Origin of the sequence: Anabaenopsis sp. FSS-46, from assembly GCF_029891665.1 — a bacterium.
GTDB classification, from domain to species: domain Bacteria; phylum Cyanobacteriota; class Cyanobacteriia; order Cyanobacteriales; family Nostocaceae; genus Anabaenopsis; species Anabaenopsis arnoldii.
Genome location: NZ_JANQDG010000072.1, coordinates 1 through 51,527 on the forward strand (window position 1 = coordinate 1; position 51,527 = coordinate 51,527).

The window sequence follows — 51,527 nt, forward strand, 5'->3', positions numbered from 1 at the left end:
CGACCTAGGTAGCAAGCGCAACCAATCAGGAAGTGGAAAATTACCAACTGGTAAGGACCACCGTTGTACAACCACTCATCTAAGGAAGCTGCTTCCCAGATTGGGTAGAAGTGCAAGCCGATGGCGTTGGAGGAAGGAACAACAGCACCAGAGATGATGTTGTTTCCGTAGATTAAGGAGCCAGCTACTGGTTCGCGGATCCCATCGATGTCTACAGGAGGAGCAGCGATGAACGCGATAATAAAGCAGGTGGTAGCAGCTAGGAGGGTGGGGATCATGAGTACGCCGAACCAACCGATATAAATCCGGTTATCGGTGCTGGTGATCCACTCGCAGAAGCGATCCCATACGTTGGCGCTTTGGCGCTGTTGTAAGGTTGTGGTCATTTGTTTATGATTGCAATGTATTTTTGTAACCAATTAGACGGTTTTTTTATCCGTCCGTTCTAATAAACTTAACATGTATTTACTTTTAGTGAAATATAAATTTTCTGATTTAATTAGCTGCAAGTATTAGATTTACTTATCAATACCTTGATCAATCAACCCCCTCCCTAACATTTTTGTTACTTTGTGGGCTGCCCAAATCCGATTCATGCTTAATGAAGTACACAAAAATTTGTTCCTTAATACCTGTTTGCAAAAAACTAAAAAACTTTGTATTTCACGAGCATGGGAAATGCTATATCACCACAAATGCTCAGATACCACTAAGAGAAGCAGTAGAATAGATTAGGATTAGACCTAAAGACCTTCAGAAACTACGCCGAGAATGGAAAAATCGAAAGCATCAAAACCGAGGGAGGACAGGGACTATTTAATTAATCTTGAATTCTACTCACGTGGTGCAACTAGACCTACCATTAGAGGTAGGGGAGTGTCAATCAGCCAACAACTAAGAATTAGCAATGACTTCTACTAACCAAAAATCTTCAGAGAATATCGGATTTAATCTGCCTTTGTTGAGCATTCCCCCATCTTTTCTTTTACAAATAGGTACAGCGTCTTTACTACTGCTGCTCACCGCAGAAAAAGCCACAGTCAAAGCCCTAGAATCTATAGGCGAAGCTAGTGAGGAATTGTTTCGCGGCGATCGCCTGCCAATTCTCCCTTTTCCAGTTAACAACAGTTGGGATACAAGCACCAGAGGTAGACAAACAGATTAAAAAATATATTTAGAAGCTAAAATCCTCAAGGTTTTTCCCTGAGAATTAATTTCGTCTATGGGATGTAAGTCTATAGGATGTAAACAGTAATCAGCTTGACAAGAGCAGCCATTATGAGTTCTATTTTATACAGTTTGTCTCAAGGGGTAAATTTTTACCCTACCTCAGAGTTATTTTTGCGCCATCGGTTGCAAGTGGTAGAAGAATTGTGGGAATCAGTACTCCGACAGGAATGTGGTCAAACAATGGTGGAACTATTGCGACAATTGCGGGGCTTATGTTCGCCGGAAGGACAAGCCACAAATGACCAGGCCGCATCTGCTGTGAAGTTGATTGAACAACTGAATATCAATGAGGCGATTCGAGCCGCTCGGGCTTTTGCATTGTATTTCCAGTTGATTAACATCATAGAGCAGGAATATGAACAGCGGCAGCAATTAACTCGCTATTCACCAGGGGAAGGAGAAACAGTTCAGGAAGGGACTTTATCCCACACTGCCTATTCTTCTAACCATCAAGAAGATGATGCCTTGATTGTTAACCAAGAAAAAGAAATTTGTACACAGACAATTAGTCTATTCTCTACAACAACTTGGGTAAATAAATCAACTAATAAAGAAAAAGGTACATTTGCTACTTTGTTTCCCCATTTATTTAGGCTAAATGTGCCACCCCAGCAAATTCAACGCCTGATTTCACAGTTGGATGTGCGTTTAGTGTTCACAGCCCACCCAACTGAAATAGTTCGTCACACCATCCGCGATAAGCAAAGGCGGGTAGTCAACCTGCTGCAAAAACTAGATGCGGTAGAAAATCGCAATGAAGGGACAGTAGGCGGATATCCATGGGAAGGGGCGGATTTGCGAGAACAATTACTCGAAGAAATTCGCCTGTGGTGGCGCACAGATGAACTGCACCAGTTTAAACCGACGGTACTCGATGAAGTAGATTATGCCTTACACTACTTCCAAGAGGTGTTATTTGATGGCATTCCTCAACTCTATAAGCGGTTAAAATATGCCTTGGGTAAGACTTTTAATTGGCTAGAACCGCCCCATAAAAACTTCTGCTCTTTTGGTTCTTGGGTGGGTTCAGATCGAGATGGTAACCCATCGGTAACACCAGAAATCACCTGGCAAACAGCTTGTTATCAGCGCCAAATGGTTTTGGAAAGATATATTAAATCAGTCAAACAGCTCATTGAATTATTGAGTGTGTCAATGCACTGGAGCGATGTCTTACCAGACTTGCTCGAATCTTTGGAGATAGACCAGTCCCAGTTAAGTGATGTGTACGATGCACTGGCTTTGCGATATCGCCAAGAACCTTATCGGTTAAAGCTGGCTTATGTGCTCAGACGGTTGGAAAATACTCGCGATCGCAATTTATCTTTGTATAACCGAGAAATATCACCCAGTATAGGCGTGAAACTTGACCATAACCTGAGCGGGGAAGTCCTAGGAGAAGAAGCCCCCATGTATCGTTCCGGGTCAGAGTTTTTAGCAGAATTGCGGTTAATTGCACGTAATTTAACCGAAACTGGTTTAAGCTGTGGGGAATTAGAAACTCTCATCTGTCAAGTAGAAATTTTTGACTTTAACTTAACTCAGTTGGATATCCGCCAAGAATCCACCAGACATTCTGATGCTTTAAATGAGATTCTGGAATATCTGCAAATACTACCCCAACCCTATAATGAACTATCCGAAGAACAGCGAGTTGCTTGGCTCACAGGGGAACTACAAACCCGCAGGCCGCTAATTCCGTCAGAATTGCCATTTTCGGCAAAAACTAACGATGTCATTGAAACTTTCCGGATATTGCGATCGCTACAGCAAGAGTTTGGTGTCAACATCTGCCAAACATACATTATCAGTATGTGTCGGCAAGTGAGCGATGTCTTGGAAGTGTTACTATTAGCCAAAGAATCCCGACTGTTTGACCCCGCCATCGCCGTGGGAACCATTCAAGTTGTCCCCTTATTCGAGACAGTCGAAGACTTACAACGCTCCAGAAGCGTCATGCGACAGTTATTTGAATTGCCATTATATCGAGCTTTATTAGCCGGTGGCTATGAAGCAGTTAAAGCTAGTCAAGAAAACGGCTCATCATTACCCATCCCCACCACAGCTTCCCCCCTCACTCCCAATTTACAGGAAGTCATGCTAGGGTATTCTGACAGCAATAAAGATTCTGGTTTTTTAAGTAGTAACTGGGAAATCCATAAAGCCCAAAAATCACTCCAGAAAATTGCTGAAGCATACGGTGTAAATTTGCGAATATTCCACGGGCGGGGTGGTTCCGTGGGAAGGGGTGGGGGACCAGCTTACGAGGCGATTTTGGCTCAACCAGGACTCAGTATCAATGGGCGCATTAAGATTACTGAACAGGGGGAAGTATTAGCTTCTAAATACTCCTTGCTAGACTTAGCTATGTACAACTTGGAAACTATTACCACTGCGGTAATTGAAGCTAGTTTACTACGAACAGGGTTTGATGATATCGAACCTTGGAATGAGATTATGGAAGAATTAGCCGGGCGATCGCGTCAACATTACCGCCAGTTGATTTACGAGCAACCGGATTTTATCGACTTTTTCCACCAAGTTACCCCCATTGAAGAAATTAGCCAGTTACAAATTAGCTCCCGTCCAGCGCGGCGACCATCAGGAAAAAAAGACCTCAGCAGTTTACGCGCCATTCCCTGGGTATTTAGCTGGACACAAACCCGTTTCTTATTGCCTTCTTGGTATGGTATTGGTACAGCTTTACAGGGATTCCTCAATGAAGAACCCGAAGAACATCTGAAATTACTACGCTACTTTTATCTCAAGTGGCCTTTCTTCAAAATGGTGATTTCCAAAGCAGAAATGACCCTGGCCAAAGTAGATATGCAAATGGCCCATCACTACGTGGAAGAATTAGCTAATCCTGAAGATAAAGCCAGACTAGAAAAAGTATTCGAGCAAATTGCCAACGAATTCTATCTCACTAGAGATTTAGTGCTGAAAATCACTGGACATACTCGGCTCTTGGATGGCGATCCTGTCTTGCAACGTTCAGTACAGTTACGTAATGGTACGATTTTACCTTTAGGTTTCATCCAAGTTTCCCTACTCAAACGCTTGCGTGAATCACGTAATTTAACTAGCACATCTGGTGTGATTAATTCTAGGTACAGCAAAGGCGAGTTACTCAGAGGCGCACTGTTAACTATTAATGGTATTGCCGCCGGGATGAGAAATACAGGTTGATCAAAGAACACCAAAAACTGTAGGGTGGGTTAGGGTAGCGTAACCCACCATTGCTAGAACTAGCATTAATCATGATGAAAAATAGATTTTTAACTTGCACATTCTTAGCTGTGACACTAGGTCTTTTGGGTGCTTACATCGGTGGACACATGACATCAATGCTACATAACCAGAACTGTCAAAACCAGTCTTGGGGCTTAAAAGTCATGTGTAATGTTTGGGTAACACCAGGAGCAACATGGCAAGGTAGTACAACTGGATTATGGATGGGTACCGTTTTGGGAGCCTTCATCGCCGGTTCGATCACACACACAGAAAGTTAGACTTTCTACCCTAAATAGGATGACAAAAATCAACTTAGTATTGATTTTATCTAAACATTATTGTAGAATAAAATAGTAATGTGGGGCATAGGGAATATCAAGCTTGTGGACTCTGCGAATGGGAAGAAACTCCTCTAAGTAAGTTGGCTAGATGAAGCAAGAATCCCATGTGCTTTTAGCCGTGGGAGTGTGAATATGAGCAATTACCAATCTGTAAACAAATCCCACCAGAACAACCGCTCAAATAACAACGACTGGCGGTTATTTTTACGTCTATTGCCCTATGCTCGTCGCCATGGAAAACTGCTGACACTGGCAATAGTCCTACTTGTACCCATTGCATTAGCCAACGCAGTGCAACCACTGTTGATTGGACAGGTGATTTCTCTGATTCGCAATGAACCAAGTACCTATGAGTTACTCAGGAATCTCCCCTTGAGGGAAGGGTTAAATATTCTACTAATATTAATACTTATAGCCATCGCCATCCGACTGGTATTAATTGGCATTCAGGGTTATATACTCCAAAAGCTGGGACAAAACATCACAGCCGCAATACGCCAGGATTTATTTCACCATGTCACATCTTTAGCAGTACGTTTTTTTGACCGTACACCCGTAGGTAAATTAATTACTCGACTCACCAGCGATGTGGAAGTATTAGGGGATGTCTTTTCCACCGGTGCCATCGGTATTGTCTCCAATATATTCAGTATGCTGGTGATCATCGCTATTATGTTTTCCATTGAGTGGAAACTTGCTTGCTTGCTGCTGCTGATACTCCTACCCATTACTTGGTTAATTATTTACTTTCAGCAACAGTACCGCCAAGCCAATTATAAGGTACGGGAAGAACTTTCTAGTTTAAATTCTCAGTTACAAGAAAATATAGTTGGTATTAATGTAGTCCAGTTGTTCCGACGAGAAAAATTTAATGCCGAATTATTTCGCCACACAAATCAACGTTACATCCAGGAAATAGATAAAACCATTTTTTATGATTCCGCTGTTTCAGCAACTTTAGAATGGATAGCACTAATGGCGATCGCCGGGGTTCTGTTGTTAGGTGGTTGGTTGCTCTTAGGTGACTTCCTCACCTTCGGAATTTTAGCAGCATTTATCTTATATGCCCAGCGACTATTTGACCCTTTAAGAGATTTTGCCGAAAAATTTACCGTCATCCAAGCTGGTTTTACCGCCATTGAACGCATTATCAACATTTTAGATGAACCCATAGAAATCCGCGATACTAGTCATCCTCGCTTTTCTATATTTGATTCAACTTTTGGTTATATAGATGAAATAGTTGGTAAGATAGAACACCAAGATTTTGACACTCCTGTACAATTGGGAGAAATTCGTTTTGAAAATGTCTGGTTTGCTTACAAAGACGATGATTATGTAATTAAAAACTTAAGTTTCGTAATTCATCCCGGCGAAAAAGTCGCATTAGTCGGTCCCACAGGTGCGGGAAAAACTTCAGTTATTCGGCTATTGTGCCGTCTTTATGAACCAACCCAAGGGCGCATTTTACTAGATGGCGTAGATATTCGGGAGCTAGCACAGGCAGACTTACGACGCTATATGGCAGTAATTTTGCAAGAAGGCTTTTTGTTTGCTGGTGACGTTAAAAGTAACATCACTTTGGGCGACTATTATCCCCTTGAAGAAATTCAACAAGCCGCCAGTAAAACCAATATTGCTGAGTTTATTGAACAATTACCCCAAGGGTATGATACTAAACTGCGGCAACGAGGCACAAATATTTCTAGTGGTCAAAAGCAACTTTTAGCCTTCGCACGTGCCGCAATTCGTAACCCACAAATTCTAGTTTTGGATGAAGCCACCGCTAGTTTAGACGTGAATACAGAAACCTTAGTCCAAGAGGCATTAAACCAAGTTTTAGTGAGGCGTACCGCCATTATTATCGCTCACCGACTGTCCACAATTCGCAATGTAAATCGAATTTTTGTGTTACAGCGAGGTGAATTAGTCGAAGCAGGAAGCCATGAGGAATTGTTACAAGCTGGTGGACTATATTCTACGTTACATAATTTGCAAATGCTCGGTTCTTAACTGGTGTTTCCTATAAAAGTGTGGTTTGTTAAACCATGAGTTTTGTTGTTTAAAATTTGCAATGATTGAGAGCTTATTTTTACTAGCTGTTTGGTAGATAACAACCTCATCATCTTTGTAAATCAGCAAGCCTTAATTACTTAAACTTGCAACTTTATTACATACAATTCTCATACTATCTACAGCATATTTGACAAATACAGAATTTTCTTTGGCATTACAAGAACCCTTGATTTCCAGTGTCCTTGTTTTGTCTTTGACAAGTTTCGCCTCGTAAATAAATAGAGAACCATGTGAGTCCTCAAAACTTAACTCGGCTAAGATTGTATTGTTATCTAAACTCTGCTGAATAATTTTCCCCCCTACTTGATAATTAAACCAATCCCACCCGTGATATAACATCAGTTCTCTTTCTAAGATTTGTAGCGCACTAGGTAGAACTCCCCAGCCTCTATATACTTTCCTGAGAGATTCTATATCACCTGTACGAGTTAAAATTGACCTCAGGGATTCCTGATTGAGAACACCATAATATCTACCATCTGGTAAATCTATTGCTGTTGGTGCAAATCGATGTCCACCAAAATGGCTAGATTTCCAAATCCTCACATGATCCAACTCCAAATCCGTCACAGTCGTCCTAGCTTGGAAATAAAAAGGACTACCATATCTAGCGCAACATTGATCATGGCTACCGTGGGTACAGACTAAAATATCTCTAGTTATACCTGTATCTATTTCATAGTCGGATATTTTTCCCCATAAATATTGTTTTACCACCCCCGCTGCTTGTTCAATATGTGGTAGTTTAAACTCGTATTTTTGGTATCCATGACTCATACCCTCTTGTTTTTGGTAAATCAAAAGGGTGGTGTAGTCCACTTTATGGGAATAATTATTCGCAATTAAAAGAAACCTCACGGGTAATCTAGCACAGCGGACTTCCTCTACTAGAACCTGTAAATTATTTGGTACCCATTTAGATTGAAAAGCCTCATAAGTCCAGGGTTGAGGACATTCAACTAAAATATATGTTTGATAATTTGTAGCACTACCAATAATATCTTCTCCGAGTTCTCGTGCATGATCAGAACAAAAAAAAGTATTCATCGAAATTTACTCATTAGTGAATTGTATGAACAGAAGATTATGAGAAAAAACTCATGTAATTTTGGCTACGATGCTTCAACCCTGAGCAATAAACGAGAATATTCTGCATTTACTAGTAACAAGCAGGTAGGCACTTTATAGCATCATTTTTAATAAATTCCTTTCTGGTTAACAAAGTCTCTAGATTAAAGTTCACTCACCCCCGGAGAGATATTACAGCAACCTTCAAATTCATTTTGTATTGTTTTTTATTAGCCGGTTCAAAAGATTCTACTTGCTGAGTTTACCTGGTAGCTTGCGTAGCCTAGCCATACTGACTCCCAGCGCAATACTTGATATATATCAAGGCTGGAAAAGGCTTGAAACCCATAGCTGGCGTGGCGTAGCCATAAAAATCCTGTTGTTTGCCTGTTGTTTGCCTGTTCTTATCCAGAAACAATACCCACCTATTCCCGGATTCCATGAGACTACTTGCTTTTAATATATCAAAATCTTAACCTATATTGCTAAATATTCTCAATAATTTTCTAAAAAAAGATAAAATATCAGCGTTGGTTGCATTCAAAACCAATATCAGGATGATTTGTGATACATGGGTTTGATTTTCTTTATCCTTGAGATATTTTCACATTTTTTTTCAACTAAAGACCTGATTTTAAGTGGGATAATAGCAAAGTGCCCGTATTTTTTGCTGTTGGCAATCTTGTTTGATTCTTGATTTTTTATTCATTAATCCAATTATAGCATTTTCCATGCTCGTGAGGTACAATTTTTTTTATTTTGAGGGAACACACCGAACAGGGAATAGGGAATTGGTGTGTACTTCATAAGCCTGAAAAAGGCTAGATACATTCATTCGTCCGCTCTCATAGGACCTTAGTAATATTTTTCCTGTTTTAACGGCCCAACCAAGTTTTAACTAAGTCCAGAAGACTAGAACCACCCCAAATTAGAGCGCTCAAAATTGAAATAGTCAAAATTGCGCCGAAAAGACACATGATTAAACCACCTAAGGTAATTGCTCCGTCATCTTCGAGCAAACCAAAGCTAGTGACAAAAACCCCCATTGCCGGGAGAGTATTGGTTCCCGGAACCGGAATCATCATGGAAATTGCCATCAAGGCGATCGCACTACCAATAGTGATTCTACCTGGTAGAGTGGTACAAATATAAGTCAAACGCGGACGGGAGATGGATTCAATCCTTTGGAGCCAAGGATTTCCTACTTGTAAAAATTTCTGGACTGTTGTTAGTTTTACGGGATAATTCATCATTTTGGGGGGTAACCAGGGGATTTTCGCACCTATAATTAGCTGTACAGCCAGCAAAAAAATCAGGATACCGAAAGGAATGGAGTAACCAGGCGCAGGAACAGGTAAAGCCGAAGGAAGGGACAGAATCACCAGTAAAAACCCAAAAACTCGCTCTTTGGCTAGGAGCAGAATTTCTGCCAAGGTCACGTCAGGGGATTGGTGATCATCAAAAAAGTAGCGTTGTAACTCTTGGGATAGTCTAGCCATAGATGAGCAAATCTGAGTGAATTTGAATCAAATAAATCAAATAGATGGAGGTACTTTCGGCAAAAACAGTGAGAATCTCTCAATGTTGTTTGTGATTGTTGTAACTAGTAACAGCCAGCCTGAGATTACCTTGGTGTTGTGCGAGTAAGCGATCGCCAGCCTCCTTTTCCAAACCAGTCCAGTGCATGAGTAACGCTAGCTTAACCCACTTCCCACTACGTTCGAGTAAAAAACCGGCAGCTTCGCGACTTAAACCTGTTAAGTCTTGTAACATTCGTAGAGCCCGATCGCGTAACTTGTGGTTAGTTACTGCCACATCCACCATCCGATTACCATAAACTTTACCCAGCTTCACCATCACCCCAGTAGATAGGATATTTAAGGCTAACTTTGTCGCGGTACCAGCCTTTAAACGAGTTGAACCAGCCAGGATTTCCGGACCAGTTAATAAGCGAATATCAACATCAGCATCAATGCGCACCTGTTCTGTAGGTACACAAGCCATGAAAATAGTGCGAGAACCACGCTGACGGGCTGCATTGAGCGCTCCATGAACAAAAGGAGTAGTTCCCCCCGCAGTAATACCCACTACTACATCTAGTTGAGTCACCTGTCGTTGAGCAATAGCCGCCTCACCATCTTCGCTACGGTCTTCTAAATCTTCAGAACTGCGCACCAATGCACCAGCACCACCGGCAATAATACCCTGTACCAACTCTGGGGGGGTACAAAAAGTAGGTGGACATTCAGCAGCATCTAACACTCCTAACCTGCCACTAGTTCCTGCCCCCACATAAAATAAACGTCCTCCCTGACTCAAACGTTCTGCGGTTAAATCAATGGCTTGAGCCAATTGAACTTGAGCAGCCGCCACTGCCGCCAGGGCCTTTTCATCTTCCCGATTAAACAAATCCACCAACTCAATAGAATTAAGCTGGTCTAAGTTAAGACTATGAGGATTTACCTGCTCAGTTAATAGATAGCTGCGTTCCTGTAAATTTGACATGGCCGACATCTTGTATAAATCGTATTATTGAAACCTTTCTTCCCCCATTCCCCAATTAACTCACAATAATCCTTCTAATTGATGACGGATTTTTTCTAGTTCAGAATCAGACATTTCTGGTGCTGCTGGTGGGACTTGCTGAGAACGGTAGTCCTCACTAGCATCCGACAGTTGCCAGTCAGTATGATCCAAGTTAATTTCTGGGGGTATGATTAAATCACTGTTAGCCGGAATAATTTCCCATTCATAACCAGCACTTTCACAAAAATCCTTAATTTCCTCAGCATCGACCATTTCTACCGTCGGGGTAGGGAAATCCTGAGCTTCCAGTAATAAAGCAAAGCGCAGAGCATCATCTTCTGACTCAAACATCAAAATTTTATTGCGTACACCTCGGGAATGGGACGCGGAAGCATCAGCCACCCGAATTGAGTGAATGCCTTCATTTTCGGTGTTAACATTGAAAATTAATACAAAAACACGCATGGGCGTAATCATCTATCTTGTGTTTAGGAATCTACCTAATATTATTAAAGGTTTCAGCGGTGCATCTGAAAAACAGACAGCTATAAGATTAAATTTATTCAGATTGTTCATATGGGGGGGTGTCAATCCCATTCCCCAAATCAAAAATAGGTTTTGTATCCTGGAAGAGGCGATGGCTAACACCACGCCCCCAATGATAGTAATTTATTTCATTAGTCACAGGATACATCCAGCCAATGGCTAAGGCCATGCTCCCCTATCAGCAAAACCATAATGAGTAAATCTCCCCATCAAAATGATCATTCCCATTCATCCCCTCACAAGAAACGCCACAAGACTCACCCCAGGCGTTTGTGGTTGGGCGCTTGGAGTCGCGGTAGCATTGTCCTGAGCGGACTGTTGCTAGTGCCAATGACCTTGTTAACAGGGGGTGGTATATGGCGGTTGCAGCATTTCCTCCACAAAGAATTAACACCCCTAGCCGCAACCAGCATCACCAACACACTCAACCGTCCAGTCAAATTGGGAGAAGTTACAGGTTTTTCCTTGACAGGGTTACAATTTGGTGCATCTAGCATCCCTCCTACACCCACAGACCCAGACCAAGCTGTAGTGGATGCTGTGGAAGTGGGTTTTAACCCGTGGCAATTAATTTTTCAGCGTCAACTTCAGCTAGATGTCACCCTAGTTAACCCCAATATTTACATTGAACAAGATGATCAAGGGCGCTGGATTACTACTGAAATTTCGCCGCCTCGTCAAGCAGGTTTGATTAAAACTGATTTAGACAAACTCCGGTTTCGCAATGGCAAGTTGGTATTGAAACCCCAACCAGCAGATGATCAAGTCCAAGATCAGACTGAGAAATTTTCTATTACTCCTGTAGGATTTTCACAAATTAATGGCACTGCCCAACTCTTAGAAAAAAACCAACTGATTAAGTTTCAACTTAGGGGTGAAGCGGATAGTGGGGGGAGTGTTGCTATTCAAGGAGAGGTGATTCCCCAAACATTAGCATCTAAATTACAACTGCGATCGCAAGATTTATCCGCAGATCAAATTACCGACCTGATCAAATTACCTTTTGACTTACAAACAGGTAAAGTTAATGGCAACTTGCAGATTCAACTCACCCCAGACCAGCCCCAGCGTGGCATCCCAGGGAAGCTAGTTTTAGACGGCTCCGCCCACTTGCAAGGGGTAACAATGCAAATTGCCAAGACACCGCAACCTTTTCTAAATACCCAAGGGCTCATCCGCTTCCAAGGGAGGCAGATAAAACTAGATAATGTTGCTGGTAACTACAGCAAAATTCCTCTAGTAGCTACAGGAATCATTGACCTGGATACAGGCTTTAAATTAACAGGGCGTGTCAATACTGTCAGTGTGTCCCATGCTCAAGAAAGTCTCAACATCAAACTGCCAGTAGATGTAAGGGGACAGTTACAAGCTGACTTGCAACTAGTTGGCCCCATAACTAAACCAGTCCTCTCAGGGTCAGTATCCACTGCCAAAACCGCCCTTGATAAAATAGATTTTAATTATATTACTACTAAATTTGAATTTATTCCACATACTAATTTAGTTAGCTTGAGAAATATTCAGGCAGAACCCGCAGTTGGTGGAAAAATAAAGGGATTTGGCGAAATTACATTAGGAGCAACACCCCAATTAGATTTTAATTTTGCAGCTGAGAAGATTTCCGGGGATGCGATTGCGCTTCGCGCTGCACCGGAGGTAATGGCACAACTTTATGAAACAATACTACCCTCCAAGAAAACATTATTTCTTGGTACTGTTTCCGCCACAGCCCAATTGAATGGTGCAGCTGATAATGTGCAAACTCTAGTGAAATGGCGAGCCAATGAAGCCACCTATCCTGTGAGTGGTGAAACCATTATCGCCCCAGATGGTACTGTCGCCTTTCGCAATGTACTCTTAAATGTGGCAGGTGGTATGGTGCGAGGTTCTGGTAATTTTGCCAATGGGCTTTGGCGAGGGGATATGCAAGCGGCCAGTGTCGGCTTGAAACCTTTTGTAGATCAAAATCAACTGCAAAATATCTCTTTGACCGGCGCAGCGTTTAATGGTCGTGTGATCCTCGAAGGCAGGGTAGAACCATTTCAAATTGCCACCATTCGCACCGAGGATGCCAGAATTAACATTGCTGGAGGCACAATTGCAGTTTCCGATGTCCAGTTGCAAAACCAAGAGTTTTCCGCTCAACTAGTTGCTAATGGTGTGAGACTAGCGGACATCTTCAAAGAATCTCCCCCGTCCTTGGATGGCTCCTTGGCGGGTAAGTTTCAAATAGTAGGTAACACAGAGAACTTTGCACTCAATAGTTTAAGTGGCACTGGTGAGGGACGGCTGAGTCTCCCCGGTGCCACTATAACAGCTTCTAAGATTCAATTAGCTAACGGTTTATATCAAGCAAAACTGCAAACTACTAATCTGCCTTTGCAACAGTTGCTAGCAGTACCATCTAAATTCCAGGGAGGGTTAACTGGTCAATTAAATGTAGCCGGGTCTGTTTATTCCTTTGGACTAGCAACCATTCAGGCACAGGGTGAAGCACAGTTAAATGTTGCAGGGGGTAAGATTAGGGCTGCTCATATCCAAGTAGCTAACGGTAGCTATCAGGTGCAATTTGATGCGGCTGGGGTGGAATTAAATCGGTTCAATGACAAGTTACGCGGTGATTTGGCTGGTAAGTTCAAGGTGTCCGGTATCTTGGGGTCTACAACTTTAGCTGATGTGCGCGGGTCGGGACAAGTGGAATTGTCTCGCGGTATCCCTGCTATTGAAAGACCTTTGAGTGCCGCAGTAACTTGGAATGGTGAAAAGCTGGCTATTCAAGAAGCTACTGCTACTGGATTAAATATCAGTGGTGATATATTTACTAATGCTCAAATCCCTGGTATACCGAAAATTACTGACTTAAATCTCCAAGTCCAGGCGCAAAATTATAACCTAGAACATTTACCCATGAGTCTGCCTAATCAATTGGCTGTGGCGGGAAATCTGGATTTTAAAGGACAAATCACTGGGAATTTACCTTTACCTAATGTGACAGGAAAGGTGGGTTTACGAGATTTGGTTGTACAAAATGTCGCTTTTGAACCTTTGTTAACTGGAAATATTCAGTCAGCCAGGGGTGGAGGTTTGAGTTTAGATTTGACGGGAAATAGAGATAGGATTGCCTTAAGCTTAGATGATCAAAATCGCCCCCAACGGTTTTTAGTCAAGCGGGAACAGTCTTTAGCTACAGGTGAAGCACAAGGGGATGATTTGGCTGTTAAGGTGGCTAACTTTCCTTTAGACATTTTAAATTTGAGACCATCGCCAAATCTGCGCCTAGGTCCTGGTACGGTGAGGGGGGTGTTGACTGGGGATTTACTTCTGAATCAACAGACTTTGACCGCTAGAGGGAATTTAGCAGTGGTATCTCCACAACTTGGCTGGATTAAGGGCGATCGACTAGGGTTGGAATTCCGTTATAGTGATGGTGAAGCTACAGTGATCAGCAGCGAACTGGTCAAAGGCCAGAGTCGTTATGCTATGCAGGGCAATTTTGCTCAAACTCCCAAAGGTCCCCAACTCCAAGGTAAGTTGAATGTCACCCAGGGTGATATTCAAGATGTGCTCACGGTAGCGAAAATATTGCAATTACCAGATTTACAAGGGGTTGATATTACGGCATCTACCTATGGTATGGCTACAGATTTGACAACTCAACACAGGGGATTAAGTCAAACGACTCCTTTATTAAATCAATTGGAACACTTTAATAAAATAGATTCGGAGTTGACAGCACAAGCTGAAGAACGCCTCAAATCTGCTCCTATACCAGATTTGGCTGATTTAAAAGGAATTTTTGAGGGGGAGATGGCTTTAGATACTACCAGCCCCGGGGGTTTATCAGTAGAATTTAATTTGAAGGGTGAAAATTTTACCTGGGGTAAAAAAGCAACCAGTCGTTTTTATAGTTTTGACAACATCATTGCCCAAGGTAATTTCCAAAATGGTATTTTGCAATTAAGACCATTACGAATTTCTGTAGACAATAGCCTTTTGTCTTTTACAGGTAATATTGGCGGTGATGATCAATCAGGTCAATTACGGGTAAGGAATTTTCCGGTACAGTTAGTAAATAATTTCCTCAAGCTCCCAATAATTGGTGTTTCAGGTAATCTCAATGGTAGTGCTGCGTTAGCCGGGAGCATTGCTAATCCGCAAACCAAAGGGGATTTGGAAGTTACAGAAGGAACATTAAATGGGGTTTCGGTGGAGTCAGCTAGAGCCAGTTTCAGTTATGCTGATGGACGCTTCAACTTTGGCAGCACTGTTTCTATTGTGGAAAGCCAGCCAATTAATATTACTGCCAGTATCCCCTATCAGTTACCTTTTGCCTCAGTCTTACCAGATAACAATCAAATTAGTCTGGATGTTCAGGTGAGAAATGAGGGATTAGCAATATTAAACCTGTTGACTAATCAGGCGGTGTTTGAAGGAGGCGAGGGAGACGTAGATATTGCAGTGCGCGGTACTCTTGAAAAGCCAATAGTAAATGGTATTGCTTCGGTAAATAATGCTACTTTTGCATCTGATTTACTACCGGAAAAAGTCAAAGGTGTTACCGGAAAAGTACTGTTTGATTTTGACCGCATTTTAGTAGAAAACCTCGAAGGTCAGTTCAGCCGAGGTAAAGTCGTAGCATCCGGAGAAATTCCCATTTTCAACAATGCACAACCGAATTTGGAGAATCCCCTGACTGTTAATATTGGTGAGTTAGTTTTGAATCTGGATGGCTTGTACCAAGGAGGTGCTAGTGGCAATTTACAGATTACTGGTTCGGCTCTCAACCCGGAAATTGGCGGTCAAGTAAATCTATTCAACGGTGAGGTTTTATTAGCTGCTGCTAACCCACCAGATGCTAAAAATAGTAAAGCTGCAAAAGCTTCTACCCGGAAATGGTCATCCTCTCTCCAAGAACCTACTCTCAGTCCAGGGGTTATATTTAATAATTTAGCTCTGGAACTCGGTAAAAATGTCGCAATTATTAATCCACCTCTTCTGAGCTTTACGGCTTCAGGTGACTTAACGGTGAACGGTTCCTTTACTAAACCAATACCCGATGGGACTATTAGGTTAGAAGAAGGTCAGGTGAATTTGTTTACTACACAGTTTAACCTGGCTCGTGGTTACCAACATACAGCCACCTTTAGAGGTAGTCAACCCCTTGACCCAGAATTAGATGTGAGGTTAGTCACTAAGGTACTAGACCTAGTTCAGAGTAGTGATTTCACACGCCCTAATGGTTTGGGGTTAGCAGCTTTAGAGAGTGTTCAAGTTGAGGCCAATGTCCAAGGTTTTGCCAGTCAATTAAATGAAGTCCTGGAACTGACAAGCAGCCCATCGCGATCGCAAACTGAAATTGTCGCTTTGTTGGGGGGTGGGTCGATCAGTGGTCAGGGAGGTAGAGATACTACTTTAGGCCTGATTAATATTGCCGGATCTGCGGTATTTAGCAATTTGCAGTCAGCTTTTAACGAGCTTGGTAGTGCTTTTGGCTTAACTGAACTGCGTATATTTCCGACTATTCTTTCTCAGAATCCCGAAGCCGGAAGAAACAATTCTACCTTGGAATTGGCAGCAGAGGCTGGTATTGACATTTCTCCTAAGGTTTCTGTTTCCAATATTAAAATTTTGACCGCCAAAGATCCTTCACAGTGGGGTATAAACTATCGAATTAGTAACCAATTTCGTCTACGTGCTTCCACTAATTTAGAGGATGACAGTCGTGCTGTAGTGGAGTTTCAAACGCGATTTTGAACTGACTCCAAGGGGAAAAAAAGAAAAAATTGTGAAAAATTTAGTGTTAATTTATACGATTTGTCCTGGGGATAGTTGTTATACTCATATTTAGGTTCTACCTGGGAATTATTGAAGTGGCTCTGCCACTTCATTTTTATAGAAATTTGCCTATACTAATCATTAGATTTGCTATCGCGCCACGTTGCAGGGGGTTCTCTGATTTCACTGTGCGATCGCGCTAATTGCCAAGTCTTTAACATCAGGGGTTTTTGTTGTTCCAGATGGTTAACAAATTGTATAATTGAATGGTCTGCTTTGATGGGAGTTTTCAAATCAAAATTAATGGTTTGAAAAATTTTTAGATAATCTTTAATCCAATATCTAGCTGCAATTTTAGTCAGCCACAGCAAGACCCGATTATATAACCAACCGGAAATATCCCCACGTTTCTGACTAATCAGTATAACTTTACCTTCAGATTTGCTCCCTTCCAAGAGGCGTAGAGCCACCATAATGTGAACTTGGAATAAATTCGTCCGCACAGTCACAATGTTAGTGCTACCATACCAATAGCAGATATTCTGGACAATATTTTTACACAAAGGACGAATCAGCCGGAATAAAATTGAACTTTTAGCGATAGATATTGTATTGCTGAAGATAATAGCATTTTGATTAATTTCTTGGTTGTCAAAATTAATTTTTGATGCTAGTTTGTGAACTGTATTAAAATGTTGGGCATCAATAGGATTAATCATCACCGCGTTAGGGTGAGAGTTAACCAAGAAATCATTACCAAAAGCCACATCACATTCCTTGTTTTCTAACTCTGGAACAAAGGGTAAAGGTTGTTTGGGTATGTCTCCAGTCCAAACCCAAATCATGCCATATTTCTCAGCGGTTGGCCAAGTTTTTAACCTGACGGCAATAGGCTGATCTAAACATGGAATATTAACACAGAATCCTTGTTCATCAAACTGCCAATGATGGAAAAAACAGCGCAGTTCATTACCCTCAACCTTCCCTTGAGCCAGGTGAGCGCCCATGTGGGGACAGTAAGCATCAACGATTACTGCTCTTTTATCTTTACCACGGTAAATCGCCAATTCTCTACCCAAAACTTTGACAGGCTTTACCTCTTTGACCCGCAGTTTTTTTGATGGTATCACCCAGTACCATCCCTCAACAAAACGTTCAGGATGATTAAAAATTCTCGGTTTATGGGTTGAAATCAGGTTCTGCTTAACATTCATTTTCTAGTTTCGCTTGAAGTGAAGCGGTTAATCTAGAAATAACATGAGCATCTGGGAAAAACGGTTAATTTCAGTACCGAGAAACATAGTTGCACAAGTAAATTAATCAAGATAAGTCCTCTGTTGATATCACATTGAAGCGAGGGAATAAAATTGTTATTTTTTTGTTAATTAAATATAAAATAATTACTAGATAGATACCCGAATCTTGTACCTAGTCCTGAAGGATGTTATAGTTAGCAGGAGAATGGGTAAACTCTACCGTGTTACATCAGGATAAAAAACTGTTTTTAATTGGTCAGGTAACAAGTCTGAGTGGAATTGCCATCAGAACAATTCGCTATTACGAAAGTTTAGGCTTAATCAAATCATCAGGACGCACAGAGGGAGGTTTTCGCCAATTTTCCCTAGATGTGCTCAACCGGTTAGCTTTCATTAAAAGAGCCCAAAGTTTAGGTCTAAGTCTGGAAGAAATTGGCGATATTCTAGCTGTTTATGACCAAGGAGAACCCCCCTGTGGCGAAATTCAAGAAAAGTTAGTAGAAAAACTGTCCCGGATTGATAGCCAAATTGCTCAGTTATTGACTTTACGTGGACAAATTGGGGACTTATTGGCTGGATGGCACGATAAACCAGATCAGCAAGAGGATAAAATTTGCCCAATTATCCAATAACAGTATGGGAAGTAGATGTACAGGTTAATCTTCACCCAAAAATTCTTGATCTTCTAGGTAACGAATAGCCAAGCCATCAACCACCTTCACTACTCCTTTAGTATAGGTGGCTGCGTTGTGTGCTGCTCTCCACGCTCCCCAATTGGGAACAAAGCCGGTGAGGGTAACTCTACCATTTTCCACTACGACATTGACATCTTCAGCTTCAACAAAGGTGTTGCGTTCTAAAGCATTCTCAATAGTTCTGGCAATTTCTTCATCTTCTGGTCTCTTAGTGGGGACAACAGCTAGTTCATTGATAATATCAATTACTCCGGTAATGGCGTATGCTATGTCTTGCGCCTGAAATTTTTTCCAATAAGCGTCTACTGTCCCCCGCAAAGTTAGTAACCCACCGATAACGCTCACATCAATTTTGTTAGCATCAATATCTGGATCCCAACTAAGAGCGTTGGCTACATTGGATGCGATTTCTTCATCTATGGGAACAGGAATTGTACTAGGATACTGCACTTGTAAATGATTAATTACCTCCGATATTCCCGGTATTTCTTTTGTATCTTGTTCTGCTATGCTTTTGGCTCGATAACTAGGTACTGTTCCCCGTAGGGTGACTTTGGTATGATCAACAGTTACACCTACATCTGCCGCATTTACACGGTCGTCCCAATGCAGTTTTTCTACAACTTTAGCTTGGAGTTCTTCATCTATGGCTATAGTCATAATTACACCCGTTTAATTGCTGTGTTCTCAGTGCAGCCGCCTTAACTGACTCTAATATTAATTAGATTTGCTTTTCCTCTCTCCTGGGAGATGTATTGAAAATTTTGATTTATATACTTAGGTAAGATACCGAATTTATGGGGAAGTGAAACAATATTCAGCCCGCGTGGGCGAGCTGAATGTGTACTTAGTAAGATACAACTAGTGTTTCATCGGTGACTTTGGTATATTGGGTGACGATTTCTCGGAAGAATTGACCCTCAATAGTTTCCTGGTCTAACAATAAATCAACTAAATATTCCAAAACTTCGCGGTGATCTTGTAATAGTTGTTTTGCTTGTAGGTAGGAACTGTTGACAATTTCCCGGACTTGAGAATCAATTTTGGCGGCAATTTTTTCAGAATACTCTGATTTACTCATCCAGTCGCGCCCCAAGAAGACTTCACTGCTTTGATTTTCTAAGGACAATAATCCTAAATCAGACATCCCAAACCGTGTTACCATTTGTCTGGCCATTGTTGTAACTTGTTGCAAATCATTACTTGCACCTGTTGTTACTTCTGGCTGACCGAAAACAATTTCTTCGGCGGCGCGACCCCCCAATGTGGCGATAATTTTGGCTTTGATTTGAGAGCGGGAAATTAACCCCTGTTCTTCGTTGGGTGTAAACCAAGTTAGTCCTAGTGCTTGACCCCGGGGAATGAGTGTCACTTTCTGAACTGGGTCATGGTCTTTGAGTAGTGTGCCGATTAGGGCGTGTCCCACTTCATGGTAGGCTATGAGGCGCTTGTTTTTGCTATCGACTAAGGCCGTACCTTCCATACCTGCTACGACTCTATCTATGGCATTATCTATTTCTAGAATGGTAATTGCTTCTTTGCGTCTTCTAGCAGTGAGAATGGCTGCTTCATTGAGTAAGTTGGCTAAATCTGCACCCGTAAAACCAGGAGTTCGCCGCGCGATCGCATCTAAGGATACACTAGAGTCAATCTTTTTATTGCGTGAGTGGACTTGCAAAATTTCCGCACGTCCTTTGAGGTCTGGAGCGTCAACCATCACTTGTCGGTCAAAGCGTCCGGGTCTGAGCAATGCTGCATCTAAGACATCAGGGCGGTTAGTCGCAGCAATAATAATAATACCTGTGTTACCTTCAAAACCATCCATTTCGGTGAGCAGTTGGTTGAGAGTTTGTTCCCTCTCGTCGTTACCGCCACCGATACCAGTCCCCCGCTGTCGTCCCACTGCATCGATTTCATCGATAAATATTAAGCAGGGGGCGTTTTCCTTAGCTTTTTTAAATAAGTCCCGGACGCGGGACGCACCTACCCCCACAAACATCTCTACAAATTCTGACCCGGAAATACTAAAGAAAGGTACACTAGCTTCCCCGGCGATCGCTTTTGCTAGCAAAGTTTTACCAGTACCCGGAGGGCCGACTAATAAAACTCCTTTGGGAATGCGCGCACCTACAGCAGTAAATCTTTCTGGTTGCTTGAGGAAGGTCACCACTTCTGCTAGTTCTTCCTTGGCTTCTTCCACCCCAGCCACATCATCAAACTTGACACCAGTTTTTGCTTCCATTTGAAAGCGAGCGCGAGACTTGCCAAAATTCATGGCTTGATTAGAAGCATTGGCGGAGCGTCGGAGGAATAATAACATTAAAGCCACCAGTGGTAAAATCCACATGAGGTTAATTAACAGTCCCACAGCTAACCTGCTGTTAGCAGAGGAAACCTGACCAAAATCTACGTCTTGTTCTATGAGTGTGTTAATTAACTCAGTGTTTTTTGCTAACAGCCTGACTCTTATTGGTGGTGCATCAGGAGCTTGTCCCTTGAGATAAACCTTGGCTATCTGTTCGGTTTCGTCCAGCTCTACTTTTTTTACTTCCCCTTGTTTAGACTTATTAATTAACTGACCATAAGTCAGGGAGTCGCCCTCGGCTTTTTGCCCCCAGGCGGGAGTACCCATAAAAATACCTGGTAACATCAGTAAACTGGCGACTAAGGCAGCTGTACGCTGTTTTCTCAATGACTTTTTCCCGACATTTTCCATAATAATTACCCTTTGTCTAGTGGCATTAGCTGCGCCCTGAATTTATGCCTATGTTTTCGGCAAAAATTACTCTAACCAGAAATTATTATTTTATTATCTAGTCTAACTTCTAGACTAAGCTTAACCTACTAACTCTAGTTTCTTTGCCCGGGTATGGAATATTTGCCCATAATTCCCCGCCTAGCAGCCCAGCCAGATGGGTATTAATTCCTCAGATATAGTCCTATGGTAGTTCAGGCCGATTCTGTGGCATTTGACGAGAGAAATATAAATATGTAATATTTAAAATAAACATAATCGTAATGACTCCGCCTTTACTATATGGTGGTGTTGTATTAATATCTTGACTTTATGGGTGAATTATGGTAAATATTGTTGGCATTGGTGGTAGTTTAAGACCTGATTCCTACACCCAGAAGGCTTTACAAGTAGCAGCACAACGGGTAGAAGCCTTGGGCGCTGAGGTGGAAGTTTTAGATTTGCGCCAGTTAAATTTACCATTTTGTCATGGGGGAAAAGATTATTCCCAACATCCCGACGTGCAAAGGTTACGTGATACTGTAACTGGGGCTGATGGCTTGATTTTAGCCACACCGGAATATCATGGCGGTCTGAGTGGTGTTTTAAAAAATACTCTGGATTTGATGAGTTTTGATGAACTATCTGGTAAAGTGACCGGGATGATTAGCGTCTTGGGTGGTCAGGCGAATAGTAATGCACTTAATGACCTACGCTTGATTATCAGGGGTGTACATGGCTGGGTGATACCAGAACAAATTGCTATTGGCAAAGCCTGGGGTGCTTTTAGTCCCGAAGGTAAGCTATTAGATGAAAAGCTCTCGGAAAGATTTGACCAATTTGCTCAGAGTTTAGTTGATAATACTCGCAAGTTACGAGGAGTTGATTAGATATCGTCAACACCGAGAGGCTCAGATCCCCGATTTCTTTGATAAGTCGGGGGTTTTTATATTATTTGGGTTCGTGATTTTCACTGAATTTAAGCAAATATCTAGAAAATTAGCTATTTAATAGCATTTAAATTTAAATAAACTTTTTACTAAATAAATTAAATGAACTTGGTTTAATTCGTACTTTTGGTAAAAATTATCAGTTTAAAATTGGTAATAAAACAAATTTACCAGCAGAAATTATAGTTGCTGCTTGTTTGGAGTATGCGAGTCGGGTAAATTACGGCGGCAATACCATTAATATTTCTAGTTTACTTTATAATGAAGGTAGTCCAGGGATGGCTTTTAAACTGACAGAAAACGTTTTGTGTGAAGCAATAGAAACAGTTGCGAAAAGATTTGATGCACTTGTTTTTTCTGATACCGCAGGGATAATTCAATTAACTTTTAAGGATGAAATTATTGCTAATCATGAGAAGTCAATGGCGAAAGAAAAAGCCAAAGCATTAGAAGAAATTTTAGATCAAGAAGATAATAATTTACCTTGTTTAGTTTGTCACTTGTAATTTTATATAATTTCACAGTTTAACACCAAAATTTTTCTTTAATCTATTAAATCTCAATTGAATATGTATAACTTACCAATTGCTGATAATTTAAATATTTCAGCATTAGCAGGATTATTTGATTCTAGAGCTACTTCTTATAAATATCTTTATTTTTTATCTTTATTGGATATTTTAAAAAGAATAAATTTTGCTCGTTTATCAGCAATTAGCTTTCGAGAAATTATTGTTGAGATGTTGGCTAATGCTTGGTATACTCACAAATTTTTTAAACTTTCCTTTGGAACAATAGACCAAATCGCTAATAAATTAGATGATCTAGAATTGGAAATTACAGAACCAATTTTAAAATTTAGAGATCCAGATAAGAAGATTTTACGTAATACTATTAATAATCAAAATATTGAAGATATTATTAACTCTATTAATCGTTATGTTTCTTATCGCTTAATTCGTCCTTTCTTCACTCAAGAAACTAGAGGATTAAAAGATTATGATGTTAACCCAGCTATTATTAATTTAGCTAAGAATCAATTTGATATAAAAAAGCCTTTGTATTGCTTTAACGCTGAAGACCAGCAAGATTGTAACGCCATTATTTTACATCCAGATTGGGTAGAATATTTAGAAGAAAATTACACAATAGTTAGGGGTTGGGTATCTTGGGAATGGTTAAATTATATGCAGCAACAAAACCCTAGTATTCCCAATGTGGTTAATAAATTATTTATGCCACAACAAAGAGATTCTTTAGCAAATCAAACTAAATATTGGAAAACTATTTTAGAGCATCAGGATATTAAATGTATTTATTCTCAAGTTCAATTAAATAAGGATGAAATCTCATTAGATCATTATTTGCCTTGGTCATTTGTTGCTCATGATCAACTATGGAATTTAATTCCAACTACAAAATCTGTTAATTCTTCTAAATCTAATAATATACCATCTGAAAAATATTTTTCTAATTTTGTTAAGTTGCAATATTTAGGCTTAGATATTTATCATCAAAAAGTTTCTCAGAGTAAATGGTTAAATGATGTTGAATCTTTTGTTGCAGAATTGAAAGTTAATCAAGCCAATGATTTATTAAATTTAGAAATTCTAACTAATGCTTACGAAAAAACTATCCAACCATTAAGTTCTTTAGCAACTATTCAGGGTTTTAGTGCTAATTGGGTTTACGCTGAGAAATAATGAACCAACATTAGTAATTTGGTTGGCATATAGTGAAGAACTTTGTGAACAAGCGGTTACAGAATTTCAAAAAGCATGGGACTGTATAGGCGATCGCACCATCTCAACTTACCGCTTCTTGGGTAGCCATGATTTAGATTTAGAACAGGCTGAAGATGATTTAATAGTAGCAGGATTAGCCAAAGTATACAACAACGCCGCTCAAAAGAGTATTGGCTTTATTTCAAAAAAAACTCTGCGTACCTCCGCGTTACCTTTGCGTACCTTTGCGTTTAAAATACTCAAAAAATGACTACACCAGAAAAGATAATTTACCTTGATTACCATTCAACTACTCCCGTTGATTTGAGAGTAGCCGAAAAAGTCATGTATTATATGACTAATGCCTTTGGTAATGCCAATAGTGTAAATCATATATATGGAGATGAAGCAGCACAAGTTGTTAAACAAACCCGTCAACAAATAGCCGAATTAATCAATGCTTCCCAAGCAGTGGGTAAAATTCCCATCAACTTTCAAGACTGGGGTATTACCTATCTAGCGATTTCTGGACACAAACTTTATGCACCCAAAGGAGTTGGTGCATTAGTCGTCAAAAAAGGTGAACACCTGCAACCTATTATATATGGTGGTGGACATCAACAGGGAATCAGATCAGGTACGCTCAACGTCCCCGGAATCGTTGGTTTAGGTGAAGCTTGTCACTGGAGACGCTTGGAGATGGAAAAAGATTTATTGCGATCGCACTTTTGCGAAACCAACTCCAAAACTTGCTACAATCACAAATACCTGATTTAGTAATTAACGGAGACTTCAACAACCGTTTATCAGGTAACTTACATATTTCTATCCCGAATATTCCTAATAGTGCGATTATTGCGAGAGTTAGCCATCAATTAGCGATTTCTACAGGTGCGGCTTGTTCATCGGGTGTTGTTGCACCATCTCACGTTTTACAAGCGATGAATTTTGCTCAAAATCTGATTGAAGGAGCGTTAAGAATTGGTATTGGTAAATTTACCACCAAAGCCGAAATAGAAAAAACATCCTCTCTGATTATCAACGCAGTCAATAAAATTCAGCAACTTCTTTAAACTCTCTCTCAAAAATCAGTTCAGTATCTTCAAGCAGCATCTTAATTACTTCACGTAAATTTTGCTGTCATTCATCCAAAGTTTCACCTTGAGAATGCGCCCCAGGAAATCCAGGTACATAACCCACATAAAGATTTTTCTGTGAATCTCTCTCAATTATTGCCGTGAAAGTCTTCATGTAATTTTAACTCCAAACCTCAGTTAAATCCAACACAAATCCAGGTAAAACATCTTCCCCTGATAAACTAACAGGATGATCTAAAACTTCCACATTTCTACCACGACGATAAATTTCTACTCGTTGATTTTTGCGGTCAATCAACCAACCCAAACCAGCACCATTTTCTATATATTCTCTCATCTTAGCTTGCAACTTTTCTAGAGAGTCAGTTTTAGAACGTAATTCCAGCACAAAATCAGGACAAATTGGCGCAAAAGTTTCTTGCTGTTCTAAAGTCAGAGCATCCCATCTTTGTTTATCTACCCAAGCTGCATCAGGAGAGCGATTAGCACCATTGGGAAGACGAAAACCTGTGGAAGAATCAAAAACTTTACCCAGTTTATTTTGACGGTTCCACAGCCAAAGCTGCCCTTCTATATCTAGGTTTTTGTTGCCAGTATCACTGCCGGTAGGTGGCATAATAATTAACTCCCCCGTAGCAGTTCTTTCTAATTGTAAATCTCGGTTAGCGAGTGCCAAATCAACGAATTGCTCATAAGAAACTTGAAGTGTGAGTGTATTTGGGATATTGACAGCAATGGACGGGGTTAAGTTAGGTTGTGTCATCATTCCATCCTGAAACTGTTGCTTACGAAGACGGTTGCATTCAAATTTTCTAGTTACCTTCAGAATAACAACGAAACTTGAGCTATGGGTTCAGGTATCTGGAAAACCTCTCTTCCGCAAGGAACTACGGTGTACACACAAATGATTGAATTACTCCATTTATGTAGGGTGTGTTGTCGCGTAGCGCAACGTACTGGACTGACAAGCTTAAAAAAGTTCATTAGAAGTAGGTTGGGTTAAGCGCAGCGCAACCCAACGTTGCCAATGATGTTGGGTTTCCCAAAACCTCAACCCAACCTACAATTTTTTACTTGTGTGTATATCTTGACACTCCCCACGGCTAGAAGCCGGGGGAGTGTCAATGATTGGTTCTGCAAAAACTGTTACCAGTACAATTCACTATCTGCAAGTAATTGGCTATGCAAACGTTAGCGATTGGAGTCCATTGTTACCAACCGCTAACCCTGGTGAGGTGATGAGTATTTTAATTCGTCAGATTTTAATGGCATAAACCATTATTCTGGCAATTATCCGCAAATCCAGTTCCCCTCCTCCCTTGCACAGGAGGGGGGGATTAAGTTTCCCAGTCTAATGATGATGATGATGATGGTGACTTCCCGCCAACTGGGGATTAACCGCCATAGCTTCCTGATTCATTAACTCAGCAATATGATCATTCGCCCATTCCGCCGCCATTGCCAAAAACTCTGGATTATCGTTAACACAAGCCATCTGCACATAATTCACATTAGCATACTTTTTCGCCAATGCGTGAATAATGTGATGTACATCTAAGAGAGTCTCATGGTTTTCTGTGGCAAAACCAATAGGCATAAAGATAACTGCTTTTGCGCCCAATTGAATCAAATTACTAGCAGCTTGCTCCGCATTAGGTAAAGTCCATTCAATTAAAGGCGTATCGTGGTTTAGCCAACCCACGGAAATCAAAGGATAACGGTTAATTAACTTATCCCGCACTAAATCATATAGGACTTGACTTTCAGTAATTCCAGAAGTGAACCCTTTAGCCTTGTGGGGACAGCCATGATTCATTAACACTATACCAATTTGAGAAGGTAAATAAGCTGTACCCAAGTCAGAGGAAATCTTTTCCTCAACCAGTTTAGCCATCAAATCAATATAGTCCGCTTCATTATAAAATGAGGGGATGTAGCGCAGTCCTTTCACCCAGTGTTCTTCTGACTGAGCAACAGTGGCCAAAGCATTGTTAACCTGCTCAACTGCAATACCACTAGTAAAGATGGAATCAACAACTAATAAAGGGTAAATGAGGACTTTCTCAAAACCTTGATTGTGAATTTCTGCTAAAACTTGGTGAGGTAAGAAGGGGGCGCAAAAGTTAAAAGCCTTGAAAACTTGGATACTATCCCCCCACTTAGCCTGCAAATTCTTTTCAATTCCAGCCCGTTGCTGTTCAAAAATGGCATTGTGTGGGGAAATAAAATCATGGTGGGTGTGTCCCCACTCGTGGCGGTCAAATAAGGCCAATAGCTTTGCTAAGGGCGGATAAATCCAGGTTGGTACTGGTGCAAATTTTGCAGTTAGTAGATTTAAGGCTTGTTCGTTATAGTTAGCAAAATCTTCATAGCTTTCTACCTCACCGTAGCCCATAAGTAAGACGGCTACCCGGTCTTTTCTTGGTAATTCCTCGTGAGTGTGTTGCTGTTTTTCTGGTGTGGCCACCATAATCAGTTCCTCAATATAAATCTATATAAACTCGGTTTGAGAGCCATTCACTTAGGGAATAACTCTATTGATCCGCTAATTAGTAGTTTATTATCCCATCCAGGGGGATAGGTTGATCATGGAGTTAACAATAATATATCAAAAGGCATATAAGGGTTATTACTATTTACTGAGTAGTAAAAATAGTTGTTTGATCAAGCTGGATTCCACATGAGAATTTAGTTTAGAGGGCTGTTTTCAGATATCATCAAGGTAACATCAACTAACTTAGTAAATTCATGTGGGGAGTTGTCTAGTTGCTGTTACTTATTCAAGAGTGTGATAAAGTACAAAAATCTATGAGAAATCATGGACAGCCAATTATGACTGAAGAGAAATGAGTATAATTATTTGCCCTGGAATCCATGAGCCGGGATTGACAGAAAACTTTATATCAGAATGCTTGTTTTCAGCCCCTGATAGCTGCAAACCACAAAACAGCGGTAAAATCCTGGTTTTTCCCGGTGATGGGTTATTAGTTTTATCATCAGTTCACATTCTGCAATTTTTAGGCGATCGCTTACGGAATGATTTAAAATCACCAGTAACATTCATTAGCTTTAGTGCCGGTGTGGTGGGAGCCATAGGGGCGGCCTGTTCCTGGCAATTGTTAGGTGGTAATATTAAGGCCTTTATTGCTATAGATGGCTGGGGAGTCCCACTATGGGGTAACTTTCCGATACATCGCATGAGTCATGATTATTTTACCCATTGGAGTTCTTCATTATCGGGTGGTAGACATGATAACTTTTACGCAGATCCAGCAGTAAACCATTTATCGATGTGGCGCGCGCCTCAAACAGTAAAAGGTTGGTGGATACATTCATCTGTAAAAGCCTCTCAACCCCCAGTTACCCTGACTGCAGCGGAATTTTTACAGTTACTAATCAAACGCTATGAACAATAGAATCAACATGAGTGAAAACTAAACAACTCAAAATTGAAAATTCCCAAATAATAAATATCAACACCAGGAAATGAGGAGAAGCAAAGAAAATATAGCTTATTCCCCCATCTCAGTTCCAGTAGTAAATTCCCAGTATTTATAATGTTTCCCACTGAACCAGCTGCTGTCAATAACGGATTTAGCGCCCTGCTAAAAAATCGTGGTTTTATGCTCCTGTGGATTGGGCAGCTGTTCTCCCAGTTAGGAGATAAAATATTTTTTGTGTTAATGGTGGCGCTGCTGGAGAATTACCAACCGCCGACCGGGTTAGCCCAAAACTCCATGTACTCAATTTTGATGCTAGCCTTTACATTACCGGCGATTTTGTTCGGTTCTGCGGGTGGTATCTTTGTTGACCGCTTCTCTAAAAAGCTGGTTTTAACCGTCTCTAATTATATTCAAACTGTATTAATGCTATTCATTGCATTTTTACCAAGAGACTTTTTCATGTTATTGTTGCTGACTTTTGGTGTTTCCACCTTAGCCCAATTTTTCACTCCCGCTCAACAAGCTGCTATCCCGGTTTTAGTGCGAAGAGAGAATTTTATGGCGGCCAATGCGGTGTACAGCACCACCATGATGGGATCTTTAATTGTGGGTTTTGCTATTGGAGAGCCAATATTAACTTTAGCCAAAGATTGGTTAGGAGCCAGGTATGGTCAAGAAATTGTCGTCGGTGTACTATACCTATTATCAGGATTAGCCGTACAGCTGATTAACTTCGGAGCCGAAAGCAGATTATCGGGTAATGAAAGCACCAGTGTAATTAATCCTTGGGCTGACTTCAAAGCAGGTTTAGGCTATCTCACAAAAAATCCTTTAATATTAAACGCCATGCTGCAACTCACAACTTTATATTGTGTCTTTGCCGCATTAATGGTATTAACCATTAGATTAGCCGCCGACTTTGGTTTAAAGGATAAACAATTTGGCTTTTTCTTAGCTGCTGCGGGTGTAGGTATGGTATTTGGTGCAGCAATTTTAGGTCATTGGGGCGATAAATTGCATCACAAACCCTTACCCCTAATGGGATTTTTAATGATGTCCCTGGTTTTAGGGGTGTTCACTTTCACCCATAATCTCATTCTCGCTCTAGGACTAAGTGGCTTTTTGGGTGTAGGTGCTGCATTAATTGGCGTACCGATGCAAACTTTAATTCAACAGCGCACACCACCCCCCATGCACGGAAAAGTATTTGGCTTTCAAAATCATATCGTTAATATTGCCTTATCTGCACCCCTGGCAATTACTGGCCCTTTAACAGATATGCTCGGCTTAAGAATTGTTTTGGTGGCAATGAGTATTATAGTTGCAGGTGTTGGTATTTGGGCATGGAAAAACACCCGCGGAGTGCTACAAGATGTAATTTAACGTGAGTTTGAGGGATAAGAAAGCGCAAAAAGCTGGCTATATATGAAGCCTAACTCTTATTTGCCTAAAAAACCTGCCATTGATATCTACTCTTAAAGCCAAGAGTCTCCTTAGCGATCGACGGATTGTCTTGCCGGCTTAGACTGTACTCTGTCTTGTCTAAAGGGTGATTGTTTCACAGTGCGACGGTTCTTTTGCTGAGTCATTTCAATAGCATTGGGTTGAGTATTTGCCCAATTAACACCAATGGAGGTGGATAAGGTTTTAGTATTGCTTGGTACTATCATTCCTCGATTAGCATTGATACCGATTGTATGCTCAGTACCACTTTCCCAAACCCCCAAAGACTCCATTTTTATCTTTTCAAGAGTACTGAAACTTTGTAAGTGAGCTTGAATCTGTTCCAGATTGCGGGTGGCATTAGGACTGATAGCACCTGCTGTTAATTTCTCACCAGCAAAAGATGAACCAAACATATAACGCACAGCCATGATGCCATCGGATAAAGCTCGTATTTCACCATCCCCATCAATATCTAAATAGCCTTTGGTGAATCCTTCTCGTAAGTGAGCTTGAATCTGTTCCAGATTGCGGGTGGCATTAGGACTGATAGCACCTGCTGTTAATTTCTCACCAGCAAAAGATGAACCAAACATATAACGCACAACCATGATGCCATCGGATAAAGCTCGTATTTCACCATCGCCATCAATGTCTAGATTCCAGATAGGGGCGACATTTTCCACCGTGAGGTTAAAGGTAGTTACAGAAGTGGCGTTATCGCTATCAGTAGCAGTGATGGTGACGGTTTGACTTTCATCAGGTCCATCAGTACTGTCAAAATTCCAACTCCAAGTACCATCTTGATTGGTTGTGATTGCACCCACAGAAGCAGTTAGAGTGACGGTATCATTGCCTCTATCACTCCAAGTACCACTGTTAACTGCTGTCTCACCTTTGGAAACAGTAATACTGTTATTATTCACGCCTATTTGTGGGGCGACATTTTCCACCGTGAGGTTAAAGGTAGTTACAGAAGTGGCGTTATCGCTATCAGTAGCAGTGATGGTAACGGTTTGACTTTCATCAGGTCCATTAGTACTGTTGAAATTCCAACTCCAAGTACCATTTTGATTGGCTGTGATTGTACCCACAGAAGCAGTTAGGGTGACTATATCATTACCTCTATCACTCCAAATACCGCTGTTAACTGCTATTACCCCTTCGGAAACAGTGATACTGTTATTATTCACCCCTATTTGTGGGGCGACATTTTCCACCGTGAGGTTAAAGGTAGTCACAGAAGTGGCGCGATCGCTGTCAGTAGCAGTGATGATGACTGTTTTATTCTCATCGGAACCTTCACTAGTATCAAAATTCCAAATCCAGGTACCATCTTGATTAATAGTCACTGTACCCACAGAAGCAGTTAGGGTGACTATATCATTACCTCTATCACTCCAAATACCGCTGTTAACTGCTATTACCCCTTCGGAAACAGTAATCCTGTTATTATTCACCCCTATTTGTGGGGCGACATTTTCCACCGTGAGGTTAAAGGTAGTTACAGAAGTGGCGCGATCGCTATCAGTAGCAGTGATGGTGACGGTTTGACTTTCATTTGGACTATCAATACTGTTAAAATTCCAACTCCAAGTACCATCTTGATTTGTTGTGATTGCACCCACAGAAGCAGTTAAGGTGACTATATCATTGCCTCTATCACTCCAAGTACCACTGTTAATTGCTATTACCCCTTCGGAAACAGTAATACTGTTATTATTCACGCTTATTTCTGGGGCGACATTTTCCACCGTGAGGTTAAAGGTAGTCTCGGAGGTGGCGCGATCGCTATCAGTAGCAGTGATGGTGACGGTTTGACTTTCAATCGGACTATCAGTACTGTCAAAATTCCAACTCCAAGTACCATCTTGATTAGCTGTGACAGTACCCACATAAGCAGTTAAGGTGACTGCATCATTACCCGCATCACTCCAAGTACCGCTGTTAACCGCCGTGTCACCTTTGTAAACAGTGATACTGTTATTATTCACGCCTATTTGTGGGGCGACATTGGACACCACAATATTGAATTGCTCGGTAAGGAATGCCCCATCACTATCTGTTACGGTTAGGGATGCCTGATAAATGCCATTATTGGGGTAAGTATATTTGACATCGGCACCCTTTAACTTCTGATTAGAACTTGTATTATTACCAGCAGCAAAATCCCAAACATAATCTAATTCGTTATCTACATCAGTGGCTAAGGCGCTAAAACTGGCTTCCTCTCCCTCATTTAAGCTGGTGGGAACTGTCAGATTGACAATAGTTGGTGCCACATTTTCCACCGTGAGGTTAAATCTACTCTCGGAGGTGGCGCGATCGCTATCAGTAGCAGTGATGGTGACGGTTTGAGTCCCATTTTGTCCATCAGTGCTGTCAAAATTCCAACTCCAAGTGCCATCTTCATTAACTGTGACAGTACCCACAGAAGCAGTTAGGGTGACTATATCTTTACCCGCATCAATCCAAGTACCACCGTTAACCGCTGTGTCACCTTCGGAAACAGTGATACTATTATTATTCACGCTTATTTGTGGGGCGACATTGGCTACCGTGAGGTTAAAGGTAGTTTCGGAGGTGGCGTTATCGCTATCAGTAGCAGTGATGGTGACGGTTTGACTTTCATCAGGTCCATCAGTGCTGTTAAAATTCCAACTCCAAGTACCATCATTGGTTGTGATTGCACCCACAGAAGCAGTTAGGGTGACTGCATCATTACCCGCATCACTCCAAGTACCGCTGTTAAACGCTGTGTCACCTTCGGAAACAGTAATCCTGTTGTTATTTACGCCTATTTCTGGGGCGACATTTTCCACCGTGAGGTTAAAGGTAGTTTCGGTGGTGGCGCGATCGCTATCAGTAGCAGTGATGGTGACGGTTTGACTTTCATCAGGTCTATCAGTACTGTTAAAATTCCAACTCCAGGTACCATCTTCATTAACAGTCACTGTACCCACAGAAGCAGTCAGGGTGACTATATCATTACCTATATCACTCCAAGTACCACTGTTAACTACTGCATCACCTTCTTTTGTGATGATGGTGTTATTTTCTATGGATATCTGCGGAGGAAGATTATTCACTGTCACCTCAGTACTGAAGGATGCTCGCCCTCCATCATCATCAGTGACAGTAAAAGTCACTGGATAGATACCATTTTTGGTGTAGGTGTGGTTAATCTTGAATATATTCTCAATTCTTGTACCATCGCCAAAGTCCCAAATATAAGTGTGGGCATCATCGCCAAAATCGATAAAGTCACCTTGAAACTCTATGGTGTCTCCCTGATTAATTTCTAGTTGACTGGCATTAATGACTAAGTTTTTGGGAGCACTATTGTTGATAGTTAACAGAATGATATCTTCCAGGATAGTCTCTTCATTAGTATCAGTGGCTCTCACGGTCAAATTATAAAAGCCATTGTCACCAAAACCCAAATCATACAGGGTAAACCAGTCTTTGACTTCCGCAATCAAATTATAGGAATTAGCTCCCTCCTCTAGCAGAGTTACGGTGACACCATCAATTTCTTGTTGTCCATTATTTGCTGCGGGGAGTTGGCTGATATCAATGGTGGTAATCAGAACATCGTCCAAAAGTAATTCCACAAACCTGATTTGGGTGATATCTCCCTTAATATTAGCTTCTAACTTCAAAGGATCGCCTTCAGAAATGGGTTCTACTCTGTCAATCATCATGTTGACTGATGGTGTACTACTGGCTGTGAGGCTCCTAGCCCCGGTTTGGGTGTTTAATTGTGGTATGCCTAAGCCTAACCGAATATTTTGATAACTAACTGCGCCATAGTTTTCCCCTCTGACTTTGATGCTACCAATCAGATTATTAATCAGATTATCAATCTCATTACCAGCGGATCTAAATTCCAGTAGATTTTCTCCGCTATCGCCGTTTAAAATTACATCGGCTCCGGCTTTGATATTTTCGCCGTTGACTCGGAACTTATTATTACCAATTCCTGTGTTAACCGTAAAGGTATCATTCTCATTGGCACTGTCGAGGAATATTTCGTTGTCTCCGCTACCAGTCTTAACGGCTACATGAGATTTGATAGTACTGGCGATGAGGTTGATCCTATTCCCTCCATCCCCTAGGTTAACTGTGGTTCCATCGACTCCAGCCAGGGTGATGGCATTTTGGTTAAAATCAGCGGTAATATTGTTAATACCTTTGGTATTAACAATTGTCAGTTGGTTTTCCCCTATCCCTGCATCAATGTTACCACCTTTGGCAATAACACCTGAAATTTTGATGTTATCCGCCCCCGCACCACTATTAATAGTCAGGTTAGTGACATTTTCACCATTACGTACATTTATGAAATCGCCATCACCCAGAGAGGAGATAGATACATTACCCTTAGGTTCGACTAAATCAATAGTATTGAAACCTTCTCCGGTGTTAATGTTTAAATTCTGGACTGTAGGAGCATTTTTCTGTTCAATCAAGTCACCCTGACTACCAGTATTAATGGTGAGGGTTTGCAGTTTGTCAAAGGTGACAATGAATTTTTGCGGTTGTGCATCTGGGACAAAATTAAACTTGGTAATACCAAAGTCATTAGCTAGGGGTGGAGCCAGGGGGTTTGTGGATACAACAGCAGAAACATAGGCATCCCCATCATTAGCCACAATATCAGTGGCGGCGGTTAAACTTCTGTTACGAACTATTTGCAGTAGTTGCAGTCTACCAGTATTCTTGTCAATCTCCAGTCCCGGTAGGGTATTGATCTCGCCGCTGGTGACATATAGGAATTGTCGATTATCAGTGCTAGTAATGGTTAAATCTGCTGCTCCCTTAAAGCCCCTGATGCCTGATGTGCCATCCCGCAGGATTTGGATGGGTTGGTAAGTCTGCGTTGTGGTATCTATGACAAGTTTGCCTTCAGCATCCAGTGGAAATACAGCCAGAGTACCAGTGTGGGCGCTCAAGGTATAGATGAACTTATCAGTGACTGCAAGATCACTAATTCCCCTCATGACGTTCCGAACTGTGACATCTGCCCTGGTTAGCCGTTGCACTTCCTGGAGATCCGTGGCATTGAGAACCACTAACTGATTATCTTGACGACTGATGGCATATACTTTGCTACCGTCTGGACTTAATTCAATGGCTGTGACTTCTTTGAGGCTGTCAGTGAGGAAGGCAGGCTGTTGAAGAGTTAGTTTACCAGTTACTGGGTCATGGTGGAAGAGCAATACCCCTGCTTGTCCCGAATTATCAGAATTATTAATGGGGGAAACCCCTGCAAATACCTGATGATTGACACCTGTAGTTAGGGTGGTAATGGTTTGGGTACCTGTGCCTCTCCAGGAAGCTTCTGGGTTGATGGTGAGTTTACCAGTGTTGGCATCACGGTTAAATACGCTGATGGCTTCCTCGGTGGCTCCTGCTAGATAAACATAATTACCATCGGCGCTAATTGTCACTGCTGTTGACTCATCCAAGCCCTCTATTTGCACAGTGCCATCTCGGAAGATTTGTTCTTGAGTTATATTGCTGGTATTGACGACCACAAGGGCATTGAGTTGGTTGACACCGTAGAGATGTTTGCCGTCGGGACTGATGGTAATATCAGTTAGTCCTGTGGGGCGAATATATACAACTTCATCATCCTTGAGGTTTTGACCAGATATGGTATTCACTAACCTGGGGTAATTCAAGGCAGCATTAATGAAAATACTATCATCATCGGGAATCAGAGTCGCCCAAATTTGTCCATCACCTAGTCGGGTGAGGGGTGTGCCTCCGGCTAATAAGGGTTTTAAGAAGTCTTGATTGGTTTGATTTAAATCTATGCCCAATTGCGGGTTAAAGATATTCTCCCCGGAGACATTGATAAACAGCAGCATATCAAAGTCTACATTACTGTCTACATCAAAGTAGTTGACGTTGTACTTACCGGGAGCTATATCCACACGGTAAATAGCGGCTAAGGCATCCTCGGGAATATCCCCGGCTATGCCTAAATCTGCGATGCTTAAATCCAGTAACCCATGGACATTGGCACCGCCAATGAGATCAGCTATGAAGGGAGTTGCTACGGTATTATCCGTAATGAAGGGATTACTAGCCCGGACGCCGTCGAATTTTTGGATGGGAGCAGTACTCAGCAGTTGACGTGGTTGACCGGGAATTTGATAGTCAAGCTGAATACCAGCGAAACCAGTATGTTCAAATAGCTCCACGCGGATATTATGAATACCAGGACTTAAAGCTATTTGTCCTGATTTTTCTGAAAATCCATGTAACTCCCCATGATCAACTACCAATTGGTTGTTGATATACAGCCTAGAGCCGTCATCACTGCTCAGGAAGAAAGTAACTGTCTCATTCTGGTTATTGCCAGTGTTAATGAGTTCAATTTTACCCGTCCACAATACAGCAAAGTTATCTACGGGGGGATTTTGGAGGTTAAACCCTGAAAAGGGTTGAGTTGTATTACTTTGTTGAACTACCCCTGTGGTTTGAGAAGCTATGAGAGTTAAGGAACCGAAGTCAGGGAAAGTTGTGATGGGAAGATATGCACCGTGATGTGACTCTCTGACATACAGATTGGCTTGCAGTTTTTCACTGGTAATGTAAACAGCTTTTATATCGGGAGTACCTGCTAATTGACGATTATCGTCAACGGTGTTACCTCCTAAAATCAGTCGTCCGGGTCCACCGGAATTTCCTCCAGAGCTAGAGCCGCCAGATACGTTGACGGAGGCTTTGTCAACGTCCAGAACCGATGCCATGAGCTTGACTGTGCCCCCAGCGCCGCCACCAGCACCTTGGGCTAGGAATTGAGATCCTTGTGCATTGGTTATCCTACCTTGGGCTATGATTTCAAGTTCACCACCCGCAGCCCCTGGTGTTACATTATTAGCGGACACATCAAAGGTGACATTTGCACCAATCTCGACATTATTGGTGACAAAGATGGACAGGGGACGACTACCTTGGGCTGTGACTTTCACCCCATCGGGAATTACTAAATCTCCGGTAAATTGGAACTGGGCAATGGTGTTATTACTAATTAACGAAGTGGTATATGGTACTGTTTCTGAGAGTCCGCTAATTTGGAGAGTATCAGTATTGAAACGTATTTCTTGGGAAGCGGTAGGTGTTAAGGTAATTCTTGGTAGATCGTCATTGATGATTGTGCCTATGGCTATATCGGTGGTCATGGCTACACCATGACTGGGATTGGATAGGGTGACGGCAAAAGTTTCATCAGGTTCAAAATGAGTATCACCTGTGATGTTAACTGTAATTACCTTGGAGGTTTCCCCAGGGATAAAGGTAAGTATTCCCGATGGGAATTCCCCGCCAAAGTCTGAGGCATCAGCAGGGTTGGCTCCTGTGCGGGTAACAGTCCAGTCAACTGTACTTCTACCTTTAGTGCTACCGGAACGAGCCACGGTGAAGGTAAAGGCTTTGGTACCTGAATTACCTTCCCCTTGTACAGAGTCGGTAGCAGCGATCGCTACGGTTGATTGATGTACATCAATAATTTCCAATCCCCAAGAAACAGCCACATAAGCATAGTCATCAATTATTTCTAAGCTCATGGCTTCACCAGAAGTAGAATAAGCTCCCGTGAAAGTGGGTTTGCTTCGGTCAGCAACATAGATGCTTTCCAATCCCGCCTCAGTAATTATATATACGTAATCTCCCGCTACGTTAATGTTAGAAATCTTGCTAGATGTACTATAGGTTCCTGTTAATGTGGGATTAGAGGGATTGCTGATGTTGATAATCTCCAGTGTGGCATCATCAGCCACATAAGCGTAGTCTCCCACCACCTGTACATGGTCAAATCCGCCGGGCACATTGCGATAACCTGAAATATTGTTCAGGTTAGAGATACTTCTAATTTCCAGTCTTGTATCAGTAGCTAAATAAGCATAATTATTTAATACATCTAAGTCTTTGGTAACTGGGGTAGAAACTGAACCTGTACGTACAATGTTAGAAACATTTTCTATACCTATTACCTCTAGTTCTGTCCCCCAATAAGAAGTGTTAGAAAGATAGCCGGAATTACCTACTATTTCTAGGTTATTCGCCGAACCATAATAACTGGAATAACTTCCCATCAACTGGGGAGCAGAGCGATCGCTGATGTCTATGATTTGCAGTCCAGCGTCACCGACCAGGTAAGCATAGTTATCTACAAACTCCACATCATAGTAGGCATAATTAGGAGTTGCATCAGGTGCAGATGTAAATTCTGTGACACGATAGGGATTAGAGCGATCGCTGATGTCTATAATCTGGAGTTCTGCACCGACGGCTAAATAAGCATAGTTGGTCGTTATATCGTTAGCCACATAAACATCACGCGCCTCCAGTCCATTGGTATTATATTTACCGATAGTTTTGGGTCGGTTAGGATCACTGATATCGACAATTTTGAGTCCTGATGAACCGGCCATATAGGCATATGTACCCGCTACTTCCACATCATGATAGAAACTATAATCAAAATCTGAATCTGGATTTTGGTATGGATCCGTTGGGGGGAATAGAGGCGGGTATGGATCCGTTGGAGGTAGATATGGGTCTGTATTAGCTAGATTCACAACTGATAATTGTGAACCAAAATTATTCACATAATAAGCATAATCCCCTACCACTTCCAATTCAGTGGCAGACATAGTGGGATAAGACATTACCAACCAAGGATTGGACGGATTACTAATATCAAATTTTTGGATGACAGCATTATCACTGATGTAGGCGTAAGTATCTACTATTTCCAGACTACCAGAACTAGATCCGAAAGTATCATAACCTCCGACTCGTAGAGGATTAGAGGGATTGTTAATATCGATCACGTTTAGTCCCGAACTAGTAAGCAGATAGGCATAGTTACCGGATACTTCCACATCTCTAGCGCCGAAATAATAAATATTATTTTGATTATTTCGATCACTCGGGTCATAAGTAAGTTGGCTGAGGGAAATAGGCTTAGTGGGAGTACTAATATCGATGATTTCCAGTCCGGACTCAGAAACTAGATAAGCATAAGCAGAAAATCCAAAGTCACTTCCCACTACTTCCACATCATACACCTGACTGGAAGTCTGATAATCCACCTTAATTTTGGGCTGTGGGGGAATAGAATCATCAATCTGGATAATTTGTAGTCCGGCATCATAACCTACATAAGCATAACCGTTTAGTACCTTAACGTCGGTATAATAATTTGCGTAATTTCCGGCTGATACTTCTAAAGACTCCCTACTAAAGGTTCTATGATTGCCTACGAAGGAGGGTTGAGAGGGATTATTTACATCAACGATTTGTAGTCCCAAATCACTGACGATGTATGTGTAATTGTCTCTTACCTTGACATCATAGGCTGTAACTGGGGTATAGTGACTGCTCAACAGGACTGGGTTAGAGGTGTTAGTCACATCGAGGATTTGTAATCCCAAATCACCAACAATATAACCGTAGTTACCCACGACTTCTATATCACCTGCTGCCGATGTGGGAGTTTCATAAACAGCGATCAACTGGAGGTTGTCAAGATCCCTAATATTAATAACTTCCAGTTGTAAATCACCCCTTATATAGGCGTAGTCCCCCACGACCTTGACAACATTGATGGGAAAAGCAGTTTCATAGGTCGCCTTAAGTTGTAAATCAGTGGGATCACTAATATTAATGACTTGTAATCTCGCATCATTACTTATGTATGCGTAGTCACCCACTACTTGTACACGGGATGCAGTGGTATTATAACCCCCGACCCGGGTAGGTTCAGCCGGATTGCTGATGTCGATGACCTGCAATCCGGCATCATTAATCAGATAAGCATAATTATCTACTACTTGTATATCCTGAATACTCCCAGCAGAATAGTACAAACCTATTTCTTTGACGTTATAGGGACTGGTAATATCCAGAATTTCCACTCCGAAATCAGAAAGTATATAAGCATAGTTGCCCACCACTTCCACATCTGTAAAACTAGTGAAACTAAAATGAGTACCTGTAAGTATGGGCTGAGAAGGATTTCTAATGTCAATGATTTGTAGTCCTATTTGTCCATTATTCCGACCTTGATCAATGAGGTAGGCATAGTTACCGGATACTTCCACATCACGGGCATTGAAAGTATAATAATTAACTGTCAGAGTAGGTTGGGATGGGTCACTAATATTAATGATCTGCAGTCCGACATCATTAGCTATATATGCATAGTCCCCTTGTATCTCCACATCATGGGCGGTAATAGAATTATAGGAATTACCAATAATGGGAGATGGTATTTGCACAAGATTCAGGTTGATATTGCCTGTGGCATCCCCTGAGCCATCAACTGCTATGTGGTAAGTAGTTCCAGGTATGGGAGTAAAGGTAACTTCACTGGTTTTAGAGTTTCTCAGATTATCATTTGCAGCCACTAAACTCAGGGCATTCACGGCATCACCAGTAAACACTGCCAGAAGAGTATCAAAGTCACTGCCATGGGTGTCTATAGTGACTGTATCGGCAGATGGTGCTGTCCAACGCCACCAAGCAGAATTAATCGTGCCGCCTGAGGTATGTGTAGGTTCTCCTGTTTCCCCCGTAAATTCTATATTAATGCCGTTCAAAGCAACACTGGAGCCATTGACGGTAATACTATTGGCAAAGTCATCGTTAGAAGCGGAATTGTTGAATTGCGCCTGACTGAGAATGTTTTCCCCTGAGGCGACGGTGACATGATTACCATCAATAGTTATGGCAGAGCGTAGGGCTAATTCCTCAATAATCAGTTTATCCTGATCATCTTTCCCGCCCAGAAAATCGATGTGTGTGAAATTATTAATGAATAATAATTCCTGACCATTACCTATTAATTGGTCTTCCTGCAATTTCCACTCCACAGGACCACTGTAGTTGCTGATATCTGCGCTGAGTTTTTCGACACTTTCTAGAATTAGCTGATCATCATCTAACAAGCTACTGGTGTCTATATCCCTTGGGTTTTCTTTAATGTCTAGTCTGAGGCTATCTTCTCCCATACCGCCGGTGAGTGTCACCTGGGTAAACCCACCATCAGCTAAACCAAAATTCCGATTACCAGCCACAAATTCTGAGAGGAAGACATCATCCCCAGGTCCACCAACAATGGATAATTTCGATTGTGATTCAAAATCGTAATAGATTTTATCCCCATCTGTGCTGTCACCCACGACATATTCAATAAACGCGCCTTGGGTATCGGTTCTAAATCCAAATAGCTCGCTGGCAAATGTCCCTTGAATCACGACACTATCTGTAGTGCCGTCATTGCCACTATCTTGAATCCAGATTTGACTATCAACACCAGAGGTACTATTGGATAACTGGATATTATAGCGATCGCCTACATTCTTACCATCTAATACTACTTGTGGCAAGTGGTTGCCCACCCAGAAAGTGTTTTGACGATTACCACCGGTCAGTTCTATTCTTTCAAAGATATTCTGGATATTTTCCGTTTCACCGACACCTAAAGTACCATCAGCATTGACTATACCAATGTGCAGTTGGTCAGCATTCAAGAAGAAATCAGTATTACGCTCCTCCTTCAGGGTATCTATCTTACCATCTTCATTTACTGAGTGGTCTCTATGTTGGAATCTATCCACACCTTCACCACCGGTAATGGTATCTGCTCCGAGTCCACCAATGATAGTTTCTGCAAACTGGGAACCTATGAGAATATCATCACCTGCACCACCCAACAAACGTAAGTCTGTGGTTAATAAGGTAGTGATTTCACTAGCATTAATGGTATCGTTACCACCTGCGCCGTCCACAATTACTGTATCCGGGGCTTTATTAACATTAGGACTACCCAGGTAAGTGATATTAAAGTTTAACCCAGCCTCCTGTTCAATGCGGAGAATATTGATGGTTTTGTCTGTATCCGCATCTTTTTCTCTTGGGGTCGAGAGTCTGAAGACATCCCCATTTTCACCACCTAAGATGGTGATTTTATCTGATGAGTTATCAGGCTCCTTGACAAAAACATTAAATAACTCTTCCTTAACATCACCTTCCCGGTACTGGACATCGCGCAACACCAAACGGCGACCACTGGCATCCTGATCTAAAATTAACCAAGTTTCTTCCGTGTCTTGAGAATTACGAACTTGAAGAGTTTCTTCTGTTTCCTCGATAATCTCATAACTTGCATCCTGGAGAACTAAACGACGACTGCCTGGTTCTCCCTCTGGTTCTTTGTATAAAATCTGCCAAATTTCTTCTTTACCCTCAGATGTGAGAACTTTGAGGATATCCTCTGTTTCCTCTAGGACAGTCCAAGGATTATTTTCAGCTTCTAAATCAACCCATTTTTGGAAGGGAACCAAAGTATATTTTCTGCCTTGGTTATCTACCTTGATTTCCATCCATTCTTTGAAGGTGACAATGGTATCTTGTTTATATTTATCTAGTGTATCCAGAAGATTATCGTTATCTGTATCAACCCAGACAGCACGGCGTTGTGTAACTACCTGTTGACTAATGCCACTGGACAAATCTACATTTCTCACAGATGTACCACTGAGATTATTAATTATAATCTCATCTGCCCCTTTGCCAGTGTCGATGTTGACCCCTTCCACACCGGTGACAATCAAATTGGTGACAATCAAATTATTGCGATTCCAATTAACTGCTATATCTACACCGGAGGCGCTGAGGGTGACCATATCGGGTGTGCTAGTGTCCACGATATTGTTCTGTTCATCGCGGGTGAAGCCTGAGAAATTAATGGTATCTTCCTGACCATCACCGCCATCTAAAACATCAGTACCCTCAACCCATTCTAAGGTATCTCTGCCTGCCTCTCCATACAATTTATCATTACCCACACCTCCTGCTAGGTAATCATCACCGCCACCGGCGCGAATTACATCATCACCAGTTCCGCCCAGCAAAATATCATTACCTTCGCCACCATTAATCTCATCATTACCCGCACCACCGCTGATCCAGTCTTTGCCATCACCGCCGGTCAGGATGTCATTATCCTCATTGCCCTGGATATTATCATCACCTGCACCGCCATCAATGGTGTCATTACCTTGATTGCCGATGAGGATATCGTTACCATCTCCACCTTTAATATTGTCATCGCCAGTGCTACCGATGATGATATCATTGCCACTTTCTCCCTCTAGGGTGATGGTGGGGGTGATAGTTGCCCGTGTTTCTGGTCCAGTAACTGTAATTCTATCATTGCCGGCACCGCCCTTGACGGAGATAGAGGGATTTGCACTCTTGTAAGTAAGATTTTTATAAAGGATATCAACAGTGTCATTACCATCCCCGGCTTCAATGGTGATATTGCCGTCAATATTATCCCCTAAGATCAGGTCATTACCCTGTTGACCCCTAATAGTGACATTGCCAGTGATGTCAGTGATCATAATCTTGTCATCACCACTGCCAGCATCAATATCAATGGTGATGTTTTTATCTTTTAACCCACTGACTGTATAGGTGTCATTTTGACTAGTACCGATCGCCCGAATTTGACTGACATCTGCCAGTTTAAAGTATTCGGTAATATTATTACCCCTAACTCTAATCCACTCACCAGCTTTATAGATATCCACATCTCGCTGGAGCAGGGACACATCATATACCACTGGGGTATCCGTGGGCTGACTGGTGGCACCCGAAGGTAAATAACGCAGTGTCAGCACGCCGTTTTGTAAATCACCGGCAGTGGCAGGAATAGGATCGGGGAAACTATAGTTATAGGAAGCTAATACCTGATCAACAAAACGTTGGCGTTTTTCATACAGTGTCTTTTCCCACCCAAAAATCCTTATTCCTACCCATAGGAAGGCTTCTAAGAATACCCGCAGTTCTCCTTCAGAATCAAACAAGGCTAATGGACTTTGGGAGAGGCGCTCATAAATTTCATCAATGAATAATTTGCCATCTTCAAGTCCAAAGTTGGGGCTATTCCTGTTCTGCTCCTTGATATCATTGAGGTTGAAGTTAATGGCTGCCGACACACCTCCCGATATTCCTGCTTCCACCAATCCACTCAGCCCCAGGGATGCCCCAGCCTGAATTGTTAGACCTAATGTAACCTCAGGTTTATCAAAATTATTACTATCCCAATCTTCAACATAGAACCCTTCCAGGATGCGGGGAACCCCTGATAGAGAAAACTCTTCCTCTTCGGCCCATTTTCTGATGCCGGAAGAATCAAAACCGAAGCTAAAATCTGTTGCGGCTGAAACACTACCACTAAGGAAGGCATTTAAACCAGGGAATACCGGGAAAGATTGAGTATACCCAAAGTTCAGGTCTAAATTCGGCATTTGATAGCGGAATAGGGTCGCATCTCTACCGGTTAACAACCCTAGTATGGCAGCGGGATTAGTGAGGAGTGGGAACTCAATGGAGCCTTTAGTAGTGCCGATTTGCTTAGTAAAGTTGGAGGCTTTAGTTGATGTTTTGGTTTGGTCTTGTAAGTTGGGTGCTTGCTTCCCTGCTACACTACTATCTACTGTACTTTGCTTATCTTTGAGTAGAGAGTTACTCAGGGTAAAGTCACCAAAATCAATAATGATACTTTCGGTTTTTGCCGCATTGACTGTATTTACAAAGTCTCCAAACTGGATGATGGCATTTAGGGCTTTCTCCACAGCCTGGAACTTAGCGGGGGGGAGTTTGATGCGGGCTAAATCTAAAATCCTTAAATCATCGATGCCTAAATTGATGGGCTTGGTGAGGAATTTAGCCACATCCACCACTGGGTTAATGAAGGGTGTGATATTATCCACAATTGGCCCTGCTAACCCTGCGAGGAAAGTACCTAAATCTAGTTTGACATCTTCAAATACTACAATGGGGGAGCCGCCAAAGGTGTTAGTATCTGTGGCAGCAGTACTGGCATTGACAAACACCTGATCATAACGGATGTTGGTGGTAATCCTCGGTAGGCTGACGGTGTTACTGGCGGGAACCATGACAGTGGCGGCTAGGTCAATGTCTGCCTCTGCCCGTAATGTTCCCACTAAAGTCTCTCTGATTTTACCAATCTGGGTAATTTTCAATCTACCGTTATCGTTACCATCGGTATCTCTGATATCCAGCCCTAGGGTTCCATAGAAACCACTGTTACGGTCATCATTATCTTGAGATGAACCGGCATCAATTTCCTCAATTTTCACCTGCAGGAATCCCAGGGTGGCTACGGCACTAAATTCATTGCCCAGGGTAGCCTCGAGTGTGATGTCAAATTCTTCCCCGGTGTTTACTGATTTGCCATTAGTATCCTCTACTACCGCGCCGCCGGTGGTATCCACAAAGAACCCATCCTTGGTACTAAAACCAAAGCCAAAGTTAGCTGTATACGACAAATCAATGTTGATTTTAGAACCTGGATCAATTTGTAGTCCTAAGCCGGGAATGGAGGCATCAAAGTCAATGGGTAGGCTAAATTTCCCCAGACTTCCCGATAGGGGTAGGTTAAAGGTAATGGTGTCTTTATTTAAGGATAAGGGCACATCTAGGGCGTTGATTACCCCATCCTTATTGATATCGGTTAACTGGAGATAACCCTTATCGTCGTGGTCTTGGGGTCCTAAAACACCGTAGAGTCCCTCTTGGATGATTTCTACTGTGGTTGTTTTGTCTTGTTTGATGGAGGCTTGATTACCCAATTGCTCAAAGGTAACTTGCCATGGGTTTTGTGCAGTTCCTGCCCCAGTAACAGTAACGTTGGTGATCTGATCAAGTATGTTTTCTAGGTCACGGGCAGTGGCACTAGTGTTAATTAGTATTGTAGATTTGTTATTCCATGCCAGTTGGAAGGTGCCACTAATGTCATCTCTGTAGATTGTCTGTACTTCTTTAGTCTGATCATCACCCTCTGTCAGGGTTTCAATGGTTAATTTTGGTGACTGTAACTGGCGACGGAAACTGGTGGGGGCTTGGGCAGTGCCTAAGAGGTCGTTTTTAACATCTTGGAAGAAGGTAATATTACTGCCTAATTTATCGCCAATCAGGGGAATAGGTACGTTGGCGGCGGCTTGTACTCCGTCGTGTAGAGTATCAAATAGGAATTCTAGCCCCTTGATAATGTTTTCTGGATCGTTGAGTAGGGCAAATAAATCGGCGGTGGAAACTAGGTCGGGTACGGAGGTTTTGATTTGGGACATACCGCCGGGTTCAAAGACGGCATCTAATGCCAGTACGTTATCCGCAATGCCATCAAAATCAGTGTCGTCTGTGGTTCCTCCCATGGGGTAGTTAGCAGTGGGGAAGTATAATGGCAATTGGATATCTACAAAACCGTCTGCCTCAAAGTCGGTATTAGAGGAGTTGAGGTCTTTGAGTAGGTAGCGATCCTCTGGACTGTCAGCTAGTTTTAAGTCTGCCACTAAATCAATATTAACTAGGCCATCTTTGACCCAGAAGCCCACAGGCTCCTGTAAGCCGATATCTAGGGCAACGTTAAAGTCTAAGGGTTGTAGGGTTTTAACTACAATGTCAAAGTTAAAGTTAGTGGTGTCGTGGACATACAGTTCTGGATCTAGAATATCCGTGAGGTCAAAATCTAAGCCTAGGTACAGGGAACCCACGGCATCAATATACACTTCCCCGGAGGCTCCGGCATCAAAGCCTAAATTGGTGGCGCTCCCTACTAAAGATTTGACAGCTTCCGGCACTCCTTCATAGTTGACTAAATCTTGGAGATTCAGGTTAAAGGCTTGCTGGGTTTCTACATCTATGCCTTGAATATTTAATTCAAATGTGAAGGAGGAGTTTCTGTAGGCTATACCGATGATTTTTTCGCTGTCAAACTGGGCGAGAATGTTGCGATCGCTAATTAATTCCTCTAGGTTTACCTGATCAATTAAAGTCAGGGCGATATCTGCATCAGTGGAGTCGGCTGTTAAATTTTTCGCTCTCAGACGCTCAACGGCAACACTGGCTTCTTCCTCAGTCAAGACAAAGTTAATTTGCAGTAAATCCCGATCTTGTCGTAGTCCAGTTGTTAGTTCTGCATCACTCAGGGCAGCCAATAAACTGTCATCAGTGGCATTGGCACTGATACCTTTAGCTTCTAGGCGACTGAGGGCATCTTTCCACTCTTGACTTGCCCCTAATAATGCATCCCGATGGGCTTTAGCCTCTTCAATTAAACTGCTCTGATCTAGTGCGCCCGACACATCCTCCTCAGTAGAGTCTGCACTTAACCCTAACTGACTCAACACCCCTTCTGCTGCCTTCAGGGCAATATCATACAGTTCTCCCAGTTCTGTTTGGAGTTCCTCCATTCCCTCCAGGTTGCCTTTTACGAAGTCTAACACCATGGAGTACATATCACTCTCTACAGATAAATCAAATGAAGCTTCGATTTCTGCATCTGTGGCAGTACTGCTTAAACCCGCCTGCTGTAACCAGGCGAGGGCTGAAGATAAGGTTTCATCACTGGCGACAAAATCGCGATCGCTCTTGAAGGATGCCAATTCATCGGGGTTGACACCTACAGCATTAATATCATTATCGGTGGCATTGCGATCTAGACCATACTCAGCTAATCGATCATAGGCTGCCACCACATTTCGGTCATCACTGATGGTTTGAAAGTCATCAGCAGAGTCTCTGCGTGCTAAGGCAATGGCTAAATCCCCATCAGTGGATTGGCCATCTAGGTCAAAGTCAACGGCAGTCAGGCTCTTATAGGCAGCACTTACCTCCGCAGGGTTGAAGGATAATCCTAGATTTAGAGCCTCACTAATTTTTTGATTCAAGTCTATTTCTAGGTTTTGGACATCACTCAAACCTTGTTGAACCGTATTCACCGCTTGAACAATGGTGGTAATGATATCCGTGGAGCCAGAACCGAGTATTTGAGCGGCGCTCTTGTCAATTACTGGGATTTTTTCATGTAGGATTGCATCCTCTGAGTAGGTGTATTCATACCCAATCACTTCCCCCTGATCATTCTTAATCTCAGTTTCTGTCCCGCCCCCAATTTGTAACAAGGTGGACTTCAATCCTTCCAGTAAGGCATCTAAGGAAATCTCCTTCATTGACACCAGTTCTGTGAGATTTTCCACGCTACTGAACATGGGAATAGTACTAAAGAAGCCGCCCAGGGTAACATCATCACCAGGGGGTAAGGGATTAGCCTCTGTATTAAAGGAAGCGCGGATGCGGGCTGGATTTTCTTCGTTGTTTAACCCGGCTAAAGCTCCCATGAGTTTAATGGGTAAATCAATTGTGTAGGTACTATCGGGGTTTAGTTTAGGAGAGCCTAAGACTAACCCGTTCAAGTCTTCTACATAGTGACGACCTTCCGCCCCTAGGGAAATGCCAGTATTAAATGAAATATTGCCATCGTCAATGCCAATACCGAATGGTCCAATATTTAGGGATAAATCAAACAGTTCATCATGATCCAGTTGCAAATCTCCCCGCAGGGTGGGATCTTGAATGTAGAATTTACCACTACTATCTAAACCAAAGACAAATTCAAAGTTTAAGTCTCCGCTTAAGATAATGGGTGTTGACTGTTGCACATTAATAGGCAGGTCAAAGCCTAAATCCTTTAAGAAGGAATTGGAGAAATCCAGCTTCACATCTTGCTCAAAATCCGCTATTGCCAAACTGGCTTTAAATTCTTTCAGTTCGTTGGAAACCGTGGGACTGATGACATCTAAGGCGTATAAGTCTGCGGTGCTGACTTCTTCCTTGCTGTTAAAGATATCAGCAATTTCATCCCTCACTGCGATGCTGATTTTATCAGTAAATGTTTCTCCTGTAGCAGACCACAGACTATCTAGCACTGAGTCTATGAAGGGAATTTGTCCCACTGGTCCAACTATTTTTTCCTGTAGGATATCACCATAGTTGGCAGCCCAATCAGCAAAGCTATTTAAACCGCTTAACAGTTTTTCCTCATCGGACTGTTCGGCCCCTTGCACATTACCATTTACTGAACTCAGCCCTATGGGGTTACTCACTTCCCACTCAGGAATTGTTCCCCTCATCCCAGTGCTGAGGTAAATATTCATTAACTGAGTGGTATCCCCTTCAATATCTGGTAATCCCAAAACATGACCGATTTCGTGCATCACCACTGTTAGGAGGTCAAAACTGCCATAGGCTGGACTATCCAGATTTGCCCTTAATAAATTATTACTACTATTACTACTAAATTCACTGTCTTCTGTAGGGGTAGAATCTATGAACCAACCTATACCCGATGCATTGGTATCTATATACACTATATTACCCGTGGTTGTCCCCAGGACACCTTCCGGTAAGTCCGTCAAAATAAAGGTGACATCCTTGTTTAAATTCAGGGGATTATTTTGAGCCAGGGGTGATGCGTTCCAGCGCTGGATAGCCTCATCAATAATGGGGTTCAGCTGATTGTAGGTAATGGCAGTTACCTGAGCATGACTCGGTTGAACATCATCTGCGACTAGACTAACCAGTTCCCCTCTAGTCAAGAACTTGTCTAGTTTAAAGCCCTTAGGGTCCTTTGGGTCGGTATAGTTTTTGTCTTTATGCTTCCAATCCTTGCCATAAACAGTTACACTTCCTGTTTTGTCTTTTACTGTTGCTGTGAACGTGGTTTTTGTCCCATCAATGTTTGATGCAGGTATCTCCATTAAGCCAGTAAAATCTATGATATCACCATTCCCGGCAAAGACTATATCATCGCCGCCCCAATTATCATCATTGAAAATGAATTTATTTGCTCCAATATCACCAATTAAAATATCGTTGCCCTGTCCACCACCAATATTTTCAATGTTTCTTAATGTATGCTTATCTTCAGTACCGGTAGCATTTATATCCTCAACAATGAAAATTGGAGGAACATCGCCAAGACTATTGTTAAAAGTAATTACCCAAGGAGTAGATTTTGTTCCATCGCCTGAGACTGTAATTTTGCCTTTATAATCCTCTAATCCTTCTAGGGCATTTTTGATGCTTTCACTATTTTTTTGATAAGTGAAGTTTGTGCGTTTATCACCAATTAAGAGGTTAACATCTGTGCCCTCTGGTAATTTGTGATGTAGCTTTTGTAGTTCTGGTGTCTCATCCTTAACCCATTGGGTTGTAGTCGATGACTGAAAAACATTATCAAGAGTAATTCCTATCCCTTGAAATAAATCAATCACCAAGCCTTTAGTATCATCCTTAAAGATAACAGTATCTTCTCCACCCAACCCGTCAACGGTGTCATAGCCCCCTTGACCCAAAATAAACGTGTCAGCTGCCAACTCTTGGGCTTCGGTTGCAAAGTAATCAGGATTAACCAACGACCACATAGAGATCAAATCTGTTGAGTCTTTCCCTATAAGCTCATCATTTCCTTTACTACCAACAATTGTACTGACGGCGGCGACAGCAGTTTGAAACCACAACAACGGATCAGTAGAGCTAATAGGACTAGACCCGCCAAAAGCTGTAGCCAGGTTATTAATTATGTCAATGAACTCGGACCGTCCACTGCCAGAAACAGATTGAGCTGTACCATACTGATAAGCTAAAACCGGTAAGCCTGCCGCGGGCAATCCTGGGAAAGTTTGGATATTAGGTCCAGCACCAATATCGGCCTTGACTCCATCCCCCTCAAATTCTGAATAGTCTAAAACTATACTGCCACCAGGTCCGGCATTGACATATCCACCTAACAGATTTTCCCCTAGTAGTCCTTCTGGACTGCCTATAAATTTAATCGTAGTTGTCCCTCTGCTACCAATAATGTTTTCAATGTCATTGGCAAAAAGATAACTATTGGTTATTGGTCCTAAGTTTGTTCCCAATGTTCCAGTCAGACCTGGGATAAAATTCTCTGCCTCAACTATTACTGTATTAGTGATGCCTCCACCATTTGTAACCTGAATGTTAACATTCCCCCTAAGAGCCGAGAAATCAAGGGTATCTCCTCCCAGAACTTTATAAGGATCGGGAATTTCAAGAATGGCAGCACCTCCCCACGGCCCTTTAAATTTATATGTATCTCCACCTGTCAGTCCGATTAAAGCATGAACGCCAAAATTCAATTGTGAACTTATAGAGGAAACAATGCTTTTGCGAATATCTTTTATTTTTCTGGACTTGGGCCAAGACAAACTAATAGGATTACCAATTGAAAACTGATTACCACCCCACCCCTTCAAAAGACCATCAATAAAAGTCCACGTCCTAGAGTTCCAATCGTCACCGGCTAGGGGGTTCATAATATCAGTTCCAACTAAAATAGGACTTACGCATTGACAAAAAACATGATCTATGATGGCTAGATCATGCGATCGCTATTAAGATTAGCAAAAATATGCTCACGGACAACAGAAGTAAATAGATTCCTCTGTACTTCATACCAATTGCTAATTATATTT

Annotated in this window: 24 protein-coding genes and 3 pseudogenes; 15 read left to right on the forward strand and 12 right to left on the reverse strand. The window is 41.9% G+C overall.

Translation table 11 applies throughout. From position 1 onward, the window contains the following. A pseudogene (locus NWP21_RS08415) lies at window positions 1-386 on the reverse strand (photosystem II q(b) protein); the annotation flags it as partial. A 521-nt stretch (window positions 387-907) separates the two neighbouring features. On the opposite strand from NWP21_RS08415, the gene NWP21_RS08420 reads away from it, so the two are divergent. The 4 genes from NWP21_RS08420 (at window position 908) to NWP21_RS08435 (ending at window position 6,818) form a co-directional block, all read left to right on the forward strand. Next, a complete protein-coding gene (locus NWP21_RS08420) occupies window positions 908-1,165 on the forward strand; it encodes a hypothetical protein (RefSeq protein ID WP_280792341.1) in 258 nt (85 codons plus the stop codon). A 113-nt stretch (window positions 1,166-1,278) separates the two neighbouring features. Further along, window positions 1,279-4,419, forward strand: a complete 3,141-nt coding sequence (gene ppc / locus NWP21_RS08425; protein WP_280792342.1) for a phosphoenolpyruvate carboxylase — start codon at window positions 1,279-1,281, stop codon at window positions 4,417-4,419. Between the two features lie 71 nt (window positions 4,420-4,490). Then, window positions 4,491-4,742, forward strand: coding sequence for a hypothetical protein (locus tag NWP21_RS08430; protein WP_280792343.1), 252 nt, complete (start codon window positions 4,491-4,493; stop codon window positions 4,740-4,742). Between the two features lie 195 nt (window positions 4,743-4,937). After that, on the forward strand, window positions 4,938-6,818 hold the full coding sequence (locus tag NWP21_RS08435) for an ABC transporter ATP-binding protein (protein WP_280792344.1): 1,881 nt from the start codon (window positions 4,938-4,940) through the stop codon (window positions 6,816-6,818). Window positions 6,819-6,950: 132 nt separating this feature from the next. Here the strand turns inward: NWP21_RS08435 and NWP21_RS08440 are convergent, their stop codons facing one another. The 4 genes from NWP21_RS08440 to NWP21_RS08455 all read right to left on the reverse strand — a co-directional run bounded on the left by NWP21_RS08440 (window position 6,951) and on the right by NWP21_RS08455 (window position 10,952). Further along, complete coding sequence (locus NWP21_RS08440; protein ID WP_280792345.1) at window positions 6,951-7,928, reverse strand: sucrase ferredoxin; 978 nt, start codon at window positions 7,926-7,928, stop codon at window positions 6,951-6,953. Window positions 7,929-8,824: 896 nt separating this feature from the next. Further along, a complete protein-coding gene (locus tag NWP21_RS08445) occupies window positions 8,825-9,448 on the reverse strand; it encodes an exopolysaccharide biosynthesis protein (RefSeq protein WP_280792346.1) in 624 nt (207 codons plus the stop codon). A 79-nt stretch (window positions 9,449-9,527) separates the two neighbouring features. Next, on the reverse strand, window positions 9,528-10,454 hold the full coding sequence (murQ, locus tag NWP21_RS08450; RefSeq protein WP_271733507.1) for an N-acetylmuramic acid 6-phosphate etherase: 927 nt from the start codon (window positions 10,452-10,454) through the stop codon (window positions 9,528-9,530). Between the two features lie 60 nt (window positions 10,455-10,514). Next, window positions 10,515-10,952, reverse strand: coding sequence for a DUF3110 domain-containing protein (locus NWP21_RS08455; RefSeq protein ID WP_280792348.1), 438 nt, complete (start codon window positions 10,950-10,952; stop codon window positions 10,515-10,517). A 261-nt stretch (window positions 10,953-11,213) separates the two neighbouring features. Here NWP21_RS08455 and NWP21_RS08460 point away from each other — a divergent pair, with 261 nt between their 5' ends. Next, a complete protein-coding gene (locus NWP21_RS08460) occupies window positions 11,214-16,775 on the forward strand; it encodes a translocation/assembly module TamB domain-containing protein (protein WP_280792349.1) in 5,562 nt (1,853 codons plus the stop codon). Between the two features lie 155 nt (window positions 16,776-16,930). Here the strand turns inward: NWP21_RS08460 and NWP21_RS08465 are convergent, their stop codons facing one another. Continuing rightward, window positions 16,931-18,010 (reverse strand): aromatic ring-hydroxylating dioxygenase subunit alpha, encoded by a 1,080-nt coding sequence (locus tag NWP21_RS08465; protein WP_271733512.1) that lies wholly within the window; start codon window positions 18,008-18,010, stop codon window positions 16,931-16,933. Between the two features lie 263 nt (window positions 18,011-18,273). Between NWP21_RS08465 and NWP21_RS08470 the strand changes: the two genes are divergently transcribed. Continuing rightward, window positions 18,274-18,684: a heavy metal-responsive transcriptional regulator gene (locus NWP21_RS08470; protein ID WP_280792350.1), complete on the forward strand. Its 411-nt coding sequence runs from the start codon at window positions 18,274-18,276 to the stop codon at window positions 18,682-18,684. Window positions 18,685-18,708: 24 nt separating this feature from the next. On the opposite strand, the gene NWP21_RS08475 is transcribed toward NWP21_RS08470, so the two are convergent. Together NWP21_RS08475 and ftsH are read right to left on the reverse strand one after the other, a co-directional pair. Next, entirely contained in the window at window positions 18,709-19,407 is a 699-nt protein-coding gene (locus NWP21_RS08475) for a BON domain-containing protein (RefSeq protein WP_271733515.1), read from the reverse strand. A 187-nt stretch (window positions 19,408-19,594) separates the two neighbouring features. Beyond that, window positions 19,595-21,463: an ATP-dependent zinc metalloprotease FtsH gene (gene ftsH, locus NWP21_RS08480; RefSeq protein WP_271733516.1), complete on the reverse strand. Its 1,869-nt coding sequence runs from the start codon at window positions 21,461-21,463 to the stop codon at window positions 19,595-19,597. A gap of 362 nt (window positions 21,464-21,825) precedes the next feature. On the opposite strand from ftsH, the gene NWP21_RS08485 reads away from it, so the two are divergent. The 6 genes from NWP21_RS08485 (at window position 21,826) to NWP21_RS08510 (ending at window position 25,228) form a co-directional block, all read left to right on the forward strand. Continuing rightward, a complete protein-coding gene (locus NWP21_RS08485) occupies window positions 21,826-22,371 on the forward strand; it encodes an NADPH-dependent FMN reductase (protein WP_280792351.1) in 546 nt (181 codons plus the stop codon). A 137-nt stretch (window positions 22,372-22,508) separates the two neighbouring features. Beyond that, complete coding sequence (locus NWP21_RS08490; protein ID WP_348519765.1) at window positions 22,509-22,937, forward strand: DUF4007 family protein; 429 nt, start codon at window positions 22,509-22,511, stop codon at window positions 22,935-22,937. Between the two features lie 63 nt (window positions 22,938-23,000). Then, a complete protein-coding gene (locus NWP21_RS08495) occupies window positions 23,001-24,134 on the forward strand; it encodes an HNH endonuclease domain-containing protein (protein WP_280792352.1) in 1,134 nt (377 codons plus the stop codon). Window positions 24,135-24,156: 22 nt separating this feature from the next. Further along, the gene (locus NWP21_RS08500) at window positions 24,157-24,426 is read left to right on the forward strand and encodes a hypothetical protein (RefSeq protein WP_280792353.1); all 270 of its coding nucleotides are present in this window, start codon (window positions 24,157-24,159) and stop codon (window positions 24,424-24,426) included. After that, the gene (locus tag NWP21_RS08505) at window positions 24,423-24,932 is read left to right on the forward strand and encodes an aminotransferase class V-fold PLP-dependent enzyme (protein WP_280792354.1); all 510 of its coding nucleotides are present in this window, start codon (window positions 24,423-24,425) and stop codon (window positions 24,930-24,932) included. The genes NWP21_RS08500 and NWP21_RS08505 overlap by 4 nt, the downstream gene beginning before the upstream one ends. Continuing rightward, a complete protein-coding gene (locus NWP21_RS08510) occupies window positions 24,905-25,228 on the forward strand; it encodes a hypothetical protein (RefSeq protein WP_280792355.1) in 324 nt (107 codons plus the stop codon). Before NWP21_RS08505 ends, NWP21_RS08510 begins: the two co-directional genes overlap by 28 nt. Here the strand turns inward: NWP21_RS08510 and NWP21_RS08515 are convergent. Both NWP21_RS08515 and NWP21_RS08520 read right to left on the reverse strand, forming a co-directional pair. Next, window positions 25,203-25,406 (reverse strand): annotated as a pseudogene (locus NWP21_RS08515) (type II toxin-antitoxin system HicB family antitoxin). The gene NWP21_RS08510 and the pseudogene NWP21_RS08515 sit on opposite strands and share 26 nt — an antisense overlap. A 6-nt stretch (window positions 25,407-25,412) precedes the next feature. Then, window positions 25,413-26,015 carry a Uma2 family endonuclease gene (locus NWP21_RS08520; RefSeq protein ID WP_271733522.1) on the reverse strand — a complete coding sequence of 201 codons (603 nt, stop codon included), beginning with the start codon at window positions 26,013-26,015 and terminating at the stop codon, window positions 25,413-25,415. Window positions 26,016-26,376: 361 nt separating this feature from the next. On the opposite strand from NWP21_RS08520, the pseudogene NWP21_RS08525 reads away from it, so the two are divergent. After that, a pseudogene (locus tag NWP21_RS08525) lies at window positions 26,377-26,526 on the forward strand (hypothetical protein); the annotation flags it as partial. A gap of 77 nt (window positions 26,527-26,603) precedes the next feature. On the opposite strand, the gene NWP21_RS08530 reads toward NWP21_RS08525, so the two are convergent. After that, the gene (locus NWP21_RS08530) at window positions 26,604-27,722 is read right to left on the reverse strand and encodes a ferrochelatase (RefSeq protein ID WP_280792356.1); all 1,119 of its coding nucleotides are present in this window, start codon (window positions 27,720-27,722) and stop codon (window positions 26,604-26,606) included. Window positions 27,723-28,098: 376 nt separating this feature from the next. On the opposite strand from NWP21_RS08530, the gene NWP21_RS08535 reads away from it, so the two are divergent. Beyond that, window positions 28,099-28,668: a hypothetical protein gene (locus NWP21_RS08535; RefSeq protein WP_271733524.1), complete on the forward strand. Its 570-nt coding sequence runs from the start codon at window positions 28,099-28,101 to the stop codon at window positions 28,666-28,668. 141 nt (window positions 28,669-28,809) lie between these two features. After that, window positions 28,810-30,078: an MFS transporter gene (locus NWP21_RS08540; protein WP_280792357.1), complete on the forward strand. Its 1,269-nt coding sequence runs from the start codon at window positions 28,810-28,812 to the stop codon at window positions 30,076-30,078. A gap of 110 nt (window positions 30,079-30,188) precedes the next feature. Here NWP21_RS08540 and NWP21_RS08545 read toward each other — a convergent pair whose 3' ends face one another. Further along, window positions 30,189-51,191, reverse strand: a complete 21,003-nt coding sequence (locus NWP21_RS08545) for a PKD domain-containing protein (protein ID WP_280792358.1) — start codon at window positions 51,189-51,191, stop codon at window positions 30,189-30,191. Window positions 51,192-51,527 lie beyond the last annotated feature (336 nt).

Bases quoted from the DNA above. Each gene is read 5' to 3' on its own strand.
- NWP21_RS08495 (WP_280792352.1), top strand. From the start codon at position 23,001: ATGTATAACTTACCAATTGCTGATAATTTAAATATTTCAGCATTAGCA.
- NWP21_RS08445 (WP_280792346.1), bottom strand. From the start codon at position 9,448: ATGGCTAGACTATCCCAAGAGTTACAACGCTACTTTTTTGATGATCAC.
- ppc (WP_280792342.1), top strand. From the start codon at position 1,279: ATGAGTTCTATTTTATACAGTTTGTCTCAAGGGGTAAATTTTTACCCT.
- NWP21_RS08420 (WP_280792341.1), top strand. From the start codon at position 908: ATGACTTCTACTAACCAAAAATCTTCAGAGAATATCGGATTTAATCTG.
- NWP21_RS08475 (WP_271733515.1), bottom strand. From the start codon at position 19,407: ATGACTATAGCCATAGATGAAGAACTCCAAGCTAAAGTTGTAGAAAAA.
- NWP21_RS08455 (WP_280792348.1), bottom strand. From the start codon at position 10,952: ATGATTACGCCCATGCGTGTTTTTGTATTAATTTTCAATGTTAACACC.
- NWP21_RS08460 (WP_280792349.1), top strand. From the start codon at position 11,214: ATGAGTAAATCTCCCCATCAAAATGATCATTCCCATTCATCCCCTCAC.
- NWP21_RS08505 (WP_280792354.1), top strand. From the start codon at position 24,423: ATGACTACACCAGAAAAGATAATTTACCTTGATTACCATTCAACTACT.
- NWP21_RS08530 (WP_280792356.1), bottom strand. From the start codon at position 27,722: ATGGTGGCCACACCAGAAAAACAGCAACACACTCACGAGGAATTACCA.
- NWP21_RS08435 (WP_280792344.1), top strand. From the start codon at position 4,938: ATGAGCAATTACCAATCTGTAAACAAATCCCACCAGAACAACCGCTCA.
- NWP21_RS08540 (WP_280792357.1), top strand. From the start codon at position 28,810: ATGTTTCCCACTGAACCAGCTGCTGTCAATAACGGATTTAGCGCCCTG.
- murQ (WP_271733507.1), bottom strand. From the start codon at position 10,454: ATGTCAAATTTACAGGAACGCAGCTATCTATTAACTGAGCAGGTAAAT.
- NWP21_RS08520 (WP_271733522.1), bottom strand. From the start codon at position 26,015: ATGACACAACCTAACTTAACCCCGTCCATTGCTGTCAATATCCCAAAT.
- NWP21_RS08465 (WP_271733512.1), bottom strand. From the start codon at position 18,010: ATGAATGTTAAGCAGAACCTGATTTCAACCCATAAACCGAGAATTTTT.
- NWP21_RS08430 (WP_280792343.1), top strand. From the start codon at position 4,491: ATGATGAAAAATAGATTTTTAACTTGCACATTCTTAGCTGTGACACTA.
- NWP21_RS08485 (WP_280792351.1), top strand. From the start codon at position 21,826: ATGGTAAATATTGTTGGCATTGGTGGTAGTTTAAGACCTGATTCCTAC.
- NWP21_RS08440 (WP_280792345.1), bottom strand. From the start codon at position 7,928: ATGAATACTTTTTTTTGTTCTGATCATGCACGAGAACTCGGAGAAGAT.
- ftsH (WP_271733516.1), bottom strand. From the start codon at position 21,463: ATGGAAAATGTCGGGAAAAAGTCATTGAGAAAACAGCGTACAGCTGCC.
- NWP21_RS08535 (WP_271733524.1), top strand. From the start codon at position 28,099: ATGAGTATAATTATTTGCCCTGGAATCCATGAGCCGGGATTGACAGAA.